This is a genomic window from Neptuniibacter sp. UBA6509, from assembly GCA_002435145.1.
GTDB lineage: Bacteria > Pseudomonadota > Gammaproteobacteria > Pseudomonadales > Balneatricaceae > Neptuniibacter.
This window is the reverse complement of record DJLT01000006.1, coordinates 1-53,216: the sequence shown is the minus strand read 5'-3', so window position 1 is coordinate 53,216 and position 53,216 is coordinate 1. Positions and strand designations below refer to the sequence as shown.

The window sequence follows — 53,216 nt, the reverse complement described above, 5'->3', positions numbered from 1 at the left end:
CTCAGGCTTTTTCATTTACCACCCTTAACTATGGGACAGCAGTGGCCAACAGGCTCCTTTTTTTTTAAAAAAATAGCTTCAACTAATCTAATTTTTTGAGCATCTCAGCAATCTCTCTTTTCAACTCTTCATCTTCAGTATACGAAGCAAATTTCTCTGCTTTCAGCAAACTGCCTTTAGCCTCAAGAGATTGACTTAACTCCATATATCGCTGTGCTAAGGAAAATTGAATCGATGCTTTATATTCATTCTCTTTTAGCTTATCCGCAATTTGATAGGCCTGCTTATAAAAAAGAATGGACTCTTCACAGTCATCAGTAAAATCAGCCAAAGTCTCCCATAAAACAGGATGATCATTCTTTTTACCATTATTCTCATCACAGAGGCATTTGAGCTGATTATAGAAATCATAAAAAGATTTTTCGTCATCTCTACCAGCCGCATCCATCATATTTTTAGCGAAGCTTTCAACCTGTTTAAAAATTTTGCTATTCATGGCTAGCTCTCCAACCAAACATCTTTAGCCCAATTCCAAATTGACGGCCACTCTTCTTCAGACTCTTCGATATCACAACCATACTGCCACAATAAAATTTGCCCTACTTCGGATATACAGTAAAAACCGTTAGCATGCTCACATATTGGAATATATTCACGCGGCATCCCAACATCCCATGCACGTGCAGCCATATCAGGAAGGAAAGTATGGGATTGAGAATCAGCACACGTCGCAGGCTCAATTGATCCGCAGACAATATCACTTACTTCAAGCAGAAATAGCTTATATTCATTCGGCAACGAGATAAGAATAGCCTCTTCAATTTCTACTAAGTCATCTTCATCTGGAAGCTCTAATGGAACAGGTACTTCTATATTACGCTCCTGCAACAATTCAATAATATCTTCCATTTAAAGACTCCAGTAACAAAAATTAGGCTGTGCAGCCTAGTCTAGACCACAAAATATGTAAACATCCATAAACCCTATAAAAGTCAGGTATAAAGGGGCTTATCTATAAATTAAAAAAATGTAAATATACAAGATTTGATATAAGACCCCTAGACAAACACAATACACACCAAAAGACCTAATACTTTAGGATTAGCATTATCCAAATTGCTAACATCTTTAGCCCAATCCCCCAAGACTTTAAGCGCAAAATCCGTATAATTCGCGCCAACTGCACTGCAACAGGAATTTTGTTTTTTATATTTCCTGATTATGCAGGCTACTGAAGTCTGAGGTAATAACGGCAAAAAATTGTTGATCTAATAAAACAGTTAGTTCCGTTGAGGCCACAAGCCCCATTACCTTTGCTACTTCACAAACCATTATTATTATTAAAATGGCAAAGTTCCTATGACCACAAAATCAGTAGACGTATTGCTAGTCGGCGCGGGAGCTATGAGTTCGACGCTTGGTGTCTTACTCAAGCAGCTGGATCCATCCCTAAAGATATGCATGGCTGAGCGACTAGACCAGGTTGCAATGGAAAGCACCGATTGCATGAACAACGCGGGAACAGGACATGCCGCTTATTGTGAATTAAACTATACGCCAGAAATGGCTGATGGCAGCATAAACTGCGATAAAGCCTATGCAATCAACGCTTCTTTCGAAGTAAGCTTGCAGTTTTGGTCCTACCTAGTACAACAAAATGCTCTACCAGAACCTTCTAATTTTATAAACCCAGTGCCTCATCAGAGCTTTGTCTGGGGTGATAAAAATGTAGAGTTCCTGCGTAAGCGCTATGAAGCACTCAGTTCACATCATCAGTTTGATATTATGGAATACAGCGAAGACCCTGACGTGCTTCGCCAATGGATGCCGCTGGTGATGGAAAACCGCAAAGACGGTGAAAAAATTGCGGCTACACGTGTTCGCTACGGTTCTGACGTAAATTTTGGTTCTCTAGCGCGTAGTATGGTTAAGAACCTACAAGATCAAAATGATTTCGATCTTCTACTTAACCATGACGTAGTCGACTTTTATCAGAACAAAGATAAAAGCTGGTCGGTCACACTTAAAAACAAAGAAAGCAAACAAACTGAAGTTATCAACAGCCGCTTTGTTTTCTTAGGTGCTGGTGGTGGAGCTCTTCCACTACTACAGAAATCAGGAATTGCAGAAGGTGATGGCTACGGTGGCTTCCCTGTAAGCGGTCAATGGCTGGTTTGTAATAACCAAGAAATTGTAGAACAGCACGAAGCTAAAGTTTACGGCGCGGCACCTATTGGTGCTCCACCGATGTCAGTTCCACACCTAGACACCCGTGTAATTGATGGTAAGAAAGCACTACTTTTTGGACCCTTTGCTGGTTTCACTACAAAGTTTTTGAAAAAAGGCTCGATGCTAGATATGTTCGGTAGTCTAAAACTGAACAACCTTAAACCGATGCTATATGTTGGTGCGACTAGCATGGATTTAACTCGCTATCTCATCAGTGAAGTTATGCAAACACATGGCTCGCGCGTCATGTCTCTCAGCAACTTCATCCCTGAAGCAAAAGAGCATGACTGGGAGATTTCCCATGCAGGCCAACGCGTTCAGATCATCAAGAAAGATGCTAACGGTAAAGGTAAGCTTGAATTTGGTACAGAAGTTATCACTTCTGCAGACGGTAGTTTAGCAGCATTACTCGGTGCATCGCCTGGTGCTTCAACCGCAGTAAGCGCAATGCTATCCATTGTGGAACGCTGCTTTGCCGATGAACTAGCAACCGAGGCTTGGCAGGATAAAATCAAAACCATGATTCCATCCTACGGACAAGACCTTACTCAGGATGTTGAGCTACTGCGCTCTATTCGCCAACAAACGTTGTCGACTCTGCAACTAGACCCGCAATAAGCACAAGCTCTGACGTATGTAATCACATACGTATTAACAACATCATAAAAAAGGCTGATCAAATGATCAGCCTTTTTTTTCATTACCAAGTACAATAACTCTACATCAGCATTTGAGTAATCTCATTATGGACTGTAGAGCGCATTGTGGTGCATGCTGTATCGCACCTAGCATTAGCAGTTTAGATAAAGCAGCCAACTCACGATGCCAATATTTAGCTGATGATTATCGATGTACTATCTTCAATCAACCAAACAGACCAAAGGCATGTAAAAATTTTGCAGCAGAAATTGAATTTTGTGGTCAGTCAAGAGACGAGGCTCTACAGATCCTAACACTACTTGAAGAATCAACCTTACCGTTATAAACAAAAGCTAAACTTAACGACACTCACAAACAGTTATCATTGAATTGGAGCTCCCCTCCTGAAATACCTAGCCGAAATAAAGCTAATCCTCGCTTTAGGTTTTCCTATTGCGATCGCTCAAATTGCTCAAACGTCAATGGGCTTTGTAGACACACTCATGGCTGGCCGCTTCAATTCAACTGATCTTGCAGCTGTATCTCTAGGCTCAAGCATCTGGCTCCCACTTTTTTTAGCATGCCAAGGTATCTTAATGGCAACCACCCCTATCGTTGCTCATCAAGTAGGGGAAGGTAAATCCTATAAAAGTTGTGAAACTCTTCATCAAGGCGGCGTTATAGTTATCTGCCTATGTATACTTTCCATGCTCGCCATTCATCACTGCGAACCCATATTAGTGCTCATGAATGTAGAAACGAAGCTCGCCACGCTGACATTAGACTACCTATCAGCAATATCATGGGGCATACCCGCCATCCTTATATACCAGCTAATTAGAAGCTATATAGAGGGCTTTGGGAAAACCTTGCCTGGGATGAAAATAGCGCTCTTAGGCATAGCCTGTAATATCCCCCTTAACTATATACTGATCTATGGAAAACTAGGTTTACCCGCTCTCGGAGGAGTAGGCTGTGGATGGGCCACTAGCATTGTAATGTGGATCATGCTGATTGCATCTATCCTCTATATTTTAAAATCACCAACGTTTAAACCCCTCGCACCTTTTAAGCAATGGAAACCCCCTCAATTTAAAGCGATCAAAGACTATTTAGCCCTTGGTTTGCCTATAGGCGTTGCCCTGTTAATTGAGGTCAGTATGTTTTCTGTCATTGCCCTGCTGCTTGCTGATTTAGGCGAAACCATTATTGCATCTCACCAGATAACGCTGAGTTTCACAGGTCTTGTCTTTATGATTCCCTTAAGCATTTCACTGGCTGTCACAATTAGAATTGGTCAACTGCTCGGCAGTAAAAACTATGCTGGGGCTCGACATAGTGCAAAAGCAGGATTAGTTGTTACCATTATTATTGCGTTCTTTAGCTCTGGACTTATGGCATTACTCTCTGATGAAATCGCGGGATTGTACACAACAGATTTACAGATCATCAGCATTGCGACAACACTGTTAGTCATTGCCGCCCTATTTCAGTTTTCAGATGCAATTCAAATAACCTGCGCAGGTGCACTACGTGGCTACAAAGACACCCAAGTCCCTCTCCTTATCGTATTCATAGCCTATTGGATAATAGGCCTTCCTACGGGTTTCATACTGGGAAAGACCGACATAATACTCACACCGATGGGACCTACTGGCTTTTGGATTGGCCTGTTAATAGGACTCACCATTAGCGCTATACTGTTACTGTCTCGCCTGCATTGGAAAAGTAAGCAACAACTAAATGTCATTTAATCATGCTAACGCTAAATTTTTCTGTTTATTACTCATCAGCCTTCTATTACAAGGATGCGAGAGATCGACACCTGAAGATATACTGGAAAACTATCAATACCGAATAAGTAATGTACTAGAGATAGAGCAGCGGGATAATTATCAGATCCCCATACGACCACTTTTCCCTTTAAGGCGACAACTAAAAATGCCTACAGTTGAAATAAGGGAAGGCCTATTCGATCTGCTAAAACTTAAAGAGTGTAGATTATTACCTCTTATTGCTGAACGAAATAGTTCTTTAGGAAAGGTATACCTGCCCTCACAAAAAATGAGCTATGAACTCCGTTTTATACATACTCTAAAAACCTGTAGCGAGAAGCTTTCCACTGCCACTGAAGAAAACCGCAAACACCAACAGCTAGTTAACGAAATCCTTCAGATCAAACAAAGAAATTTACCTGCCGAGCTTTGGAACGGTATTTTCACCTCCAAAGAGATTGAGGTGAACTTCTCAAGAAATAAAGACCCCCTTTCCCTTCAAAATGACGCGGAAGTAATGGCAAGTATCGCTGCCATTCAAAAACTAACCGCTATTGTCCGGACCCCATTAGTCAAAAAGGATTGGCCCCTACCACCTGAATTATCACAAATAGAGTCGTTTAATGAAGTTCTATTCATTAATCAATCCGGCTCAAAAGTTCTAAGTTCTATTCAATTAATGACTATACATCTTGATCAAGCATCAGATACGCTAGAACAAGGCATGCAAAAACAGAAACTTTGTACTAACAACAACGTTTCAAATAAAGCTAAAATAATGAAAAATATTTTTTATAAATTCTACATCGGAGAAGTACAGCCCTACCTTGCAAGCGTGCACAAAAGTGGAGATGAATGGCTACAAGCCAGCAATCATTTAATTAATTCTTTTAAAGAATATGAATTAACCCTGCCGATAGAACTAGAAACTTATCAACGTATGGTATTGTCCAAAACGAATGAAACAAGCGTGTGGGGACGTTATATAAAAGCACGAAACAAGCACACGCAAGCTTGGCAGAAATTACTTAAGCAATGTGGCATGATGCCCTCAGGGTAGAATTAAAATTAAATAGGCGACAGGCTAACTCTTGAATTCCGCTCATAAAATAGAAAAACGCAGTCTAAACAGTAGATGCCCCGCATCTTTTCTGGCGTTTCTGTTTGCTATCGCCAGCCTCGTATTTATTCAAGTTGATGCGGAAAATATACGCCTCAGTAAAGCCGATATAGAAAAGCTTGGAAAAAAGTATGGTCCTCATGCCAAGCGGCGCATAGAAAGATGGCAAAATTTACTTGATGAACTTTCAAATGATAGCGAAGAAGATAAGCTTGAACGCGTCAATGATTTTTTCAACCAAGTTCGCTTTATCGATGATATTAAACACTGGAAGAAAAAAGACTACTGGGCAACACCTGTAGAATTTTTAATTACCAATGGCGGCGATTGTGAAGACTTCAGTATCGCTAAATACTATACGTTGCGCGAGCTGGGCGTTGCAGATGATAAAATGAGCCTTGCTTATGTAAAAGCATTAGAATACAACCAAGCACATATGGTACTGACCTATTATCCGTCTCCCAAAACTACCCCACTGATACTTGATAATATAAATGGCACCATATTACCTGCATCAAAACGGCCTGATCTATTGCATGTATATAGCTTTAATGGTGATAAACTATGGCTATCAAAAATGGGCCGAAGAACAACCCTAGTTGGCACATCTGACCGGTTAAAGCCTTGGGTCAAATTGCAATCAAGAATTGAAAATAAGGACATTAACCTGCGCTAGGTTTATGACGAGGATTTAGAGTATGTCACTGGTTAACCAACTCATAGCAGCAATTTTTGCAGTCTTAATAGGCCTAGTTTCTGGCACACTTTACATTATGTCTGAAAGTTCGCGCTCGATGCTTCAAGACCAACTGGAATCGCATGCCCAAGACTCAGCCACTCATCTAGGTCTATATCTAGGCCCTTACATGGCCGAGAACGATAGCGCCACTGTAGAAACCGCGGTTAACGCTATTTTTGATAGCGGCTTTTACCACCGAATAATCGTAACCAACGCGGATCAGGGCATTCTTTTTGAAAAAAAGGCACCCACCAATAGCAATGATAATGTCCCATCATGGTTTCAAAATATGGTTGTCATTACCCCACCCTCAATGAACAGAGAAGTGACTTACCAGTGGCGACAAGTTGGTAAAATCTACGTTCAAAGTAGTGCGGGATATGCCTATGACAAACTCTGGAAAGGTGCACAAGATAGTATCATCCTATTCGTCTCTCTCTCTATTGTTTGCTTGCTCGCTATCAGCTCTCTAATCAGATATCTACTCAGCCCATTAAACCGAGTTGAAAAACAGGCCATTGCACTCTCTGAAAAACACTACATCGAGCAGGAAAAACTCCCAGGCACGCGTGAATTAAAGCGTGTAGTTGAAGCCATGAATAAAATGGTTCGCCAAGTAAAAGGGATGTTCGAAGAACAGACACGCAATATTGAAGAACTGCGTAGAAATGCTTATCAAGACAGCTTAACCGGCCTCTCCAATCAAAGGGCTACAGAAGCTCAACTAGCGGAACGACTTGATTACCGAAAAGATTTTGGCCGTGGAACGCTACTAAATATCCACTTAATTAACCTACAAGCCATTAACCAAGAAATCGGTATGGATAAAACCAACAACCTGCTGAAGCATTTAGCCACGCTTCTTGAAGATGTATCAAGCAGATCTGATCAAAGCGTTCTAGGCAGAATAACCGGGGCTGATTTTGTTTTACTCATCAACAATACAAACCTTGATCAACTAAAAATCTGCTTAGAAAACATCGACTCAGAAAGCAGAAAATTGCTTGAACAGTTTACAAACACAGAAGTAACTCAGCCAATTATTAGCGTGGGTAGTTGTGAATGCAGCGATATAAGCAATAGTAATCAGCTTTTATCCGAAGCCAGAATTGCTAGTGATAATGCGGCAAATGAAAAAACAGTATGGAAACAATACTGCAGCACCGACAATAACCCTATTGCACCGGAACAATCAGACTGGAAACAGCATGTTGCTAACGCAATAAATCAGCGCAAAATATTCTTACAAGTACAGAGCGTATTTAGTAAGAGCCCAAGTTCTATGCCTATTCAAGATGAAATCTTCGCCCGCATTCTAGATCGTGATAAGAAAGCGGCATCAGCAGGCGAATTTATTAATCTAGTCAAAGAACTTGGCCTAATGTCTGAGATGGATAAAGCCGTCATCGAGCTCGCCTTAGAGAAAGCGGAAGCGGCGACCTGCCCTCTAACAATAAACCTCAGTCACGAAACCATTAATAGCGAATCCTTCCTCCATTGGATTACTTCGCAACTAAAGGGCAAGCGTTTAACAGGCAAGGTGATGTTTGAACTAGATGAGACAAGTGTACTCAACAATATAAGTCGAATCGCTGAATTCAGAAAAACATTACAAGAGCTTGGTATTGGTTTTGGTGTAGACCACTTCGGTGTTCATCCTAGTGGGTTTTCCTACCTTTACTCTGTTCAACCGGATTATATAAAGATTGATGGCTCCCTTATTCGGGAAATTGACCAAAATGATGAAGATAAGTTTTTTGTTAGCAGCTTAATTGGAGTTGCCCACAGCCTAGGAATCAAAGCCTATGCAGAGCATGTTGAAAGAGAGACCCAACTACAGCTCTTAGGCACTTTAGAGATTGACGGCAGCCAAGGTTATTTACATGGCTCCCCTAAGGCCCTTGACTAACTAAAAATATTTTTAAGTAAAAATACAAACTCATACATTAGTACGAATTAAACCAAAAAAAACGACGGCAAAAGCCGTCGTTTTTTTTAAAATCAGCAGGGTTTATTTTCTACCCACCAACATCTCAAGCTTCTTGCTCATACGCTCTTCGCGTTCTTCCTCTTGACGCTTCTCTTGACGCGCCTTATTAATCTCTTTGAGCTTTTGCTTCGCGTGATCAGACTCTTCCTTAGTCACCGTACCACTCGCTTCACCAGCAATATCAATGCGTTCAACGCCTTCGCGTAAAGAACGAAAATAATTTAGCGAGCGTACATAACTAGCCAAAGCTCTCTTGATCTTATTCTTTGCAACCTTCTCATCAGCAATCAAGTCTTCCTGAATACCAATTTTAAGAGGTCTGACATTCTTACGGTCAAAGGTTTTTGGGTACGCTTCCATCAACTGCTGCAAGGCAGCCATATTAGCAGCACGGTTTTTGGATTTCGCCTTTGGCGCTTTGTTAACTACGTCATTCACCTGGTTAGCCTCGGACTGGAACATATTACTGGTTATCTTTTTCTGCTCGCTTTCAGCAGATTCAAGCAACTGTTCCAGTTGATCAATTAATTGCTTGGTTTGAATAGAGATCTGATTAATATCATCAGCCACACTAAAATTATTCACCTTTACGGATGTAATATCCAAAAAGCTCATTCTCTTCATATTGCTCTACTAACTCATGCCCCAAAAAAGCACAAAACTTTGGGATATCTCGTTGAGTAGAAGGATCGGTAGCCAAAATATGTAAGATTTCCCCTGCGTGCATATCCCTTACTCGATTATGTAACATCATAACCGGCTCAGGACAATGAAGTCCCTGAGCATCTAGAATATGGTCAGCTTTGATATCGGTCATCTTTTTTGTCTCTTACGCACTTTTGGCTCTTGAACAAAGTCGCGTATTGTCTCAAATTACCCATGACAGAAAAAGCGATTTCACTCGATTTAATCAACTTAAGTCGCTTTTAATATATAAATAAACCATTCTATAGAATATAAATGTCAATTCAGATGGGGAAATTGCCATGATTAAAGTTATGATTGAACGCCATATCGCTGATGAGTTAGGGATGCATTACGATAAAGCAGCAAGCGAAACGATGCAGCTAGCAATGCAAGCACACGGATTTATTTCAGCTGAAGCTTTAAAAGACGCGAAAGATCCTAACCACCGCCTAGTCATTGCAACGTACAGAACACTACAAGATTGGCAGCGCTGGGCCAGCTCACCAGAACGACTAGAAATAATGTCGGCTATCATTCCGATGCTTGAAAGTGAAGAAAAAGTAACTGTTTACGAGCACTAAGCGCTCAAGCAATTAAAGGCCACTCCTTCGGATTATCCTTTTCTTTAGATAATCCGAAGCAGACAGGTAATTTCTTCACGGTCATGGTAGAGATGTTTTGCACTTAATTCATAGGCAAGCCCTGCTTCCATAAATTTCTCAGCAATACGGTTAAAACAGCTGACAACTTCAGTGTAACGCTGCTTCATTGGCAATTTAAGGTTAAAAATAGCTTCGTTACACCAGCCCTGTATCACCCAATCTGCGGCCATTTCTGCCGTTTTTATCGGTTTATCCACAACATCACAAACCATCAAATTAACAGGCTGCTCTGGCATAAACTTATACGCATCTTCTAAAGCATGCTTAACTTGCCCGCTTTCCATTAATTCATCTTGCATCGGCCCATTATCAACAGCCGTAACAAACATGCTTCTCTGAACTAATTGCCAAGTCCAACCGCCGGGCGCCGCACCTAAATCAACTGCAGTAGAGCCATGCGGCAAACGCTCGTCCCATTCATTTTTTGGTATAAACCAATGCCAGGATTCTTCCAACTTCAAAGTTGAACGACTAGGTGCCTTCTTTGGAAACTTCAAACGAGGAATACCCAACGGCCATGGAGCCGAGTTAGCCACTGCAACATATCCAATATATATATCACTACCCGTCAGCGTAAATAGCATTAAACGTAGTGCTTTGTTTGGTTTCTGCTTTTTTAAACAACCTGATTTACGTAACTTTTGTGCTAACGCAGAACTGAACTTCTTGGCAAAAGTCGCTAGCTCACGACCATCAGTCGTATCGGGATACTCTATCCATACATCCGCACACTGAGGAAAGTCTTCAATTAAAGTCTGAACCTGAGAAGCCCTATCCTCCCGCTCAAGCGAATGACACTCTCCACACACCATCCATTGGCGGATAAAGATAAGGTGGCTGAAAACGATTTCACGTATTGCTCGCTCTGCGTCACCAGACTGCTGAACATTAAAAAGAAGGTAACCCTGCCCGGCGGTTAAGGTGCAATAACCATATACACCAATGGAAGCACATTGATCTGTGATTTCAGCAGCCGCTTCTTTTTCAAAGCCTGACCGACACTGTAAAAGCAAGTGATCCATAAAACTCAATTCACCCAGTTCTTAATAAAACTAACAATATGATTTTGATGAGAATTTTGCGTATAACCGGAAGCTTTTCTGGGCTTAAGATCATGATCCCCATCTTCTAACCAGTGTATAGACACTGACGGTGAGAGATTGTACGCAGATACTTCAGGAAATGAACCCATTCGATCACGTGTACCTTGAAAGATATGGATTGGAGTGTCTACAGCCAACAAGTGCTCAGTTCGTAATTTTTCAGGTTTAACTGCAGGATGGAAAGGGTAACCAAACACAAAACATCCTTTAATATTTGCATTAGAAGCTAACATCGAGGCAACCCTACCGCCCATAGACTTGCCTGCTAAATACAAAGGGACATCATCCTCAAACGTCCCGATCAGACCATCAAAATACTCTATGAGTTTAGGCATACGATCAGGCGGACGTCGACTTTCCCCTGCTGACATCTTTTGCATATAGGGAAACTCAAACCGTACCACTTGAAATCCTGCTTCAACCATTTTCATGGTCATATCCTGCATAAAATCACTGCGCATTCCTGCGCCTGCACCATGGGCAAATATGATACGACCCAAGACTGCTTCACCATTAATTAGCACGAAATAAACCTTCTAGAGCTTAAAAAAAGCAATTGTCCCATAAAATCCAATTGATTTATGTCAAATAAACATCCGAAAAGCGGTTTGTAATAAGGGGAAAAACCTAGACTTAGGTCACACAAAAACAGTAAAAGCTGCAGATTATTTAGAACATTTCTCAAGACACAAAAAAAATATCCTTACTTTTCAATAAGATAAAAACACATACTATCCATAGGGAGTATCGATACGATACCTAGGTCTCTATTGCGCACCTGCGACAAAATGCCCCACTAATTCACCTAAATACATTGATAATACGGCCTTATTCCAAGATAATTGGCTGCGAAACTCAAATTTCTATAACTAGCTTGTTGATGAGAGCCTGACATGAGCACAGCAACTGAACACCCCACCTATAATTATAAAGTGGTGCGCCAGTTCGCCATAATGACAGTAATTTGGGGAATCGTCGGTATGACCGTCGGTGTCCTAATCGCTGCACAATTGGTTTGGCCTGCACTAAACTTTGATACCGCATGGTTGACCTATGGTCGTCTGCGTCCACTGCATACAAACGCAGTTATTTTTGCATTCGGCGGTTGCGCCCTGTTTGCAACTTCTTACTACGTTGTACAGCGTACCAGTCAACGTCGCCTGATCTCTGATGGTCTAGCTGCGTTCACATTCTGGGGCTGGCAGGCTGTGATTCTTGCAGCTGCAATCACTTTGCCTTTAGGTCTGACCTCTTCAAAAGAGTACGCAGAGCTAGAATGGCCTATCGATCTACTGATCACAGTAGTATGGGTGGCTTACCTAGTTGTATTCCTAGGCACAGTGAAGATGCGTAAAACATCTCACATCTATGTAGGCAACTGGTTCTACATGGCATTCATCATTACAGTTGCAGTACTGCACATTGTAAATAGCATGGCTATCCCAGTTTCTATGTGGAAGTCATACTCTGTTTACCCTGGTACTGTCGATGCGATGGTGCAGTGGTGGTATGGTCACAACGCTGTAGGCTTCTTCTTGACAGCTGGTTTCCTAGGTATGATGTATTACTTCGTACCAAAGCAGGCTGAGCGTCCAATTTACTCTTACCGTCTATCTATCGTTCACTTCTGGGCATTGATTGCGACATACATGTGGGCGGGTGGTCATCACCTTCACTACACAGCGCTTCCTGACTGGACTCAGTCTGTAGCGATGGTAATGTCTCTAATCCTACTTGCTCCGTCTTGGGGTGGTATGATTAACGGTATGATGACGTTGTCTGGTGCATGGCACAAACTTCGCACCGACCCTGTTCTTCGCTTCCTTGTTGTATCTCTGTCTTTCTACGGCATGTCTACGTTCGAAGGCCCAATGATGTCCATCAAGACAGTAAATGCTCTGTCTCACTACACAGACTGGACAATTGGCCACGTACACGCAGGTGCACTAGGCTGGGTTGCTATGATATCTATCGGTGCTGTTTACCACATGATCCCACGCTTATTTGGTAAAGCTCAGATGTACAGTGTTAGCTTGATCAACACTCACTTCTGGTTAGCAACCATCGGTACAGTTCTTTATATCTGTGCGATGTGGGTTAACGGTATTCTTCAGGGCCTAATGTGGCGCGCAGTAAACGAAGATGGCACGCTAACTTACAGCTTTGTTGAAGCACTAGAAGCATCTCACCCTGGTTACTTCGTACGCTGGTTGGGCGGCATGTTCTTCCTATTGGGTATGTTGTTAATGGCTTACAACACTTGGCAGACTGTTCGTAAAGACAGCACTGCACCAGAAGCTGATGCTTCTGCACAAGCAGCTTAAGGTCAGGGGAGCATATAAAAATGATCAAACATGAAACGATTGAAAAGAACATAGGTATCATGATCTTGCTGATCATCATCGTCATCAGTGGCGGTGGCTTAGCTGAGATCGTACCTCTGTTCTTCCAGTCTTCTACGACTAAACCAATTGAAGGTCTTCGTACCTACACTCCGCTTGAGTTTGAAGGTCGTGACATCTACATCCGTGAAGGTTGTAACGTATGTCACAGCCAGATGATCCGTCCTTTCCGTGCTGAAACGGAACGTTACGGTCATTTCTCAACTGCAAACGAGCACGTTTGGGAGCACCCATTCCTATGGGGTTCTAAGCGTACAGGTCCTGACCTAGCTCGTGTAGGCGGCCGTTATTCAGACGATTGGCATCGCGCTCACTTGTATAACCCACGTGACGTAGTACCAGAGTCTAAAATGCCTTCTTACCCTTGGTTGTTTGAGAACAAACTGACAGGTAAAGATACCGCTAAAAAACTTGAAGTTCAGCGCAGCGTAGGCGTTCCGTTCACAGATGAACAGATCGCTGGTGCACAGGACGCAGTACAAGGTAAATATGAGATTGATGCTCTTGTTGCCTACCTGCAGTCTCTGGGTAAACTGCACACTGAATACAACAATAAGCGGTAATAACGCGTGAATTACGAAGTTTATGGACCATATATTCCAGTCATAATGCTAATCACCTTTTTAGCTTTGTTTGCGTGGGTATTAAACCCAAAAAATAAAGATAAATATGACGATGCAGCCAATATGCCTCTTCAGGAACCTGACGAGCCAGTACTGGATGATGATTCCAATAACGGGAGACAACAAAAATGAGTGCTTTCTGGAGCGCATGGGTAACAGTAATTACCCTAGCTGTAATCCTTGGTTGTACTTGGCTACTACTTGCTACACGTAAAAGCCAGCCACACCAGGAAACAACTGAAGAAACTCTAGGCCATGAATTTGATGGCATCGCCGAGTATGATAATCCACTTCCAAAATGGTGGTTCCAGATGTTTATTGGAACTGTTATTTTTGGCCTAGGTTATCTTGTTCTTTACCCTGGTTTAGGTAATTTCCAAGGCGTACTTGGATGGACATCTCATAACCAATGGGAAGAAGAAATCCGTCATGCAGACGAAGTGTATAAGCCTGTATTCGCTAAATACGCTGCCCTGCCTGCTGAAGAACTTCTAAAGCCTGAAAATGAAGGTGGCCTAAAAATGGGCCAGCGCATGTTCGCCAACAACTGCTCTCTGTGCCACGGCTCAGCTGCAACGGGCGCATATGGTTTCCCTAACCTAACTGATAATGATTGGTTGTATGGCGGTGACGCTAAAACAATCAAAGCTTCTATCACAAATGGTCGTAGTGGCGGTATGCCACCATGGGGTGCAGTTCTAGGTGAAGAAGGTGTTGCTGACGTAGCGAACTATGTCCTTTCACTCAGCGGTGCTGAAGCAGATGCTGAACGCGCTGAACGCGGTAAAGGCCAGTTCCAAGCACTATGTACTGCTTGTCACGGCGCTGACGCTAAAGGTCTACCTATCTTAGGTGCACCTAACCTGACTGACGACATATGGCTATACGGTGGCTCTTTTGACAAGGTAGCTCACTCTATCCGTAGCGGTCGACAAGGTGTTATGCCTGCTCACAAAGACCTACTAAGCGATGATAAGATTCACTTAATCACAGCTTACGTATACAGCCTGTCTAATAAATAAAGACAGCGCGTGAAAATAAAAGGCGATATGATGTAGATCATGTCGCCTTTTTTTGTAGAACTCTATAATATTCAACTTTGCTAATACACTACTTTCTCTAAGTATTAGCAAAGTTGATTGCAAACTATCACTCGTGAGTATGTGAGTATCGATATGAGTCAGATTCCAGTTCAAGACATCACTCCAAAGAAGAAAAAAGATTCTGAGGAGAACTTTGACCTGTACGCTAAACGTGAACACATTTACGTTAAAAACTATTCAGGGATTTTCAAAAAATTCCGCCAGGCATCCAGCTTTATCATGCTAGTCATGTTTTTTGGCTTCTCTTGGATTACTTGGGATGGCCGTCAGGCTGTACTTTTCGACCTACCTAATCGCCAGTTTCATGTTTTCAACATGACCTTTTGGCCACAAGATTTCATGCTGCTATCTTGGTTACTCATTATTTTAGCTTTCGCACTCTTTTTCTTTACTGTATTTGCCGGGCGTCTCTGGTGCGGGTATGCCTGCCCTCAGTTCGTATGGACCTGGATCTACATTTGGATTGAAAGCGTTACTGAAGGTGATCGCAATAAGCGCATGCGCATGGATAAAACTGCGGGCATGAGCAAAGAAAAAATACTAAGAAAAAGTGCCAAACATTTTCTCTGGGTCGTATTCTCTGCAGCATCGGCAATTGCATTTGTTGGTTATTTCACACCCATCAGGGATTTGCTTGCAGCTGTCGGCAGCTTCGAACTCGGTCCGTGGGAGATGTGGTGGATTGGCTTTATTACTGTCGCAACTTACGGGAATGCAGGCTGGCTACGTGAACAAGTCTGCATTTACATGTGTCCTTACGCGCGTTTTCAATCAGTCATGTTTGACCAGGACACATTAATTATTTCATACGATGAAAAACGCGGTGAAAGCAGAGGTAAACGTAAAAAGAATTCTGATTACAAGGCCGCAGGCTTAGGCGATTGTATCGACTGTAATGCATGTGTACATGTATGCCCTGTAGGCATTGATATAAGAGATGGACTTCAATACGAATGTGTAGCCTGCGGAGCTTGCGTAGATGCTTGTGATGACATGATGGAGCGTGTTGGGTATGAAAAAGGGCTTGTAAGATATACCACTGAGCATCAACTTGATGGTCACGAAACACACATTGTGCGCCCTCGCCTTATTGGTTACTTCGCAGTCATGTGCGCTATGTTTATAGCCTTTGGCTACACACTGTATAGCCGAATTCCTCTTGAGGTGGATATTCTTCGTGACCGTGGACAGCTTTATATTGAAACATCCAACGGCTCTATTGAAAATATTTACACACTGAAGATTGCCAACAAAGAGCAGGTAGATCATCAATTCAGCATTAAAGCATCTGGACTTGATGGAATGGTTTATAAAGGCAAAGAGATCGTCACAATTAAATCAGGTGAGCTCCTAGATCTGCCTATACGCATTAGCATTAAAACCAAATACCTAAGCAGTGCAAACAATACCATCCTCTTCGAAGTAGAAGCTTTAGATAACCCTTCTATCTCGATTAAAGAAGAGAACCGCTTTATTGGGCCTTCGCCAAAACGCTAGGCACTGATGAAAATCAATTAAGGAGGATTATTTATACACCACCTTAATTATAAATAGGTTAGAATAGCTGCCCCTTAAGATGTGATATTTAGCATCTCAAGTTTGGCAGCTTTTTTTTAGGTATTTATAACAATGAATTCAACAAACAATACACCTCCAGGCCCTTGGTACAAACAACCATGGCTATGGTTTATTCTTACTCCAATAATTGCCGTTGTTATCTATGGCACATTTTTTCTATATCTATCAATTGTCACCCATGACGGCATCGTTAAAGATGATATGTACAAAGTTGCCCGTGGGCATTTTGTAGATAAATCACAATCTCAAGCGGCCAAAGAACTTGGTGTTGAAGGTTCACTAGCACTGGATAACCTAACGGGAGATCTAATGCTTAACTTTACGTCAAACCAAGCAGATAAACCGGCTTTCTTAAATCTCAGCATTATTCATCCAACACATCAACAGTATGACCAGAGCATTTTGCTTAAGCATATTGACGGGACAAGCTCCTTTACTGGCAACCTTAAACACACTCTAAAAGGTAAGCGCTATCTTATTCTGGAAGATGATAGTTCGCAGTGGAATCTACGTGCTGAGATCCATCCACCTTACGACCAAAACACTATTATTCTTAAGCCCGCTAACTAGAAATGTCAGAAAGCCCGGCTAACCAAGATGAAAAGCATAACTGCTACCACTGCGGACTCACGGTCCCTCCTGGAAGCCGTTACTCCTTGGTCATCGATAAAGAACCTCGCAACATGTGTTGCCCGGGCTGCCTTGCTGTTGCTGAAACCATCATTAGCAGCGGCTTAGATACTTATTACAAACATCGTACAGAAGCTGCGGACTCTCCTGAAATTCGAGGCAAAGAGCTTCCTGAATCATTATTGCAAGAACTCGCTTTGTATGACGACAATGATGTCCAGCACGACTTCATCACTTGCAAAAACTCCATCTCTGAAGCTTCACTGGTAATTGAAGGAATAACCTGTGCAGCCTGCGTATGGTTACTTGAAAACCATATCAAGAAAACTCCCGGTGTAACCAAAGCCCACGTCAACCTGACCAACCACCGTGCACGTATTAACTGGGACAAAAACATCACTCCCATAAGCACATTACTGTCTGAAATATACCGGATTGGCTACCAAGCTCATCCATATCATCCAGACAAAGAAGAACAGCTTTTAGAACAGGAACACAAACGGGCAACCCGACGACTAGGTATCGCGGGTATTGGCATGATGCAAACCATGATGCTAGCGGTTGCGCTCTATGGCGGAGCCCTACAGGGCATAGACAACCAGTATGTGACCTTTATTCGCTGGGCAAGTCTTGTGATTGCCACGCCTGTCGTATTATATGCGGCCCGTCCTTTCTTTATTGCTGCTGTGAGGGACCTGAAAACCCACCACTTAACAATGGATGTACCCGTTTCATTAGCAATTGGTGGAGCATATCTTGCGAGCGTCTGGGCTACATTTACAAACAGCGGCGAAGTGTATTTTGACTCGGTCACCATGTTTACCTTCTTCCTTCTTATTGGCCGTTTCCTAGAAATGCAGGCTCGCCATCGCACAGGGCGAGCAGGCAATTCACTACTAAATCTACTCCCCGCCAGCGCTCTACGTTTAGTTGACGGTGAAGAACAACTGGTCCCCGTCAACGATCTAAAAACGGGTGACCATGTAATTGTACGGCCAGGCCATACCATCCCCTCGGATGGCATCATCATCAATGGGAATAGCTCTATTGATGAATCAGCCTTGACAGGGGAATACCTGCCCATCAGAAAGAAAGCAACAGAGCATGTTGTTGGCGGGACAATTAATGTTGAAAACCCACTCACGATAGAGATCATTCAAACAGGTAGTGACACCCAACTTTCAGCCATTGTTCGTTTACTTGAGCGCGCTCAGGAAGAGAAACCGCAAGTAGCAAAAATTGCAGATAAGGTAGCCAACTATTTTGTTGCTGCCGTACTTATCACAGCAACCTGTGTAGGTGTAGGCTGGTGGATGGTAGAACCCGCGCATGCATTTTGGATTACATTATCGGTATTGGTCGTAACTTGCCCTTGCGCATTATCTCTTGCTACACCTACGGCGCTTACAGCAGCCACAGGAACATTACGACAAAACGGATTACTCATAACCCGAGGTCATGTTCTAGAGAGCCTAGCAACAGCAACACACATTGTTTTTGATAAAACAGGCACCCTTACAGAAGGTAATCTGAGCCTACAGGAAGTAATTCCTATCGCTGACTTGAACGAAACGGAATGCACTAAAATAGCAGCGGCGCTTGAAAAACATAGCGAACATCCAATAGCCAAAGCGTTCCATGCGAGATCAGGTGAACTTGATGCTACAGAGATTGAAAACACATTAGGCCAAGGTCTACAGGGTTCAATTAACAACCAGACTTATCGAATAGGTAAACCGGAATACGCCACACTGATTTCAAATAAAGCAGCTCCACCATTACCTCAAGATAGTGGGCAGTGGCTGCTTTTGTGTAATGAAACATCTGCGCTTGCCTGGTTTAGATTAAATGATCAGATACGCCCAGAGGCCCAACAAACTATTAAAGGCCTACAAGCACTCGGTTTACACTGTGAAATGCTAACCGGCGACAACTCTTCTGCCGTAGAAGAGGTTTCAGCCTTCTTGGGTATTGATAAAACCGTTTCTGGAGTTTCTCCCGAAGAGAAACTAAGTCACGTAAAGAGCCTCCAAGAGCAAGGGGCTCAAGTCGTCATGGTCGGTGATGGTATTAATGATATTCCGGTACTCGCAGGCGCTCAAACATCCATCGCAATGGGTGGAGCGACAGATTTAGCTAAAACAAATGCAGACGGTGTACTGATTAGCCATGACCTATTACGATTGGTCGATGGGATTTTATTAGCGCGTAAAACAAAGAAAATTATCAAACAAAATCTCGGTTGGTCTCTATGCTATAACCTTATGGCTTTACCACTAGCGGCATTCGGTTTTATTGCTCCTTACATGGCAGCCTTAGGAATGTCGGCAAGCTCACTTGTCGTCGTAGGAAATGCGATGCGCCTTAACCGTCTAAAGCAATATAAGCTTAAAACAACCAAACCCGCTCAGTCCTTAGAGGCTCAAGCAAATAATGCTGCAAATACGGAAACTCAAGCGCCCTCATAGCCGCCTCCCATTATAAAATTACCAATACATACCTTCCCTGTATAGTCACTCTTTTTACACATTGAATACATCTACACCGATCATATCGATTACCCACTAACCGAGCGCTGTAAAATCAGGTAGAATTAACACCTCAAAAGCTAAGGGTTCTTTATCTCAATGGATATTATCTTTCTTCTCATTCCAATCGCTATCATTCTAGCCAGCTGTGCCGTATGGGCTTTTTTCTGGAATGTAAATAATGGCCAGTATGATGATTTAGAAAGCCCTGCTCATAGTATTTTATACGATGACGACGACGACCTTATCCCTGAAGACGCACGCGTAAATCCCGATAAAAAACAGGATGACTGAAGCCCTTTCTTTACCTACCGCTTTTATTCTAGGGTTGCTAGGCGGCACTCATTGCCTTGGTATGTGCGGAGGGATTGCCACGACGGTATCTTTAAGCAATCCAAATGGAACCAAAGGCTTTGGCTTATTGCTAGGATATAATAGCGGCCGCATTCTAAGTTACACTCTTGCTGGCGCTCTTTTAGGCAGCCTAAGCTGGTTGGTTGAAAATCAAACAATACAACTCGCCCTTCGCACCTTTGCTGGCATCATGCTTATATGCATGGGTCTCTACATAGCTCAATGGTGGCAAGGTCTTACAAAAATTGAACACGCTGGCGGAATGATTTGGAAAAAAATCAGCCCATTGGCCAGCAAACTATTACCCGTTAGAAATATCTCTCAAGCATTACTTTTGGGAGTGCTATGGGGCTGGTTACCTTGTGGATTAGTTTACAGCACTTTAATCTGGGCTTCTGCAGCGTCAGATTGGACCTTGAGTGCACAGCTCATGGCGGCATTTGGTCTGGGAACTCTACCAACGATGCTGCTAACCGGTGTGCTGGCACAACAAGTAAAAGTAATTTTACAAAAGCAACTAACTAAATATATTTCAGGTAGCATCATTATTTTAATGGGAATCTATACAATTCCCTGGCAAGGAATGATTCGCTAGCCATATTCACTACCCTTTTATTGCAGTAGTAAAAAGATTACGAGGAAATGTTCGTGGATAGTAACCTAATAAAGTGGGATCTAGATCTAATTAAGCGCTATGACCTGTCAGGACCAAGATACACATCTTATCCAACGGCCGTACAGTTTGATCCAGATTTATCGGCCGCTGACTTAGTCAGCACAGGGCAAAATAGCGCAGACCTCAACGCCCCCTTATCTCTTTATGTGCATATCCCGTTCTGCGCACATGTATGCTACTACTGCGCATGTAACAAAGTTATCACTCGTAATCGAAAAAAAGCACAGCCCTATCTCGATACTTTATACAAAGAGATGTCCCAACTGTCGCAGTGGTATAGCAATGACCGTAAAGTAACTCAGTTACATTGGGGCGGCGGCACACCAACATTTATCAGCCATGAGCAGATGCGTGAGCTTATGGGGCAGATGCGTTCCAATTTCAATCTACTGGATGATGATTCAGGCGATTACTCCATTGAGATCGATCCAAGGGAAGCGACTGAAGAAACTATTCAGGTTCTTAGGGAAATTGGCTTCAACCGCATTAGCCTCGGCCTTCAAGATATTGACCCGAAAGTTCAAGAAGCGGTTAACCGAGTACAGTCAGTTGAGCAAACGGCTGCCATACTTGAAGAAGCGCGACGCCAAGGATTCCGCTCGCTCAATCTAGATCTGATTTATGGCCTACCTTATCAAACATTTGATGGCTTTAATGAAACACTAGATACCGTGATAGAGATGAATCCGGACAGATTATCCGTATTTAACTATGCCCACCTACCCGATAGATTCAGACCGCAACGTCATATTGACGAAGCAACGCTACCAAGCCCAGAAGTTAAATTAGCCATTCTTGAGTCGACTATTAATAAGCTACTTCAAGCGGGCTATGTTTACATAGGTATGGATCATTTTGCCAAGCCAGATGACGAGCTCGCAATAGCGCAAAATACCGGTAAGCTGCACCGAAATTTCCAAGGGTACACAACCCACTCTGAATGTGACTTAGTGGCAATGGGTGTATCTGCTATCAGCCAAATTGGCTCTGTGTATTATCAAAACCAGCATGAGATGCAACCTTATACAGATGCGGTTCAAGCAGATTCCCATGCAGTACGTCGCGGCGTATCACTGACGCAAGACGATATTATCCGCCGTCACGTGATTACTCAATTAATCTGCCACTTTGAATTGGAAAAAGAACCGGTAGAAAAACTCTTCGGAATTCAATTCGATCAATATTTTGCCGATGCCCAGCAAGAATTAAGTGCTTTTACTAAGGATGGTCTTATTAGTTTTGACCCTAAACGTATCGTTGTTTCACCTGCAGGCCGTCTGCTAATACGTAGAATCTGCATGGCTTTTGATGCATATATACCAAAAGATCAGAACTCACAGCGTTTTTCTAGAATTATTTAACTTCCCGTATATGCTGAAATACTACATAATCGAAATTAAGTAGCCGCTAGATTTAACACAACAGGATTTTTATTATGGGTAATAACAAGGCGACAGAAGGAAAACTGCGCAGCTTACAACAGGTAAGCTGCAATACATGCAGCCTAAGTACACTCTGCCTACCCGTTTCTCTTAATATGACCGAGATGGAACGTCTCGATAATATCATTGAAAAAAGTCGGCCTTTAAAGAAGGGAGAGCATCTCTTTCATCAAGGCTCGAACTTTACCAATGTCTACGCTATTCGTGCAGGCACCATTAAAACCTACACAATAACCAATGAAGGTGAAGAGCAGATCACTGGGTTTTATTTCCCTGGAGAGCTTGTAGGGATGAGTGGGTTTGACTCAAACGAATACCCAGTTTCAGCTAAAGTACTTGAAACGACAACCGTTTGCGAGATCCCTTTTGAACGTTTAGACGATCTATCTGGCCAACTGCCAGAACTGCGCCGCCAACTGCTACGTACAATGAGTAAAGAGATCAGAGAAGAGCAGCAGATGATGCTGTTACTCTCAAAGAAAAACGCAGAAGAGCGCGTTGCAACGTTCCTTATTAAGCTATCCCATCGCTTCAAAGAACGCGGCTATTCTGAGACCAGCTTTCGCTTATCTATGTCACGAAACGAAATAGGTAACTACTTAGGCCTTGCGGTAGAAACCGTTAGCCGTATCTTCACTCGCTTCCAAAAAGCTGATTTACTCGTAGTTGAAGGTAAAGAAGTACATATCCAAGATATCGATAAGCTTTACCAACTCTCAGGTGAATGCCCGGAGCCTGAAGTTCAAGAGACTACCACCGCAGCATGCGGTAAAGGTACTCAATCTTAAAATAAGTACCGGTCACTAATATGACCGGTACTTATTTGTTGCACATAAAGTAGCCATCTAAATGTGTAACCCAACATCGAAATTAGACCGTTTTCTTCGCGGTTAATCATTGCGCTAAATCAACACATAGCTTCTAAGGAGTTTTTTTAATGTCTTACGACGAATGTTATGTAAAGTCAGTTATTCGCACAATTCCTGACTGGCCGGAACCCGGTGTCCAGTTCCGAGACATCACTCCTCTGTTTAAAGACCCCAAAGCACTTCGTATGATCTCCGATGCTTTTATCCAGCGTTACATTGATAGCGACATTACCCATATTGCCTGCATAGATGCTAGAGGCTTTTTAATTGGGTCAATCATGTCATATCACCTAAACATTCCGCTTGTTCTTGTACGAAAAAAAGGCAAGCTTCCCGGAGAAACCATCCACCAGGAATATAAGCTAGAATACGGCACAGCCACTGTAGAGATGCAGGTAGATGCCGTTACTGAAGGGGATAAGGTTTTAGTTTTTGATGATCTTATTGCGACAGGTGGTACTATTTTAGCGGCTTGCAGTATTATTCAGAAACTCGGCGCCACCGTATATGAAGCGGCGGCCCTCATTGATCTACCTGATCTTCAAGGTTCAAGTAAGATCCAAGACTCAGGCATTCCTGTTCATGCTCTACTGGCTTATGAAGGGCTATAACCAAAACCTGTCATTTTCATGCTTGATTCCATACTGAATTCTTATCATTAGTATGATTCGCAGTTCAAAACTCCTAAACGGCTTGCATATCTCATTTAAGAATATCAATATAACTTAAATAAAGTACAAGCCGTATTGGAGCTTCTATGCCACGCATAATAAAATCTCACTCTGTGACATCTCGCCTACTAAGTACGCTATTGCTAGCTATTGCTATTGCCAACCCTCAACTAGTTTCAGCGGAAGAAGTGCAACTGAAATGGAAGGATCTCACTCTAAACGCAAACTTAAGTTTGGCAGATGAAAGCGGCTTTGATACGGTCATTCTAATCACCCATGGTACGCTTGCTCATAATAAAATGGAGATAATCCAAACCTGGCAAGAGCTCTTAAATGATGAAGAGATCAGTAGCCTCGCAATCAATTTAAGTTTAGGAATAGATGACCGCCACGGTATGTATGACTGTGATACCACACATACACATAAGCATACGGATGCAATTGAAGAGATTGATGCATGGGTTAACTGGCTTAAGTCAAAAGGAACTCAGCAGATAATTTTGGCAGGCCACTCCAGAGGCGGCAACCAGACGGCATGGTACGTTCAAGAAAAATCAAATCCCGCGATTAAAGGACAAATTTTACTAGCGCCACAAACATGGTCCGAGCAGGACGAGCAAAACAATTACGCTGAGCGTTATCAACAAGAACTCTCACCTCTTCTAAGTTTTGCTAAGACTCAACAAAAAGAAAAGATGATGGATAATACCCATTTTATCTATTGCAGCAGCACCCGGGTCACGACAGCTAGCTTTCTGAATTATTACAGCCCTGATCCCCGTTTAGACACCCCTTACCTTTTAAAAAACACAACCATACCTACTCTCCTTTTCAGTGGCAACGAAGATACAACAGTGCCAGATCTACCAAAAAAAATGGCCAGTATTGATAACACCATGGTTACCGCAATCGAAATCGAGGGAGCTGGTCACTTTTTTAGAGATCTTTACTTAGACGATGTGATAGAACACAGCCTTACATTTATAGAAGGCTTATAACCTTAGTTTTGTTATAGACAACTCCATATGATGAGATTCATTTTAACGCTGCTTCTTTTCGTCTGCCCCATAACCTGGGGCTCAGAAATACCTATAGCCATAGATCTACAGGATTCTTACTCACAAAAAGGATTTGACCATTTAGGAAATCAAAAGGTTGTCCTACTCTTAATCTCTCAACCCAATTGTGAATATTGTGTACAAGTCACAGAAGAGATTCTCAAACCTATGCAGCTCAACCAGCAGTATAAAAACTCAACACTGTTTAGCCGATTGGAAATATACAGTGGCCATCAAGTAAAAGACTTTAATGGTCAACGCGTGGACGCGACTGAATTTGCACAGCGATATAACGCATGGGCCACCCCAACCCTCCTCTTTCTAGATGGCCTAGGCAACGAAGTCGCTGAAAAAATAGTCGGGGTTAACACACTCGATTTATATGGCTTTTATGTTGATAGAGCAGTGAGCAAGGGTCATAAAAAGCTAAACGCTCACTAATTTTTACCTAATTCACACTTGTTAAGCCAAACAAACAATTTTTCACTTCCATCCGCAACAATTCTTGTTAACATGCAGAGCCATTTTTCTAATTGGAGCTGCTATGTGGTTTAAGAATATAATCTTCTATCGTTTAACTGAAGCCTTTGAATACACTCAGGAACAGTTACAAGAGAAGCTCCAAGAACAAACGTTCAGTCCCTGTAAAAGCCAAGAACTAAGTCGCTACGGCTGGGTCCCCCCCTGTCACCTTCTAGACGACATGCATGCTCACCAAGTGCATGGCATGTTTATGATTGCCGCTCGAAAGGAAGAAAAGATTCTACCGGGCGCGGTGATAAAAGAAGCCGTTGGTGAAAAGGTCGCCGTCATTGAACATGAGCAAGCGCGAAAAGTTTATAAAAAAGAGAAAGATCAACTTAAGGATGAAGTTATTCTTGACCTTCTTCCTCGTGCGTTCAGTAAATTCCAGCAAACGACCGCGCTCATCTTACCTAGTTTAGGCTGGATTGCCGTTGACGCATCTAGCCATAAACGCGCTGAAGAACTTCTAAGCCATCTTAGAGGCACTTTAGGCAGCCTACAAATAACTTTACCCGATGTGCAGCAATCCCCTTCTGCGGTGATGTCTAACTGGCTAGAACAAACGGATAGCCTTCCAGATGGTTTTGAAGTACTTGATGAATGTGAACTTCGGGATAATGTTCTTGAAGGTGGTGTTATCCGCATCAAAGGGCAACAGCTTGAAGATGAAGAGTTTATTGCTCATCTAGAAGCCGGCAAACGTGTTGTTAAATTAGCTGTCGAGTGGGACGAGCAACTTAAAATCTTAATTCAGGACGACCTATCAATTAAACGCCTTAAGTTAAGCGAACAACTTCAAGATAAGATGGCTGACGAAGCGGCTGAAGATGAAGTAGCGCAGTTTGATGCCGACATGGTTCAAATGGGGCTGGAATTCGCGAAGCTATTCCCTGCATTGATTTCAGCATTTGGCGGTGAAGCACAGCGCCCATAAACGTATAACAAACCCTCCACACAGTTTATTCTTTACTACCTCAAACGAGGCAGTAACTTAAGTTTATGGCTTTTCTATCAAAAGCTCGTAGCATTAACCTAAGTTATAAATTAATATATTAGAATATACTTATTTAGCGGCAATTATCATCTATGTCAAACAATTCTGAACATGTAAGTTCGCGCTTAGCTCACTTCCCTCCCGCTTTTTTTTGCGATGGTCATGGGTTTGACAGGATTAAGCCTCGCCTGGGAAAAAGCTGCACTCCTTCTGGGTTTTCCGATCATCATTTCTAACGTTTTGTTACTGATTAGCGTCTGCACCTTTATCATTATTGTGGTCACTTACGCTCTAAAGGCACGCAGTTACCCACACGCTGTCATTGAAGAATTTCATCATCCAATTAAGATGAGCTTCTTCCCCGCATTTTCAATCGGTATGTTACTGATGAGTGTTGCCACACTATCAATCTCTACCACCTTATCTTTTTACTTATGGGCCATGGGTAGCATTATTCATTTAGGTTTTACCTTATATACCTTAGGACAATGGCTACATCAGCCAAAATTCAAAATAGCCCATAGTACACCCGCTTGGTTTATCCCTGTAGTCGGTAATATATTGGTACCTGTAGCCGGTGTTGAACATGGCTTTCTAGAGGTCAGCTGGTTTTTCTTTTCTATCGGTTTAGTTTATTGGATCGTACTTAAAACGCTCATATTCAACCGTATGTTTTTCCATGAGCCATTACCGCAAAAACTACTTCCCACACTTTTTATATTAATTGCACCACCTGCTGTTGGATTTATTTCTTACATGAAGCTGACTGGAGAATTAGATAGCTTTGCCCGTATTCTGTTTTATAGCGCTATGTTTTTAGTTTTACTTTTGCTTTCACAGCTACCAAAATTCATGAAAATAAATTTCTTTATGTCTTGGTGGGCTTACTCATTCCCATTGGCGGCATCCACAATAGCAACACTAAGCATGTACCATGCAAACCCTCTGCCTTTTTTCCATTATCTCTCTATCGTTTTGCTGCTGCTGGCAAGTTGCGTAATCGTCGTATTATTCTTACGAACGCTGATTGCTATAAAACGTAAAGAGATATGTATTCCAGAGTAGCCAAACGTAATGGAGCCTATATCTAGAGGCCTAGTGAGGCAGGTCTCATTAATATAGAGAAAGAAAAGTAGATAGAAGTGCGATGGCTCCAGGGAGCACAAAAAAGAAAAAAAGCCTCCAAAGGAGGCTTTTTCAATCAAACGCTATTCAGCATCTCCGACTGTTGTTAGACCTAAGCTTGTCCATGCTTGCATCCCGCCACGATAATATTTCATTTTATCGGCAGGGTAATCTTTCTCTAATAGCGCACGAATCAAGGTAGGTGTCTGTCCACACCAGTAACCATTGCAAAACATCGCTAATGTTTTAGCCTGAGCAAAGTCATAGCTACCATCTGCATTTTTTACAACACCAAAGTCATCTAAGGCATCCGCAGCTGACTCTTCTTCTTTCATAACCGTAAAAGGAACATTCACACTTCCAGGTATCGTCAAACGATAGTGCCAACCTTCAGTACGTGTATCTACGATCAAAATATTTTCATCTTTTTGAGCGGCCTGCATTAAAGCAACAAACTCTCGCTCACCAATTGTCTCGACATCATGAGGTTCAAAGGGATGAATAGGCTGAGGCATTCCACGAAACGTTGTGTTGTAGAGTTCATGGACTTTATTATCAGGGTTTTGATTACGCATAACCTCTATAGGTTCACCATCATGCTCAACGGTGAAGGAGTATAGTTCTGGTGTAATCATCGCCTTCCTAGCGCCTTCAGCTAAGACCATCGATGATGAAGCTATCAACGTCACCAACGCTAAACCCTTTATTGTCTGTTTAAACATCATCCACCCTCTAATTATTATAAGTTTATTCCATAAGGATATAATGATTCTGACACAGAAACAGCCTAATAGTCACGTTCCCTAATGTAAGACATTAGAATATACCAAATAGACTGTAGCTTGTGCCTTTTAAGCAAAAGGTAAAAATGCTATTTCATCATCAGAAGCATATCAATGGAGTAACGGGAAGGATCCGCACCGACTTCAAGCCCCTGACATTGAAGCAAAAACTTGTTCTCACGCTCCTTAGTGTCATTATAGCCAAAATCATTTCCTTCTAGACTTTGAACCTGCAACGTCGCCTTGTAATAAAAAGCTAGAACCACCGCAGCCGTTTCATTCTTTTCTTCTAGCAGTTTTTCCCAACGATGGCGGTGGTTCTGGATCTTCAATGCTTGACGTTTTAAGTTCCACCCATAACGAAGCTCATCATAATAAGGGCGGGTAACAAAACGTGAGAAGACACCGATAGTAATGAGCGCACCTAATAAAACACCGGATAGATTAACCCATGTGTTGCTCCCATCTTCATTACCAAAATAATGACGGAAAACAGCACTCAAACCTAATCCAATAACTGCAAAAATTAAACACAGAACTAGAGCAACTTTTCGCTGTTTCTGCTTATAAACCGTTTTATCAATCTCTTGAAGTTCCACGTATAAATCCCGTAATACCAAAATTAGTTATCTAATTTTAAAATGAATGAAATTAACTTGCAGTCACACTCTGCCAGTGTAGACTTATCGCCTCTAAAATAAAGGCCCTTTCTAACACAATCTAATGTATTCCGTAAAAGAGATTTTCTATAGTTTGCAAGGCGAAGGTGCGCAAAGTGGACGTGCATCAATTTTTTGTCGTTTCACTGGCTGTAACTTATGGTCTGGACGTGAAAAGGACAGGAAAAATGCCGTCTGCAATTTTTGTGATACTGACTTCATTGGCACTGATGGTCAAAATGGCGGTAAGTTTGAAACGCCAAATCAACTTTGTGAATTTCTTAAAAGTTTCTGGCCCGAACAAAGCTCCACCTCACCTTACATCATTTTCACGGGAGGTGAACCCGCTCTACAACTCGATCAAGCACTTGTAGACGCTTGCCACCAGCATGGCTTTGAAGTCGCCATAGAAACCAATGGAACTAAGCCTTTACCTAATCATATTGATTGGATCTGTGTAAGCCCTAAAGCCGATGCGGAGGTGATTATCACTTCCGGAGATGAGCTGAAGTTGGTTTACCCTCAAGCGCTTGCTCAGCCCGAAGACTTTCAGGATATGGACTTTACTGATTTCTATCTTCAGCCTTTAGATAGCCCCGCTCGGCCCATCCATACCCAAGACGTCATAACGTATTGCCTTGAGCACCCACGCTGGAAGCTAAGTCTGCAAAACCATAAAGTCTTGGGTATTGATTAATACCGATACGATTCAGGCTGTGAACTGTATCGTATCGAAAGTTCTCTATCGCCTCTGTGGTTGAGCAATTGAATTAAGCAAGCACGGCACCCCGTTACACCTTACATCCAATTTTCCATGTACTTGGCATCTTTAAGAGACTAAAAACTTAGCCTGATTGTTTCATAACACTGCTTAGCCCGCTGTTTGTATAAATAACCAGCATAAATGCCGGAATATTCATTAGCACACCATAGATAAGCGCACTGGCAGCCATTTCTGAATTTTGCAGTATTCCCCCTGTCATCATTAAAGCAATAGCCGCATTTTGAATGCCGACCTCCATCGACATAGTGACCCCTTGCTCTGCGCTCAAGCTCATCTTCCAAGCAATAAAGTAACCTATAGACATAGCAATAATAATTAACGAAAGAATTGATGGCCCTAACTCAGTGAGTAAAACAGGTAGTTGTTCCCAATTTGTCTTAACAATATAGAAAACAACCATTATCAAAAAGAAGCAGGCAAGAATTTTCACAAAACGCTCAATTCGCTTACAAAATTCTGGCCAAAACCGCTGAATGCAAACCCCTATAACAACAGGAATAACAGACATGACAATTAACTTAATGACTGTCAGAAAAATGGGGAACTCAATCGTTTTACTTTCACCCATAAAGTAACCCATCACTAATACTGTTAAAACAGGCATCGTGAAAGGCGTTATAAGCCCTGAAACTGCCGTTAAGCAAACTGATAAGGCAGTATCACCTCTTGCAAGATAAGTCAGCATATTGGATGTAGCACCTCCTGGCGCAAATGTCACAATCATGACTCCCACAGCAAGAACGGGACTAAGCTGAAACAGCTTTACCACTGCCAACCCAAGCAAAGGCAAAAGAATTAGTTGAACAACAACCCCTATAAAAACAAGAGAAGGCTGCTGCCAAAAAAGCTTAAACTCTTGTATACGCAAAGACATCCCCACTCCCAGCATAATAGTAAAAAGAGTTAAGGGTAATATCAGCTGAACAACCATCCCGTTTTCCATCATTCTTCCTTTTTTCCAAACACTAAAATCATACTTTTTTATAACTAATTTTTCTCTTTAAAAAATAGTTATTAGATTCATAAAACCATCCACTTTCCAAGCAAACGCCGATGCTACAAGGGCTGCCTAAGGCTACCCACATTCACTGTGGATAACTTTGTGAATTAATTATTCAAAACTCCATGAAACACCCATTAAATAAGGGCCCGGCTCAAACTGATCATTTTTTAACCAATCAAAAATTAATCCTTTAAAATCAAGATGTTAATTATGTCAATACTGTAACTTTAGGTTTTTAAATCCACATCTTAAGGATCTTAAGGTTTAATGCCTGTCAACAGTGTAAAACAATAAAATTTGAATAAAACAGCTTGACTGCCTGAGCCCCCTATTCGAGCTGTATAACAGTAATAATTCAAACAAGATAATCGCCTATTAAGAACCTACGAAGGATTACACATTCGAAGGTCGTTCAAATAGCACCAAAATAATGCATAGTATTTAGATTAATAAGACCTTTAACTATGGAAATTCACTCATAGCTTGAAGCTAAACCTTTAAATACGCTAAGCTAATTTAAGTCTTATTAGAACTTACATCAGCAAGCTTTTCCTCCGCATCTTGAACGAGTGCCCTATGCAGCGTGATCACACTCAAATAAAAGCGGCTAACAAAGTCACCCTTATTGGCGCATTTCTAGATCTAGCTTTAGGGTTCCTTAAAATAACATTTGGGACCCTTTCTAACTCGTCAGCCCTTATTGCAGATGGAATACACTCCCTTTCTGATTTGCTAACTGATATTCTGGTCTTAGGGATTTTAAAGATCTCAGCTAAGGGACCCGATGAAGATCATCCATGGGGACATGGGCACTTCGAAACTGTCGGCACTGCAATTTTAGGCAGCATACTCATAGCGGTAGCGGGTGCTATGGCTTATGACAGTACGCTCCATCTACTTAATAATGAAGAGCTCCCTATCCCATCTTGGCCTGCGCTTGTCGTTGCACTCGTATCCATCGCTGCTAAAGAATGGATATACCATTACACCGTTAAAGTTGGCCGAGCACTTAGCTCTGACCTTCTTATTGCTAATGCATGGCATAGTCGAACAGACGCTATATCATCCGTTATTGTTTTTATCGGCATCGCAGGCGCCATGTCCGGATTAAACTGGCTTGATGCTGTTGCCGCTATCTTTGTTGCCATCATGGTCGCCAAAATAGGTTGGGACCTTAGTTGGAACAGTTTTCAAGAACTCGTCGGCACAGCATTACCTGCAGAAAAAGTCCGCCAATATGAAGCACAGGTTCTATCCATAGAAGGTATCGTAAACGTACATAACTTTAAAACAAGGACAATAGGTAGCAAAACAATTCTGGAAATGCATATTCAAGTGTCTCCCTATATCAGTGCATCTGAAGGACACCTCATCGGTGATACCGCGTGTCAAAAACTATTCAAGAATGACGATATTGCCCACATCATTTTTCATATCGATACTTATGATGATGAGGACACAGAGATAACACCTCACAAAACTTTACAGCCTATGCGCAGCTCCATCGAATCAATAATTCGTGACTATTTAGGTTCCTTAAATGGAGAGATATCTCTTTATCGCATCCACCTTCACTACTTAGATGATAAGATTGATATTGAAATTTTACTTAATAAAAACTTTACTTCTCGCTTAGATATAGCAACTGATGTGTTAATTCATAACATTAAAGTTGAGCTAGAAAAAACCGCTATCCCGGAAGGAACCCTAGGTAAGGTTTTCTTCGCTGTAGGCATTGAGCAATGACATCATACATACCAGCCCAAGCACTCTATCAATCTGAAGTTGTAGTGAAGCATAGTCGCTTCATCACCCACATCGCTCACACGCCAGATATTGATAGCGCCAAAAACTTTCTTCAAGAAATTAGACAACAACATATAAAAGCAAACCATAACTGCTGGGCCCAAATAGCAGGTTCGAGGGAAAACCTTAATTGCTGGGGTAGTAATGATGACGGGGAGCCTAAAGGTACCGCCGGTAAGCCAATGCTAAATGTCATAAAACATAGCGAACTGTGCGAAATAACAGTGGTTGTAACCCGTTACTTCGGAGGTATAAAACTAGGTGCAGGAGGACTTGTACGGGCTTACAGCTTAGCCGTTCAAGAGGCATTAAAAACACTTCCAATAAGCGAGAAGGTTGATGTATTTGAATTTAACCTTCATCTCCCTCATTTTATAGTCGGAGACATTGAAACCCTGCTCATGAAGTGCAGAGTCAGTGTTACAGAAAGAAACTGGCAAGAAGACTTACAAATCACTGGCAAAGCCAGTGATGAACAACTCATACAATTAAGACTAGGGCTTAAACCCTTTCAGCACCAAACATCTTATCAGGACAAAGACATTCGTTGGTAAGCATCTTCAAGAGCCTCTTCTCGATTCTCAAAACAATAGTGATCTGACAAGCGAGATAACACCTGCATTTTAACAAAAACATCTCTCACAAGATCGTTCATACCAATCAAATACACATCACGATTTGCCTCTAAAGCATCAGCAATCATCGTATCTATAGCCATGGCCGTTGATACATCGACAAGTGGCACCGACGTCATATCAAACATCAATGCATCATGTGGCTGACTATCCAGTAACTTCTGTGTCATGCCTTTAGCCGACGCATAGCTTAGAGGACCATCGATGTGATAAAGCAATATACGCCCAGCCGCGGAGGATAATATAAACCTCTCCCGATCATTTAATTGCTCAAGATTATCTGGCTCATCGGCTATCACTCGAATTGAATCAATTTGAATATCTGACAGCCGTTTAATTGTTATGACATTCGCAATAAATACCCCCACTAGAACAGCTGTCACAAGATCAACAAAAACCGTTAAACCCAGTACGAGTAACATTAAGAAAACGACAAACGGTGGAGCTCGATGAATTTTCTTTAAAAAGCTCCAATCAATAATATCGATACCCACTTTAATGAGGATTCCCGCCAAGACTGCATGAGGAATATCTTCCGCTAAAGGCCCAGCACCTAAAACTATCAGCAACAGGATTACCGCATGTAGAGCACCAGATGCAGGTGTTTTACCACCGGCACGAATATTAACGACGGTACGCATCGTCGCTCCTGCTCCAGGCAATCCGCCAAAGGCGCCTGCCACCATGTTTCCGATACCCTGACCCACAAGCTCTCTATCTGAGTTATGCTGAGTTCGCGTCATGTTGTCTGCAACAAGCGATGTTAACAACGAATCAATAGACCCCAGCGCAGCTAACATCAATGCAGCAAAGATCATCTCTTTAAGCAGGGTTATCTCTATATCAGGGTATATAAATGAGGGAAAGCCTGAAGGTATATCTCCAATAACATCAACACTGCCTTCAGAGAATAATAATAGGTAAGTCAATGTACCGAGTAATAAAGCGATTAAGGGGGGTGGGAGAAACGCTGCCACCTTACGAGGGCAAAGAAATACGATTATCAGCGTGATGATACTCAAAAGTACCGCGCCATTGTTAAAGCTCATTACATTAGCGGGGAGCACTATCAATGATTCGAGTACTGATGACTCTGCCGAGTGCCCTAGCAGCGGTGCAAGCTGGAGCGCGATAATAATCACACCGATACCACTCATAAAGCCGGATATAACCGGAAAAGGCATCAGTGTAATAAACCGACCGAGTTTAAACAGACCAAACAAAACTTGAAAAAAACCGCCCATCAAAACAACAGTAAAAGCCAAGATGGGGCCTTGCTGAGGGTCTATCGCACTAAATTGGGTAAATGTGGCTGCCATAACAACGGTCATAGGTCCCGTTGGGCCAGAAATTTGTGTTGACGTACCACCAAATATTGCGGCAAAAAACCCTACAAAAATAGCCCCATAAATGCCTGCAATAGCCCCAGCACCTGAAGACACTCCAAAAGCTAACGCAAGAGGAAGAGCAACAACCGCCGCAGTTAAACCGCCAAATAAATCACCTCGCAGATGACGAAGTTGGATAACATTCATTTGCGGCATTAGGCCCTCACCCATTTTTTAATTATATAAAAAAACATCGACCCTGCTCACGTCAGAAGTAATCGCACTTGCTTAACTCTAACATGCAAGTTCATTGTGTGAAAAACAAGCAATAAGATTAGTGTATAAAGTTGCTATGCCATAATGACCTTCTATCTCATCTGAAACCTTTTGCAGGAACCTTTTTAAACCGCGTAAAAATATTGCAGATTTAATTTTTCCTTGAAGAAATGATCAGCTCTGCCGATACTGTTGGTAGTTGAGAATTATCTAAGAGTGCATTTTATAACTGGCTATTGGATTACAAAGCACACGAGATATGGTCTGATCGAAGTTTGATAGCTTACTAGAATGTACGGCATTTCTTAATTGACAGCTAAACAGGGGTTATTTATTTTAAGTAAACTGTTCCCATATTAAAACGCTTGTTTTAAAGTTAATGAATTGCCGATCAATAAGCGATTTTCTCCTTACTATTTAAGGGGAATTTATTATTTTTTTATGTTCAATTAAATAAGCGATAGGGGAAGTATGAAGTTCGCTGAAGATAATAACCAAGCTGCTGAATATCTCCGTCAGGCTGTCCCTCTGATGGTTAAGCACAACATTTCGCCTAATCCACTGAACTATGCGTTATGGTATACCTATGTCAGTGACCGTATGCCGGAACTTAATGTTGAACTCAACAAAACTCTAACAACATACGGCACCTGCCCGACAATGCTTAGCGAACAACTTTTTCGCGAGCATATGATCAAAGATGAGATTAATAGTTCAGATGATGTGCAAGCAAGCCTTATCGACTTAATTAATGATTTGCACCAACATGCTGAGAAAACAGCAGTAGAAACCGAAGACTACCATTCGATCCTCGAAGATAGCCTTGATAACCTTCACAATAATGAAGATGGTGAACCTAGCCTTCCGCTAGAATCGGTTATTCAAGCACTATCAACCCATACAAAATCTATCAGCGAAACAGCCAGGCAGTTTCAAAACCGCATGCAAGAAGCGCAAGCGGAAATACAATCCCTGAAAGAAGAGCTAAATAAGTCTAAGCAAGATGCCCGTGTAGATCCATTAACCAACCTGTTTAATCGGCGAGCATTTGATGCCGAAATTTCTCAGCTTGTAGGTATAAACAATCCTGATATTATTTCCTCTTTTATCTTAATCGACATTGATCACTTTAAACGCTTTAACGACACTTACGGACATCTTATGGGTGATAAAGTACTGCAATATGTCGGTAAACTCCTGAAAGAAGTATGCCCTGAACCAATGCTACCCGTTAGATTTGGAGGAGAAGAGTTTGCAGTGCTGATGCCGTCCACTTCTGTAGATGAGGCAGCGAATATTGCTGAACAGATTCGTCAAAAGATCCAAGCTATCCGAATCAAACAAAAGAAATCCGGTGAGATAATCAGTTCGATAACCGCATCCTTTGGAGTATCTCAGCTCACCGCAGACGAGTCGGCAGAGCAACTTGTAGAACGCACGGATAAAGCACTATACAAAGCCAAAGATAGTGGCCGTAATCAGATTCAAATCTCCGGTTAATCACCATCTGGCACATTAACAGCGATTTAGAATAGATTGCTTTTAATGTGCCGATTTTTATCACCCCACACTACTAAGAATCATCAATGCGTGTACGTGATTATTCCTAAGTTCCTCTTTCGCATATATGAAAATATTACCCTGCTGATTAGGCTCTTAAGCTATAAGCTCCTTAAGCCATAAGCCCCGCACAACTATATCGCCTGTAAGCCACTCTATTTCGTAGCTAGATACCGATATAGTGCATGAACATGCTGACAAGATGCGATAAGCCTAAACAGACTTAAGAGTTACATATAGCTAATTTTAAATACGCAAAATATTAATTAAAGCCATCAATATAAATTTATGACGAAACTATATAGAAATTTAACATATCAGCTATTTTCAAAAATACAGGCATTTAGTTAGATCATTAACTTAGCTTTCACTAACACAACAGTTGTGAAGCAATAGCTTTTTCTCTTCCTCACTCCACATCCATAAAGAACTATTCGTTAAGTGCACCCCACCGCGCCAATAATCAATTTCGTTATCCTGTTGCCACTGCCTTAGCCCCTGTATTGCTTCCGCACCCGCATGAGTTAATGAGTAAACACTCTCGCCATCAATCTGCATTACACTCACATAAGGCACGGCTGCGTTAATAAGGCGGTTAAGCTCATAACGAACGGAAAGATCTCCCATAAATGGAGCGGTTTCAAGCTGCTGGAGATGATTGAAAATACGCTTAAAGGTTGCAGGGCCTATCAAGATTTCATAATAACGCTGCTCTGCAGTGATATCTTCAGGTAAAGCATTCGCTTGTTCCGCCAGCTTCAAGTTGTATTCTAGCGCGGGCAATTCTTCCGGCGCTTTCAAAAGCGTCAACAACAGATAAGTCTGGGTCAATGTTAACCCTGTATTTACATCAGGGAATTCGGAAAAAAAGCGAGAAAGCGCCTGCGCCATAAAGGGCCAACCTGCAATTTCATCTCTGGCAAACGCAGCAAGCTGCTCAGGAGAATCAGCCACAAAGGAAGCCCAAAGTTCACAGCCGATCTTTAATTGAGCCTGACTCAGTTGTTGACGTTGCAGAAAAAGTTTCTCCATCATAGGAATTGTTAAATTCCCAAACCCATGAAAGAACGGTACTTCAGAGTGAGAATCGATACTCACGAGTGATATATCTGGTAAGGGCTTCTGCTTTTCACTTAAACGCTGACAGACCTCAAGCAACTGCAGTTGATCGTAAAGATCATGCTCAAACCATAAAACAATCTCATTATAAGTACTAAGGCTAGATAAAATTAGATCTCGCTCTATGAAATCAGATTCTATTTTTTGCATTGGTATTACTTCAGAACACTCCCCTTCACGTAATAGAGTACTTAAATACTCCACTCGTTTAGCGACATACTCACGATAAGGCAGCGCCTGCACAGGCCCATCATGCAGTAGATCCCTCCAGCACAAAACATCCCCCTCTATAGAGGAAGATGACTTCAACATTTCACCTGCACAATCGCCGTTCGTAATATGTAATCTCATGCTTTGCCTTAAATTACTCAAGCTTCAGGAATAATGGCTAAAAGATCTGTCACGGCAAGTTCAACACCATTTTGACTTAACAATGTAGAAACCTGGCCACGATGATGTGTTTGATGATTGAACAAATGTTGTAATAGATAGCCAAATCTTTTTTCAAACCGCTTCCCTTTCATATTAGTAAAAGACAGAGGCTGGTTTAAATCATAGATTTCGATCTGATCACAAAGATCAATAACCGCCTTATCAATTAGGTAGCGTTCATCTCTGAGTAATTCGATATCTTCATATAACAATACATCTAAGGAAATAGGACGAGGAATCGTTTTAATCCTATCTAAAGCAACAAAGTTTGACGGGTGCTCAGCTAACCGTTGTAGCCATATAATATCTCCCACCAAAATATGATTAAGCGTACCTAGTATAGATTTGAAAAACGCACCTTGGTCAGCTTTAAGTGTAGCCTGATCTAGCTCACTCGCCGCTTCGTAAATATTTTCATTCATCCACTGATTATAGCGAGCCATTAATTCGAAATTATCTTTCAAGGTCATACTCTATCCTTCGTATAATTGAGCCTTTATCTAAAAGCTCTATCTTTTTAATTCCATTCAACAGCGTGCAGAACTTATTTATTAAGGCCAACCACTCTGTAAAGAAGTCTTTGCTGAAGCGAACATCTCAAGCTTGCCATTTATAGACGCAAGTCTCGTTATTAAAACAATGAAAGATGACATTTTATAGATTCTTCTTTTTACCAAGGTAGAATATCTCGTATCACTGTTCTTCTCTAACTGATAGGTACAACCTCATGCCGTTCTCATCCCCAATCGACATACCGACCAATCTATCTGTGCTTGTCATTGGTTATGTCTGGCCTGAGCCGAACTCATCAGCGGCAGGGAGCCATATGCTATCTCTTCTGCGCCTTTTTAAAAATCAAAGCTGGGACGTTACTTTTGCTAGCCCAGCTCAAGAAACAGATCACATGAGCGATCTGAAATTGGAGGGTATCCAAAGCCTTTCAATTACCTTAAACGACAGCAGTTTTGATCGTCATATCAGCGAGCTTAACCCAGACATCGTTATGTTTGATCGTTTCATGATGGAAGAACAGTTTGGCTGGAGAGTTGAAAAGAATTGCCCGAATGCGCTTAGAATATTAGACACTGAAGATCTTCAGTGCTTGCGTAATGCAAGGCACCAAGCGATTAAAAAAAATCGGCCGATGGAGCTCAGCGATCTATACTCAGACCTAGCCAAACGTGAGATTGCTGCTATCTACCGCTCCGACCTATCCTTAATTATCTCAAGTTACGAAATAGATCTGTTACAACATCAATTTAGTATGCCTATGCAACAGATTTATCACCTGCCTTTTATGCTAGATCTGGAAGAGCTACCGACAAAACTCGCTGATTTCGATTCCCGAAAAAACCTAATGATGATCGGAAACTTTCGCCACGCCCCCAACTGGGATTCGGTCTTGCAAATGCAAACCCTTTGGCCTGAAATAAAGGAAAAACTGAAAGATAAGGGGTACCCAGATGTGGAACTTCACATCTACGGTTCTTACCCACCACCCAAAGCAACAGCACTTCACAACCCTAAAACAGGCTTCCATATCAAAGGTTGGGCAAACAACGCTTACGATGTCATTAGCAACGCAAGACTCTGTTTGGCCCCCTTACGTTTTGGTGCAGGTATTAAGGGTAAATTATTAGATGCAATGGTTTGTCGCACCCCTTCAATCACTACAGAGATTGGTGCTGAGGGTATGACTGCAGATGAACATTGGCCAGGAGAAATAGCGAAAGATAACAGTTCATTTATTCAAGCCACCGTAGATCACTATACTGATAAGTATCTATGGGATCGTAAACAGCGCTTTTCTAGTGAGATTCTGAACAACCATTATGATGGCAATAAAACGGGCCCACGCCTTATTCAACACATCATTCAACTGAAACAAGACCTACCCTCTCACCGACTAGAAAATTTTACCGGAGCTATGCTTAATCATCACAGCATGAAAAGCACCCAGTATATGTCACAATGGATTGAGGCAAAAAATAAGCTTGAAAACAGTTCAGAATGAAAACACTACGTAAGTTTCACTAAATCATCATAAAACTGACGTACCCTACAAAAATTTAAACTATGTGTTTTAAAGCTTTTGATTAATACACTAAGTTAAGTACCTAGAGAGATCAGTGAGATAACAATGCGTCGAGTGTGGGAAGTATTTTGGCAGTTTTTACTTTTGGGCTTAACCAGTTTTGGTGGACCCGCTGCTCACTTAGGCTATTTCCAAAAAACCTTTATCCAAGATAAAAAGTGGATAGACCAAGACGGCTTCTCCCGCTTAGTTGCCCTCAGCCAATTTTTACCGGGCCCTGGTTCTAGTCAGGTAGGCTTTGCCTTAGGTTTGCAACGAGCAGGCCTTAAAGGCGGACTTGCGGCTTTCATAGGGTTTACCTTACCCTCCTTTCTTATTATTTATGTTATTGCAACCACGACACTTTACAATGAGGAGCAGGCTTGGTTAACCGGCCTTATCCATGGTTTAAAGCTTCTCGCCGTGATCGTTGTTGCTGACGCTACATTAAATATGATGCGTAGTTTCTGTAAAGAAACAACCACCATGGCAATCGCTGTTTTAACCGCAGCAACGCTACTGGTACTTCCAAGCTTATGGACTCAGCTTTGCGTATTAATAATGGCCGCTGCTTACGGTGCTTTTAAGCAATATAGAGCGGTACAAAAGAGTAGTCCCATAACTGCATCAACATCAGAAGCATCAGATCCATACATTACGAAACCTCCTTTCTTTCTTTTTGTAGGGCTCTTTTTTCTTCTACCTGTACTTGGTTTAGCCTCAGACTGGATTGAGCTTATTTCCTCTTTTTATCATGCGGGTAGTTTAGTGTTTGGTGGCGGGCATGTAGTACTCCCTCTATTACAACAAACCTTAGCCGAATCAATAGATAACGAACGTTTCCTATTGGGCTATGCGGCCGCACAAGCCATTCCTGGGCCGATGTTTACCTTAGCCACATTTTTAGGTGCTGACCTAATGCCTGAAAACAGTTTTCTCGGCGCATTAGCAGCGACCTTAACAATATTTTTACCTGGTTTTCTGCTTATACTCAGCATTCACGGTTCATGGGAAAGACTAACGACGCAACCTAAAGTCGCGGGAGCTATTTGGGGGATAAATGCTTCAGTCGTAGGCTTGTTACTCTCAGCGCTCTACCAACCTGTATTTATTAGTGCTGTAGGTTCAGCCATTGATATGGCAGTTGTCATCTGTGGTTTCTTTGTTATGAGATACTTTAAAATACCAATCTTGGTATTGGTCATCGTTTTTAGCATATTAGGCATTATCAGCAATCTGCTGTAGTGCCGCTGTAGTGCCGCTATAGTGCCGCCGCTATAGGTCTTTTTTAGAAAGCATCAGCTTGTAATTAGCAATCCATTCAGTCAGTTCAGCAATGGACATTGGCTTAGCGAAATAATAGCCTTGCATATAATGACAAGTTAGATGCTCTATCAACTCCACTTGGTATTGCAACTCAACACCCTCTGCAATCACATTCATATTTAGACTTCTAGCCATGGCTATAATTGCCTTCACTAGGGATGCAGAATCATCCTCTTTATTTAGATCTGCGATAAAGGCTTGATCAATCTTCAAGACATTAATAGGAAAGCGCTTCAGGTAGCTTAAAGAGGAATAGCCTGTACCAAAGTCATCGATTGATAAATTAACACCCAACTCTTTAAAATCACTTAGCCACTGTAATAAATCTGGATCATCTTCTAATAAAATGCTCTCCGTTAACTCCAGCGAAAGTAAATGACCAGAGAAACCAGTTTTGACTAGAATATTATTCAAGCTGGCCGCATTAAACCCTAAGGGGTACTGTCTGCTTGAGACATTAACCGACAAGTGTAATTTTCCATTTCCGTGCCCTGAATCCAACACGCTAATATCATGACAAGCTTGCTCCAATACCCATTCACCTATTGGGGCAATGAGCCCACTTTCCTCGGCCACAGGGATAAATTCAGAAGGAGGGATCATCCCTTCATCCGGTTGTTTCCATCGAGCTAAAGCTTCAAAGCCAAAAATTTCTTTACTCACACTATCAATAATAGGCTGGTAGAAAACTTCAAACTCATTGTTATCTAACGCCTTACGCATTAAATTTTCTAACGCTAATTTTCGGTTGACCTTATCCTGCATTTTTAAAGCAAAGAAGTGATACTGATTACGTCCAGATTCCTTCGCTTTATACATCGCTAAATCAGCTAAACGGAGGAGCTCATCAGGCCTATCTGCATCGTTTGGCGCCAATGCTATACCGACACTCGCTCCAGCGAAAACTTCAAAACCGTTCAAATCAAATGGATTCGATAATGACTCAACAATTTTTTCAGCAACAAGAACAGCATCTTCAGGACCTGAGATATCCGCCAAATAAACAACAAATTCATCCCCACCAAAACGGGAGATAGTGTCACTTGCACGCACAATGCTTTTTAAACGCTCAGCCACTTCCTCTAATAGCCGATCACCCACATCATGACCCATGGTATCGTTTACACGCTTAAAACGATCCAAATCAACAAACAATAAACTACTCACATGAGCAGTTCGTTTCGCTAATTCTAGATCATGCTCAATCCTATCCATTAATAAAGAGCGGTTTGGAAGGCCCGTTAATCCATCATGATATGCTTGATAATGAATCTTTTCCTCTTGAGCTTTACGCTCGGATATATCAGATAGGATAGCTATGTATTGAGAGACCTCTCCCCGGTCATCGGAAACCACTGTCACAGATAAGGATTGCGGATATAAAGAACCGTCCTTCCTTTTATTCCATACCTCCGCTGACCAGCGACCATCACGAAGCAGCACTGTCCACATATTTTTATAAAAATCTGCATCATGCTTACCAGAGCTAATAATGGCTGGCGAATTCCCCAGAACCTCATTTTCTGTATACCCAGTGATTTCAGTAAACGCAGGGTTAACCGCCGTTATACGTAACCGAGCATCCGTCGTCATTATGCCTTCTTGAGTTGCATCAAAAACGGCTGCAGCCATTTTAAGGTTATCATTGTCTTTTTTTTGCTGCGTAATATCTTCTTTAATCGCTATCAAGTTTGTAATTTCACCTAATTCATCTCGAATTGGAGAGATAGAAGCAGACTCCCAATATTCACTGCCATCTTTTCGGCGATTATTAAAAACCCCTTTCCAGCTCTTACCTGAGAGCAGATCTGACCAAAGCGCATCATATTCATTTGAAGAGGTATAACCCGATTTTAGGAAGTTAGGGTTCTCTCCTAATATATCTGCCAGCTCATAGCCTGACACCTCTTCAAACTTAGGATTCACATACTCTATCGCGCCATTAATATCGGTAATAATAATTGAGGAGGGACTCTATTCTACCGCACTACTTAACTTTCTTAACTGATGTTCAGCAGCCTTATAGTCGCTCATATCCACACGTAGACAAACAAGTCCGCCATCGCTAGTTAACGTATCTCTAGCCTGTAACCAACGTCCGTCTGTTGTTTTCTGCAGTGTATATGACTGCCCGGTGCTCTCATCCTGAAGCTCACTTTCCTCAGAAATGAACATATTTTTCTTCTCATTAAACTCCCTCAGGGTTTTAGGAAAATCATTCAGATCACTAATCCCGTGCTGTTCAAGCCAGCAGCTATTAGTAAAGCGCAAGGCTCCATCCGATGAATAAAGCGCAAAACCTTCTGATAACTTCTCCACGGCATCATGCAGTAAATTACTCGCCTCTTCCGTAGCTATTCTGGCACTGTCTAAACGACGTAATATAAAGATGACAAATACAATTAAAAATACACACAACACTAATAATTTGACGCTTAACGATTGTGTTTCTTCTACCTTTTTTTGATGATGTTGCAGATAGTTCAAACGAAGATCTTCAAGTCGCTGCTTACTACCAATCGTCAGATATTGCTGTCGAATTTTAGCCAACTTATTAAGCCCAGAAAGCGCTTTCGTTAAGTGAGTATGAAAATGACTCAGCGCTTTATCATGTGGATATAATTTAACCCAACGCTCTAACACCTCCATTTGATCTAACAAACTACTTTTACTGGATTCACTGCCAAAATAGCTGTAGGCCATTAGCTGTGTAACATACGTATTTGGATGAACAACACCAGTAAATCGGTGATTACTAAGCTCGGCACTAAGCTTTGGAAGATAAAACAAACCATTTCTCACAATGGCTGACTGTGTTTTAAGCCGCTCAATTAAGCCTAACTTAGCTTGCAGTAAATGAGACAATGCCACAGAAGTTTCGGTAATATTTTCACTTGTTCCATAAAAAACACCACCCGTATCAGAGGCTAATAAACGAGTAAGATTTTCATGTTTGTCGTACAAGCCCAAAAGGGTGTCATACTGATTTAGGGTGGTCGTCAGAATCTGCAACGCAACCTGATCTAATTCAGCATCCACCCGCTCAGCTAACAACAGTATATTCACTCGTTGAGAATGTTCATCCGAATTAAACCCAGTCACCTTCAAGAAGAAAAACACTAACGCGATAAGGGCGATGAGTAAGTAAGCTTGTAAGGCGGTAGAGTGTGAGACCTTGTTTTTCATCTCTGCTCCAAAAGTGTATGCCTACCCACTAAACTTTGAAGAAATTTCGCAATAAGTTTTGCATCAGTATCATTCACGTCCCTACCGAGTTGGTAATACGCCATAATTTTAACTGCAGACTCAAGATTGCTTTCACTGGCATCATGAAAAAAATATTTCTGTAATGACACCAACCTTAGGCTAGGCACTTTAAAGAGATATTTATCTTCCTCAATACCAGTAACATTAAATCGACCGTAATCCGCCTTGGTTATAGGCAGTTTTCTATCCGAAAAATAGTTCCCAAACGTCCCCATATGCGCATACATATTACCGCCGACATTTCTTCCCTGATGACAGCTAATACAGCCATAGCTCTTAAATAAGGCATAACCCTGCTTTGCCTCCTCTGACAGTACATTCTCTTCACCTTTTAACCAGCGATCAAAATCAGAATCTACTGTCACTAGAGAGCGCTCAAATGTTGCAATTGCATCAGCTATATTTGATGCTGTGAGGCCATCGTCATACAACGTATTAAAACTACGGACTATCGCCGCATCATTTTGCAGTTTACGAATAACCTCTCCCCAATGAGAGCCCATCTCAAGAGGGTTATGAATCGGTCCCGATACTTGGTTTTCAAGCGTCCGGCTACGCCCGTCCCAAAACTGGGCAAAATTATAGGTAGTGTTGTAAACCGTCGGCGTTTTAATAACTGCCTTTTTTCCATTAATTCCGAGTGAAAGTGACTTTTCATCTGCACCGTTTATCGACAGATCATGACAGCTTAAGCAACTAACTGAATTATCGCGAGATAGTCGCTCATCACTAAATAACTTCTGTCCTAAGCGTACCTTATCAAGAGAAAGGTCTTGAACGGCTTCAAGTGGTGTAATAGGTTCCATTGCTGCAACAGAGAATGAAAACAGCATACAGCTTAAAAGTTTTAAAATGTCCCGCATATTTACCTGTACCTATAACAGCCAAATCAAACGCTTTTTTTGAGGCGCTAGTCTAAAAGCTAGAAATATAAATAAATATAGTTCATCCGAACCCAAGTCATAAAAAGTGTTAAAAATAAATAAGAAAGGTATTAAAAAGGCGCCAGGTGCTAAATGTGAAAAAGCGCATAAAAACGGAGGTTCGCAGGCACAAACTTATAAAATGATAAATGCAGAGCATTACCACAGGGAACGGATAAGGCGGGAGGAAGCTTCGCTCATGATCAACTCTTGCTGATCAGAGCGAAGACAAAGAAATGATCTATCTAAACATTTAACTTGAAGCAGGCTCACGCATAGTTACAAACTCTTCCGCCGCCGTTGGATGAATACCAATCGTTGCATCGAACACCTCTTTCGTCGCACCCGCTTTAAGCGCAATCCCTATACCTTGGATAATTTCGCCAGCATCAGGTCCAACCATATGCACACCGATCACTTTACGAGAATCCGCATCCACCAGCATCTTCATAAACGTGCGCTCTTCACTGCCACTTAAAGTATGCTTCATCGCTCTAAAGCTGGATTTATACACCTCGACATTAGCGTACTGTTCACGGGCTTGTTCCTCACTTAGGCCTACTGTACCGATGTTTGGCTGGCAAAAAACAGCGGTCGGAATCAGATCATAATCAACCTTTTGATTCGCTCCTGCATAAAGGTTATGTACTAACGCCATGCCTTCAGCAAGGGCCACAGGTGTTAATTGAACACGATCGATCACATCACCGACCGCATACACCGAAGGCACATTAGTTTGGAACTGATCATTCACAATGATCGCGCCATTTTTGCCTTGTTTAATACCGACCTCTTCTAAACCTAGATTCGCAACTTTAGGATTTCGACCCGTTGCATACATAATAAGATCAGTTTCTATAGAAGAACCATCCGTCATTGTCGCGATGAATGAACCATCACCCTGCTTCTCAATAGATTCAACATTATTATTGAAAAGAAGATCAACGCCCTTCTTAGCCACTTCGGTTGCTGTAAATTCACGGATCTCATTATCAAAACCGCGTAAGAACATATCTCCACGATAAGCCAGTTTCGTTTCAGTACCTAAACCAGCAAAAATGCCCGCAAACTCAACCGCTATATAACCGCCGCCAACCACAAGTGCGCGTTTAGGGAACTCTTCTAAATAGAAAACCTCATTTGAGCTAATAATATATTCGCTACCAGGAATTTCCGGCACATTGGGCCAGCCGCCTACAGCCACTAGAATTCTCTCTGCTGTGTACTGTGTATCACCCACTGCTACGGTATGATCATCAACCAGCACTGCACGACCATTAATCAATTCACACCCTGAATTAACCAGCATGTTTTGATAAATACCATTAAGCCGCTCTATCTCACGAGTTTTATTATCGCGGAGAGTTGGCCAATCAAAATCAACACCTGAATTAGTTAAACCAAAACCCGCCGCTTCAGCAAAACCTTCTGCATACTGGGAAGCATAAACAAACAGCTTTTTGGGCACACAACCCACATTGACACAAGTACCACCTAAATGACGATCTTCCGCGATAGCTACTTTTACACCCATACCTGCTGCCATTCGTGCTGCACGTACACCGCCTGAACCGGCACCAATTACAAATAGATCAAAATCATATTCCGCCACAGCTGGCTCCTTTTCATTGTGCAAAATTGTGTTTCGCTTACTTTACTTAAGCATTTATATGGAGGCCAATAAAGAAAGTTAAACGCCTTAATAGAAATAACTAATTCAATATGAGTATCCTTAATCCTATTTGTTCACTAAAATCCTGTTTTATTTTCTGATCAGGACACCGGTCACATGAAACTTATATGCTTCAACGTTAATGGACTCCGCTCTCGCCTTCATCAACTACAAGCGGTTATCGATAAATACCAACCTGATGTGATTGGTTTACAGGAAACCAAAGTCCATGACGAAGCATTCCCCATTGCTGATGTAGAAGCCATGGGTTATCACGTAGAGATTCATGGCCAAAAAGGTCACTACGGTGTATGCCTCGTATCTAAGAAGCCCCTAAGCAATATACAAAAGGGATACCTCACCGATGACGAAGATGCGCAAAAGCGCATGATCATGGGGGATTATGAAACTGATCAGGGCAATACTGTTCGTGTTATGAATGGTTACTTTCCACAAGGAGAAAGTGTTGACCATGAAGTCAAGTTTCCTGCGAAGCGTAAGTTCTATGCTGACTTACAAAGTCATTTAGAAGAGCACTGCTCAGCGGAGCAAAATCTTGTCATTATGGGCGACCTAAATATCTCTCCAGAAGACAAAGATATTGGTATTGGCGAACCTAACCGTAAGCGTTGGTTAAAAACCGGTAAAGCTAGCTTCCAACCGGAAGAGCGTGAATGGTATGCAAAACTAACGGGATGGGGTGTAACTGATTGTTTCCGTCACCTTAACCCTGATGAAGATCGCGTCTTCAGCTGGTTTGATTACCGCTCAAAAGGTTTTGCAGACGACCCGAAACGCGGACTACGCATTGATGGTATTTTGCTAACTAAGCCGCTATTAGAGAAATGCCAAGATGCAGGTGTCGATTACGAAATCAGAGGGATGGAAAAGCCTTCTGATCACGCGCCTATTTGGGCTGAACTTAATCTGTAATCTATAAGCGGATTATATGAACAAGGCATCCGCTTGGGTGCCCTGCTCAGCTTATTCTAATCAAGCTATAGCGCTTTGAGTTTAATATTCAACTCCATCTCAACATGACCATCCGCCCTTACATCATTTAAATAGTGCGCTATAGGTGGATAATCATCAGGTTCAAAGCCACTTGTCGGTAGCCATGCAGAGTACAGTTCCATATAGAAATTACTCACTTTATCTCCATCACCTTTGTAATAAGCGACGGCATACTGACCTTCTGGGATTACCTGCTTTGTATAAGGAGCTGCCACTTTCATTGCCTCATCGACCATAATGGCTGCATCGTATCGGCATTGCTCCGTAGGCGTAACCATAGGGTTATCGTGACAAATAGCAAACCACTCTTGCTCACTCTCCTCGATTCCAATAGATTGCCCCCAAGCAATAAGTTTATCCCAGGTACTAAATATGCCCTCAAGTTCATAACCATTCGGCGCAGTTAACAGTGCAATAGATTTAGCCTCTAGTTTTTCAATCCGTACATTCATCAAAAGTTCCTCTAATTTCTCGCTATCGAATATCTGCTCGTTAGTGACAAATTGAGAATACAAATCCTGAGGATTAAAGGCTTTTCCATACTTGCTATAAAGTTTTCCAATCTTGCTGCTTTTAGATGACGAGGGTGATCGCAACTGACTAGGGGTAATACCAAAATAGAGTTTAAATGCTTTAGAAAAATTAGCGCTGGATGAAAAACCACCTATATTTGCAACTTCAGTGATGCTCTTTTCACGCTGACTTAGCAACCTACACACAGCAAGCTCCATTCGCTTACGCATCATAAAGTCATTTACAGTTTCCCCAACTATGGCGTGAAAAATCCGATGAAAATGAAAGGGAGAGAAATAACTAAACCGAGCAACATCATCCAAACTAGGAGGGTTATCCAAATGATCAACTATATATTGCATAGCTCGATTGATGCGCCGGCTATATTCAGCGTTTATGGGCTTTGAAAGGCCTGACATCATTGTATTATGTACTCATTTATTTATGGTTTAGTTGTAGATAACCGACCAAAACAGACCCGCTTTGATCAAATAAACATCAAAAAGCTAGTGACGTTCAAATTCACCACGCTTTAAATAGTGAACGACTTGCGCTATAACCTGATCATTCCTCATCATAAAAGGATGAGTTACAGGCATCTCTATATGATCATTCATACCTACCAACTTAGTATTTTCAATCGACACTTTACCGTCATCTGTATCAGGAATAAGAAACGAGAGAATCCAATTAATACTCCGAGTCCCAGCAATAATCCCCACATCAAAATGAGCCTCTCCCAGCTCATTAGGAACACTCACTTCACTGGTTCCCAGTTGCATGCCTGCATCGCCATTAATAAAGTGGAATCCGGGTACAGCGCCCAGCTTATCCACGACCTCACTGCCTTTATTTGGAGGCCCTAACATCACAACTCGATTCAAATTCTCAATCGAATGTTGACTCAAGTACTGACGAACTAAGATCCCACCTAAAGAGTGAGTCACGAAATTAACGGGTTGACCTATTGAGCATTTTTTAAGTGCGGGTACGATCGCTAACTCAGCTAAACGTTCAATCGGGTACTCCCTAGAGGGATAACTTTGATTAACGATGGAAAAACCCGCTTGAGACAGTTCATCCCCAAGTTTCTCCATTGAATAATCAGAGCGAGCTAAGCCGTGGAGCAAAATAACGCAAGACGCTTGAACACTCATCGATAATGTTAAAAACAACGTTGAAATAATCCATTTCATGCTAACTATCCGTAGAGAAGTTAAGTAAGTATTGGTGATCTTTATATACAATCCGCACCGCCTAATACAACTAAATTGCAAAAAGACCTATTACCAGCTTTTTGTAGTTAGTGAATTTCTAACTCTCTCTTAAAGAACAGGCCGATAAATCCTCCGACTTCTGGTAGAATTACGCTTAATCTTATCTCACCACTGAGCACCTTTTGTTTTATGTCTTTTACCTCTCTTGGCCTTTCTGATTTCTTACTCCAAGCTGTTAACGACTTAGGTTATGAACAAGCTACACCTATCCAGTTAAAAGCAATTCCCGCTGTACTAGAAGGCAATGATCTTCTGGCGGCGGCAGAAACAGGTTCAGGTAAAACTGCAGGTTTTGTGCTGCCTATTTTAGAGAAGATGAAAGTAGGCCTAGCGCCTCGTAGCAATCACGCCAATGTATTGGTATTGGTCCCTACACGTGAGTTAGCGGTTCAGGTAGAAGAAGCAGTTCAACAATACGCTAAATACTTTCCCAGAAAGCTAAAATCCCTCGCGGTTTATGGTGGTGTATCGATCAATACACAGATGCAAGCGATGCGCAGTGGTTGCGATATTGTAGTGGCCACACCTGGCCGTTTGATTGACCTGTTTAAACGAAATGCCATCGACCTTCGCGCCGTCCACACTTTAGTTTTGGACGAAGCGGATCGTATGTTAGATCTAGGCTTTGCTGATGAACTGGATGATATTCTTGATGAACTGCCCGAGCGGCGTCAAAACCTCTTGTTCTCTGCAACGTTTCCACAAAGCGTACGCTCCCTGACTCAAGATATTCTGGATAATCCGGTTGAGATAGTGATCAAGCAGGAAGCCACTATCCCAGAACAGTTAGAACAACGGGCCATCGAAGTGGATCGTAACAACCGTACCATGCTGCTAAAACATCTGATCAAAACAGAGCAATGGCCTCAAGTATTAATCTTTGTTGCTAGTAAACGTACGGCGAATAACGTTATTTTAAAATTGTCGCGGGCTGATATTAATGCACAAGCGCTGCATGGCGATCTAACCCAATCAGAGCGAAGTGGCGCACTCGCTGATTTTAAAGCTGGCCGCTGTAAAATCTTGGTGGCTACTGATCTAGCTGCGCGTGGTATTGATATCCCTAACCTTCCTTGCGTACTTAACTATGATCTTCCCCGTTCACCTTCCGATTACGTTCACCGTATAGGAAGAACAGGCCGTGCAGGCGAAGTAGGTTTAGCGCTTTCATTTATCGACCACGAAAACGATAACCACTTTAAGGTGATCGAAAAGCGCATAAAACAGAACATAGCCCGTGAGCAGATTGAAGGGTTCGAACGCGACACAATCGTGCCTTTAGAAGTACGCGAAAAGAAAGGCCAAGCCCCGGTCAAAGGTAAGCGCATGAGTAAAAAGGATAAATTACGTGCAGCACAGGCCGCCCAAAAAATCTGGGGAGACAAGTAACGCCCCCCTAGCCCTCATTAAACAGGGGTCACATTGCTCCTGTTTAATCTATCTTTTCTTGCCTTTACCTCTTTTGCCTATTCTCTGCGTTACCTTTTCCCTGTTACGCGATAACCCGTAGTGCTAAGCCGATCATAACCACGCCACTAATTTTATCCATTGCTTTAGATTTTTCGCGTAACGTCTTAATCACTCTAGGTTGTGACAGTACTACTGCGACGCTCATAAACCAGACTAAATCAATCAGAGTGACTGTTGTTACCATAATCATTTTATCGCTTATCAACTGCTCTGCTGAGATAAACTGAGAGAAAAGCGCGATAAAGAAAATCGCTAATTTAGGATTTAAAAGCGATATCATCGCGCCATCGACAAGCGCCGCAAAATAACTGCTTTGAGCGTTTTCTTGTTCAAATTGACCACTGCCCTTTGAACGCAACGCTTTAAAACCTAGCCACGCTAAATAAGCCGCACCGGCATAAGTAATTAGGTCATATAACACTGGGTGCTTTGTCACTAAGACACCTAAGCCCCATAGAGTTAAGAACGCCCATAACGCAACCCCTAATGAGTGGCTCAAGCTCGTCAACATCCCATGACGACGACCACTGCTTAACGTCTGACGTAATACAACCGCAAGGCTGGGCCCAGGTGAAATAGTACCTAAAACACATACAACCACTAACGAAAGCCAAATAGTCAAAGTCATTACAGTTACCTAATTCAGAGATAGCTGCATTCTAGCGGGGCCTAGCTTATTAAAAAAATGCAAATTCAGAATACAAGATATGACCTAAAATCATAACCAGTATTCATTCAACCTACAGCCATTCACCCCATACTGGATCGAATTTAGTTAGCTAGATGCATCTGGCTTTTTAGGAGGTCAGTGATCGCATGGCGCAACCAGCGATGAGCAGGATCTTGGTGATGTATCGCATGCCAACAAAGGTGATACTGATTTTCAGGTACTTGATCCAAAGGTAAAGAGGCATAAGTTAACGGAAAGTGCTTCTGTGCATTTCGAGCGATATGCAGAGGTAAAACCAGGAGCGACTGATTACTAGCCAGCACTTGGAAAGCCGCTGAAAAAAATGGGACTTCAAAGAGAACTCGTCGATTTAAGCCTTTTTCTTCCAACGTTCTATCAAAGAACGAATCTTTATCACCACCACTATTTAAACGCACAAAAGAGTATTCAAGCATCTGCTCCAGAGTTAATTCGATCCCAGCTAATGGGTGATTCTTAGCCATTAAGCAGACAGGGCTATCGTGGCCAATATGAATACTATGAACATTGTCTGGCAAACTACTCGTCGTGGTCGATGCTAAATCTAAAGGCAGATCACCCAAACGAAGAAGCCATTCTGGACGCCACATTTCAAAACGAATATCGATGCCCGGTGCCTCTTTCTGCAAACGCGCTAAAATATCGGGAAAGATAAATTGAGCAACATGATCCGTACAAGCAAAGCTAAAACAACGGCGGCATTCTGCAGGATTAAACAGCTCATCATCCGTCAAACTCTGTACATCAGATAAAATGGTCTGAATTCTCGGCAATAACGTCTTCGCTTTAGCACTGAGCAAGTAATCATTACCTTCACGAATTAAAAGAGGGTCATTAAAATGCTCTCGTAGCTGGGACAACTGGCGACTCATTGCCGACTGCGTTAAATGCAAACGTACCGAAGCACGGGTGACATTTCGCTCTTCCAGAATAACCACCAGTGCACGCAACAGATTTAGATTTAAACGATTCAAAATATTCCCACTTAAATTCAGATACACAAACCGTAACAGATCGAAACTGTACTGGATAATTTATTATTAACTGCATCTGTCATGTAAAAAA

50 protein-coding genes are annotated in these 53,216 nt (G+C 42.0%); 30 read left to right on the top strand and 20 right to left on the bottom strand.

The window, feature by feature from the left end:
• Positions 1–82 precede the first annotated feature (82 nt).
• Both B4K11_RS01220 and B4K11_RS01215 read right to left on the bottom strand, forming a co-directional pair.
• Positions 83–496: a tetratricopeptide repeat protein gene (locus B4K11_RS01220; RefSeq protein ID WP_292949801.1), complete on the bottom strand. Its 414-nt coding sequence runs from the start codon at positions 494–496 to the stop codon at positions 83–85.
• 2 nt (positions 497–498) lie between these two features.
• Positions 499–909, bottom strand: coding sequence for an SMI1/KNR4 family protein (locus B4K11_RS01215; RefSeq protein WP_292949799.1), 411 nt, complete (start codon positions 907–909; stop codon positions 499–501).
• A gap of 450 nt (positions 910–1,359) precedes the next feature.
• Between B4K11_RS01215 and mqo the strand changes: the two genes are divergently transcribed.
• From mqo to B4K11_RS01185, 5 genes are all read left to right on the top strand, one after another.
• A complete protein-coding gene (mqo, locus tag B4K11_RS01210; RefSeq protein ID WP_292949797.1) occupies positions 1,360–2,847 on the top strand; it encodes a malate dehydrogenase (quinone) in 1,488 nt (495 codons plus the stop codon).
• Between the two features lie 410 nt (positions 2,848–3,257).
• Positions 3,258–4,622, top strand: a complete 1,365-nt coding sequence (locus B4K11_RS01200) for an MATE family efflux transporter (RefSeq protein ID WP_348703013.1) — start codon at positions 3,258–3,260, stop codon at positions 4,620–4,622.
• On the top strand, positions 4,612–5,703 hold the full coding sequence (locus tag B4K11_RS01195) for a DUF3080 family protein (protein WP_292959190.1): 1,092 nt from the start codon (positions 4,612–4,614) through the stop codon (positions 5,701–5,703). Before B4K11_RS01200 ends, B4K11_RS01195 begins: the two co-directional genes overlap by 11 nt.
• Before the next feature lie 31 nt (positions 5,704–5,734).
• A complete protein-coding gene (locus tag B4K11_RS01190; RefSeq protein ID WP_348703009.1) occupies positions 5,735–6,439 on the top strand; it encodes a transglutaminase-like cysteine peptidase in 705 nt (234 codons plus the stop codon).
• A 22-nt stretch (positions 6,440–6,461) separates the two neighbouring features.
• Positions 6,462–8,411: a bifunctional diguanylate cyclase/phosphodiesterase gene (locus B4K11_RS01185; RefSeq protein WP_292949791.1), complete on the top strand. Its 1,950-nt coding sequence runs from the start codon at positions 6,462–6,464 to the stop codon at positions 8,409–8,411.
• A 102-nt stretch (positions 8,412–8,513) separates the two neighbouring features.
• On the opposite strand, the gene B4K11_RS01180 is transcribed toward B4K11_RS01185, so the two are convergent.
• Together B4K11_RS01180 and tusA are read right to left on the bottom strand one after the other, a co-directional pair.
• The gene (locus tag B4K11_RS01180) at positions 8,514–9,062 is read right to left on the bottom strand and encodes a ProQ/FinO family protein (RefSeq protein ID WP_292949790.1); all 549 of its coding nucleotides are present in this window, start codon (positions 9,060–9,062) and stop codon (positions 8,514–8,516) included.
• 7 nt (positions 9,063–9,069) lie between these two features.
• Positions 9,070–9,309: a sulfurtransferase TusA gene (tusA, locus tag B4K11_RS01175; protein WP_292949789.1), complete on the bottom strand. Its 240-nt coding sequence runs from the start codon at positions 9,307–9,309 to the stop codon at positions 9,070–9,072.
• Positions 9,310–9,478: 169 nt separating this feature from the next.
• On the opposite strand from tusA, the gene B4K11_RS01170 reads away from it, so the two are divergent.
• Entirely contained in the window at positions 9,479–9,760 is a 282-nt protein-coding gene (locus tag B4K11_RS01170) for an antibiotic biosynthesis monooxygenase family protein (RefSeq protein WP_292949787.1), read from the top strand.
• Positions 9,761–9,804: 44 nt separating this feature from the next.
• On the opposite strand, the gene rlmM is transcribed toward B4K11_RS01170, so the two are convergent.
• Positions 9,805–10,863, bottom strand: coding sequence for a 23S rRNA (cytidine(2498)-2'-O)-methyltransferase RlmM (gene rlmM, locus B4K11_RS01165; RefSeq protein ID WP_292949785.1), 1,059 nt, complete (start codon positions 10,861–10,863; stop codon positions 9,805–9,807).
• Positions 10,864–10,868: 5 nt separating this feature from the next.
• Positions 10,869–11,468 carry an alpha/beta family hydrolase gene (locus tag B4K11_RS01160; RefSeq protein WP_292949783.1) on the bottom strand — a complete coding sequence of 200 codons (600 nt, stop codon included), beginning with the start codon at positions 11,466–11,468 and terminating at the stop codon, positions 10,869–10,871.
• Positions 11,469–11,837: 369 nt separating this feature from the next.
• On the opposite strand from B4K11_RS01160, the gene ccoN reads away from it, so the two are divergent.
• The 16 genes from ccoN to B4K11_RS01080 all read left to right on the top strand — a co-directional run bounded on the left by ccoN (position 11,838) and on the right by B4K11_RS01080 (position 27,462).
• On the top strand, positions 11,838–13,268 hold the full coding sequence (gene ccoN, locus B4K11_RS01155; RefSeq protein ID WP_292949782.1) for a cytochrome-c oxidase, cbb3-type subunit I: 1,431 nt from the start codon (positions 11,838–11,840) through the stop codon (positions 13,266–13,268).
• A 23-nt stretch (positions 13,269–13,291) separates the two neighbouring features.
• Positions 13,292–13,909, top strand: coding sequence for a cytochrome-c oxidase, cbb3-type subunit II (ccoO, locus tag B4K11_RS01150; protein WP_292949806.1), 618 nt, complete (start codon positions 13,292–13,294; stop codon positions 13,907–13,909).
• 6 nt (positions 13,910–13,915) lie between these two features.
• A complete protein-coding gene (locus tag B4K11_RS01145; RefSeq protein ID WP_292949780.1) occupies positions 13,916–14,101 on the top strand; it encodes a cbb3-type cytochrome oxidase subunit 3 in 186 nt (61 codons plus the stop codon).
• Positions 14,098–14,991, top strand: coding sequence for a cytochrome-c oxidase, cbb3-type subunit III (ccoP, locus tag B4K11_RS01140; protein ID WP_292949778.1), 894 nt, complete (start codon positions 14,098–14,100; stop codon positions 14,989–14,991). Before B4K11_RS01145 ends, ccoP begins: the two co-directional genes overlap by 4 nt.
• Positions 14,992–15,144: 153 nt before the next feature.
• Entirely contained in the window at positions 15,145–16,569 is a 1,425-nt protein-coding gene (gene ccoG / locus B4K11_RS01135) for a cytochrome c oxidase accessory protein CcoG (RefSeq protein ID WP_292949805.1), read from the top strand.
• Positions 16,570–16,701: 132 nt separating this feature from the next.
• Positions 16,702–17,220 carry a FixH family protein gene (locus tag B4K11_RS01130; protein ID WP_292949776.1) on the top strand — a complete coding sequence of 173 codons (519 nt, stop codon included), beginning with the start codon at positions 16,702–16,704 and terminating at the stop codon, positions 17,218–17,220.
• A 2-nt stretch (positions 17,221–17,222) separates the two neighbouring features.
• Positions 17,223–19,748, top strand: a complete 2,526-nt coding sequence (locus B4K11_RS01125; protein ID WP_292949774.1) for a heavy metal translocating P-type ATPase — start codon at positions 17,223–17,225, stop codon at positions 19,746–19,748.
• 159 nt (positions 19,749–19,907) lie between these two features.
• Positions 19,908–20,102 (top strand): cbb3-type cytochrome oxidase assembly protein CcoS, encoded by a 195-nt coding sequence (gene ccoS / locus B4K11_RS01120; RefSeq protein ID WP_292949772.1) that lies wholly within the window; start codon positions 19,908–19,910, stop codon positions 20,100–20,102.
• Positions 20,095–20,757, top strand: coding sequence for a sulfite exporter TauE/SafE family protein (locus B4K11_RS01115; protein WP_292949770.1), 663 nt, complete (start codon positions 20,095–20,097; stop codon positions 20,755–20,757). The genes ccoS and B4K11_RS01115 overlap by 8 nt, the downstream gene beginning before the upstream one ends.
• 53 nt (positions 20,758–20,810) lie before the next feature.
• Positions 20,811–22,199: an oxygen-independent coproporphyrinogen III oxidase gene (gene hemN, locus B4K11_RS01110; protein ID WP_414689208.1), complete on the top strand. Its 1,389-nt coding sequence runs from the start codon at positions 20,811–20,813 to the stop codon at positions 22,197–22,199.
• A 74-nt stretch (positions 22,200–22,273) separates the two neighbouring features.
• Positions 22,274–23,068 carry a fumarate/nitrate reduction transcriptional regulator Fnr gene (gene fnr / locus B4K11_RS01105; RefSeq protein WP_292949766.1) on the top strand — a complete coding sequence of 265 codons (795 nt, stop codon included), beginning with the start codon at positions 22,274–22,276 and terminating at the stop codon, positions 23,066–23,068.
• Positions 23,069–23,217: 149 nt separating this feature from the next.
• Positions 23,218–23,760 (top strand): adenine phosphoribosyltransferase, encoded by a 543-nt coding sequence (locus B4K11_RS01100; protein ID WP_292949764.1) that lies wholly within the window; start codon positions 23,218–23,220, stop codon positions 23,758–23,760.
• Positions 23,761–23,906: 146 nt separating this feature from the next.
• Positions 23,907–24,818: an alpha/beta hydrolase gene (locus B4K11_RS01095; protein WP_292949762.1), complete on the top strand. Its 912-nt coding sequence runs from the start codon at positions 23,907–23,909 to the stop codon at positions 24,816–24,818.
• A 27-nt stretch (positions 24,819–24,845) separates the two neighbouring features.
• Positions 24,846–25,319: a thioredoxin family protein gene (locus B4K11_RS01090; RefSeq protein ID WP_292949761.1), complete on the top strand. Its 474-nt coding sequence runs from the start codon at positions 24,846–24,848 to the stop codon at positions 25,317–25,319.
• A 103-nt stretch (positions 25,320–25,422) separates the two neighbouring features.
• Positions 25,423–26,337 carry a recombination-associated protein RdgC gene (gene rdgC, locus B4K11_RS01085; protein ID WP_292949760.1) on the top strand — a complete coding sequence of 305 codons (915 nt, stop codon included), beginning with the start codon at positions 25,423–25,425 and terminating at the stop codon, positions 26,335–26,337.
• 222 nt (positions 26,338–26,559) lie between these two features.
• A complete protein-coding gene (locus B4K11_RS01080; RefSeq protein WP_292949759.1) occupies positions 26,560–27,462 on the top strand; it encodes an SLAC1 anion channel family protein in 903 nt (300 codons plus the stop codon).
• 143 nt (positions 27,463–27,605) lie between these two features.
• On the opposite strand, the gene B4K11_RS01075 is transcribed toward B4K11_RS01080, so the two are convergent.
• Together B4K11_RS01075 and B4K11_RS01070 are read right to left on the bottom strand one after the other, a co-directional pair.
• Positions 27,606–28,247 carry a rhodanese-like domain-containing protein gene (locus B4K11_RS01075; RefSeq protein WP_292949757.1) on the bottom strand — a complete coding sequence of 214 codons (642 nt, stop codon included), beginning with the start codon at positions 28,245–28,247 and terminating at the stop codon, positions 27,606–27,608.
• 146 nt (positions 28,248–28,393) lie between these two features.
• The gene (locus tag B4K11_RS01070) at positions 28,394–28,903 is read right to left on the bottom strand and encodes a DUF3087 family protein (RefSeq protein WP_292949755.1); all 510 of its coding nucleotides are present in this window, start codon (positions 28,901–28,903) and stop codon (positions 28,394–28,396) included.
• A gap of 124 nt (positions 28,904–29,027) precedes the next feature.
• On the opposite strand from B4K11_RS01070, the gene queE reads away from it, so the two are divergent.
• Positions 29,028–29,660 (top strand): 7-carboxy-7-deazaguanine synthase, encoded by a 633-nt coding sequence (queE, locus tag B4K11_RS01065; RefSeq protein ID WP_292949753.1) that lies wholly within the window; start codon positions 29,028–29,030, stop codon positions 29,658–29,660.
• A gap of 148 nt (positions 29,661–29,808) precedes the next feature.
• Here queE and B4K11_RS01060 read toward each other — a convergent pair whose 3' ends face one another.
• Entirely contained in the window at positions 29,809–30,678 is an 870-nt protein-coding gene (locus B4K11_RS01060; protein WP_292949804.1) for a bile acid:sodium symporter family protein, read from the bottom strand.
• Between the two features lie 648 nt (positions 30,679–31,326).
• On the opposite strand from B4K11_RS01060, the gene B4K11_RS01055 reads away from it, so the two are divergent.
• Positions 31,327–32,496, top strand: a complete 1,170-nt coding sequence (locus B4K11_RS01055; RefSeq protein ID WP_292949752.1) for a cation diffusion facilitator family transporter — start codon at positions 31,327–31,329, stop codon at positions 32,494–32,496.
• The gene (locus tag B4K11_RS01050; protein WP_292949750.1) at positions 32,493–33,110 is read left to right on the top strand and encodes a YigZ family protein; all 618 of its coding nucleotides are present in this window, start codon (positions 32,493–32,495) and stop codon (positions 33,108–33,110) included. The genes B4K11_RS01055 and B4K11_RS01050 overlap by 4 nt, the downstream gene beginning before the upstream one ends.
• Here the strand turns inward: B4K11_RS01050 and B4K11_RS01045 are convergent.
• Positions 33,086–34,735, bottom strand: a complete 1,650-nt coding sequence (locus tag B4K11_RS01045; protein ID WP_292949748.1) for a SulP family inorganic anion transporter — start codon at positions 34,733–34,735, stop codon at positions 33,086–33,088. The two genes, B4K11_RS01050 and B4K11_RS01045, sit on opposite strands and share 25 nt — an antisense overlap.
• Before the next feature lie 531 nt (positions 34,736–35,266).
• Here B4K11_RS01045 and B4K11_RS01040 point away from each other — a divergent pair.
• Positions 35,267–36,295, top strand: a complete 1,029-nt coding sequence (locus B4K11_RS01040; RefSeq protein ID WP_292949746.1) for a GGDEF domain-containing protein — start codon at positions 35,267–35,269, stop codon at positions 36,293–36,295.
• A 420-nt stretch (positions 36,296–36,715) separates the two neighbouring features.
• Here the strand turns inward: B4K11_RS01040 and B4K11_RS01035 are convergent, their stop codons facing one another.
• Both B4K11_RS01035 and B4K11_RS01030 read right to left on the bottom strand, forming a co-directional pair.
• Positions 36,716–37,825 carry a DUF1835 domain-containing protein gene (locus B4K11_RS01035; protein ID WP_292949744.1) on the bottom strand — a complete coding sequence of 370 codons (1,110 nt, stop codon included), beginning with the start codon at positions 37,823–37,825 and terminating at the stop codon, positions 36,716–36,718.
• Positions 37,826–37,842: 17 nt separating this feature from the next.
• Positions 37,843–38,376 carry a DinB family protein gene (locus tag B4K11_RS01030; RefSeq protein WP_292949742.1) on the bottom strand — a complete coding sequence of 178 codons (534 nt, stop codon included), beginning with the start codon at positions 38,374–38,376 and terminating at the stop codon, positions 37,843–37,845.
• Positions 38,377–38,633: 257 nt separating this feature from the next.
• Here B4K11_RS01030 and B4K11_RS01025 point away from each other — a divergent pair, with 257 nt between their 5' ends.
• Together B4K11_RS01025 and chrA are read left to right on the top strand one after the other, a co-directional pair.
• Complete coding sequence (locus B4K11_RS01025; RefSeq protein WP_292949740.1) at positions 38,634–39,920, top strand: glycosyltransferase; 1,287 nt, start codon at positions 38,634–38,636, stop codon at positions 39,918–39,920.
• A 135-nt stretch (positions 39,921–40,055) separates the two neighbouring features.
• Positions 40,056–41,225, top strand: a complete 1,170-nt coding sequence (gene chrA, locus B4K11_RS01020) for a chromate efflux transporter (protein ID WP_414689209.1) — start codon at positions 40,056–40,058, stop codon at positions 41,223–41,225.
• Between the two features lie 30 nt (positions 41,226–41,255).
• On the opposite strand, the gene B4K11_RS01015 is transcribed toward chrA, so the two are convergent.
• The 4 genes from B4K11_RS01015 to gorA all read right to left on the bottom strand — a co-directional run bounded on the left by B4K11_RS01015 (position 41,256) and on the right by gorA (position 47,108).
• Positions 41,256–43,268, bottom strand: coding sequence for a bifunctional diguanylate cyclase/phosphodiesterase (locus B4K11_RS01015; protein WP_292949803.1), 2,013 nt, complete (start codon positions 43,266–43,268; stop codon positions 41,256–41,258).
• A gap of 12 nt (positions 43,269–43,280) precedes the next feature.
• Positions 43,281–44,492, bottom strand: coding sequence for a DAHL domain-containing protein (locus tag B4K11_RS01010; RefSeq protein ID WP_292949736.1), 1,212 nt, complete (start codon positions 44,490–44,492; stop codon positions 43,281–43,283).
• Positions 44,489–45,436 carry a cytochrome-c peroxidase gene (locus B4K11_RS01005; protein ID WP_292949734.1) on the bottom strand — a complete coding sequence of 316 codons (948 nt, stop codon included), beginning with the start codon at positions 45,434–45,436 and terminating at the stop codon, positions 44,489–44,491. The genes B4K11_RS01010 and B4K11_RS01005 overlap by 4 nt, the downstream gene beginning before the upstream one ends.
• 313 nt (positions 45,437–45,749) lie before the next feature.
• Positions 45,750–47,108 carry a glutathione-disulfide reductase gene (gene gorA / locus B4K11_RS01000; RefSeq protein ID WP_292949732.1) on the bottom strand — a complete coding sequence of 453 codons (1,359 nt, stop codon included), beginning with the start codon at positions 47,106–47,108 and terminating at the stop codon, positions 45,750–45,752.
• Positions 47,109–47,285: 177 nt separating this feature from the next.
• Between gorA and xthA the strand changes: the two genes are divergently transcribed.
• Positions 47,286–48,101, top strand: a complete 816-nt coding sequence (gene xthA / locus B4K11_RS00995) for an exodeoxyribonuclease III (RefSeq protein ID WP_292949730.1) — start codon at positions 47,286–47,288, stop codon at positions 48,099–48,101.
• Positions 48,102–48,166: 65 nt separating this feature from the next.
• Here xthA and B4K11_RS00990 read toward each other — a convergent pair whose 3' ends face one another.
• Together B4K11_RS00990 and B4K11_RS00985 are read right to left on the bottom strand one after the other, a co-directional pair.
• Positions 48,167–49,057: an AraC family transcriptional regulator gene (locus B4K11_RS00990; protein WP_292949728.1), complete on the bottom strand. Its 891-nt coding sequence runs from the start codon at positions 49,055–49,057 to the stop codon at positions 48,167–48,169.
• 144 nt (positions 49,058–49,201) lie between these two features.
• A complete protein-coding gene (locus B4K11_RS00985; protein ID WP_292949726.1) occupies positions 49,202–49,891 on the bottom strand; it encodes an esterase/lipase family protein in 690 nt (229 codons plus the stop codon).
• Positions 49,892–50,101: 210 nt separating this feature from the next.
• On the opposite strand from B4K11_RS00985, the gene B4K11_RS00980 reads away from it, so the two are divergent.
• On the top strand, positions 50,102–51,361 hold the full coding sequence (locus B4K11_RS00980; protein WP_292949724.1) for a DEAD/DEAH box helicase: 1,260 nt from the start codon (positions 50,102–50,104) through the stop codon (positions 51,359–51,361).
• Between the two features lie 103 nt (positions 51,362–51,464).
• Here the strand turns inward: B4K11_RS00980 and B4K11_RS00975 are convergent, their stop codons facing one another.
• The gene (locus tag B4K11_RS00975) at positions 51,465–52,070 is read right to left on the bottom strand and encodes a LysE family translocator (RefSeq protein ID WP_292949722.1); all 606 of its coding nucleotides are present in this window, start codon (positions 52,068–52,070) and stop codon (positions 51,465–51,467) included.
• 143 nt (positions 52,071–52,213) lie between these two features.
• Positions 52,214–53,125 (bottom strand): LysR family transcriptional regulator, encoded by a 912-nt coding sequence (locus B4K11_RS00970; RefSeq protein WP_292949721.1) that lies wholly within the window; start codon positions 53,123–53,125, stop codon positions 52,214–52,216.
• Positions 53,126–53,216: the final 91 nt, after the last annotated feature.

What these genes read in the sequence shown, in the direction of transcription:
- B4K11_RS01220 (WP_292949801.1), bottom strand. Translation starts at nt 496, where the DNA reads ATGAATAGCAAAATTTTTAAACAGGTTGAAAGCTTCGCTAAAAATATG.
- B4K11_RS01215 (WP_292949799.1), bottom strand. Translation starts at nt 909, where the DNA reads ATGGAAGATATTATTGAATTGTTGCAGGAGCGTAATATAGAAGTACCT.
- mqo (WP_292949797.1), top strand. Translation starts at nt 1,360, where the DNA reads ATGACCACAAAATCAGTAGACGTATTGCTAGTCGGCGCGGGAGCTATG.
- B4K11_RS01195 (WP_292959190.1), top strand. Translation starts at nt 4,612, where the DNA reads ATGTCATTTAATCATGCTAACGCTAAATTTTTCTGTTTATTACTCATC.
- B4K11_RS01185 (WP_292949791.1), top strand. Translation starts at nt 6,462, where the DNA reads ATGTCACTGGTTAACCAACTCATAGCAGCAATTTTTGCAGTCTTAATA.
- tusA (WP_292949789.1), bottom strand. Translation starts at nt 9,309, where the DNA reads ATGACCGATATCAAAGCTGACCATATTCTAGATGCTCAGGGACTTCAT.
- B4K11_RS01170 (WP_292949787.1), top strand. Translation starts at nt 9,479, where the DNA reads ATGATTAAAGTTATGATTGAACGCCATATCGCTGATGAGTTAGGGATG.
- rlmM (WP_292949785.1), bottom strand. Translation starts at nt 10,863, where the DNA reads ATGGATCACTTGCTTTTACAGTGTCGGTCAGGCTTTGAAAAAGAAGCG.
- ccoN (WP_292949782.1), top strand. Translation starts at nt 11,838, where the DNA reads ATGAGCACAGCAACTGAACACCCCACCTATAATTATAAAGTGGTGCGC.
- ccoP (WP_292949778.1), top strand. Translation starts at nt 14,098, where the DNA reads ATGAGTGCTTTCTGGAGCGCATGGGTAACAGTAATTACCCTAGCTGTA.
- ccoG (WP_292949805.1), top strand. Translation starts at nt 15,145, where the DNA reads ATGAGTCAGATTCCAGTTCAAGACATCACTCCAAAGAAGAAAAAAGAT.
- B4K11_RS01130 (WP_292949776.1), top strand. Translation starts at nt 16,702, where the DNA reads ATGAATTCAACAAACAATACACCTCCAGGCCCTTGGTACAAACAACCA.
- B4K11_RS01125 (WP_292949774.1), top strand. Translation starts at nt 17,223, where the DNA reads ATGTCAGAAAGCCCGGCTAACCAAGATGAAAAGCATAACTGCTACCAC.
- ccoS (WP_292949772.1), top strand. Translation starts at nt 19,908, where the DNA reads ATGGATATTATCTTTCTTCTCATTCCAATCGCTATCATTCTAGCCAGC.
- B4K11_RS01115 (WP_292949770.1), top strand. Translation starts at nt 20,095, where the DNA reads ATGACTGAAGCCCTTTCTTTACCTACCGCTTTTATTCTAGGGTTGCTA.
- fnr (WP_292949766.1), top strand. Translation starts at nt 22,274, where the DNA reads ATGGGTAATAACAAGGCGACAGAAGGAAAACTGCGCAGCTTACAACAG.
- B4K11_RS01100 (WP_292949764.1), top strand. Translation starts at nt 23,218, where the DNA reads ATGTCTTACGACGAATGTTATGTAAAGTCAGTTATTCGCACAATTCCT.
- B4K11_RS01095 (WP_292949762.1), top strand. Translation starts at nt 23,907, where the DNA reads ATGCCACGCATAATAAAATCTCACTCTGTGACATCTCGCCTACTAAGT.
- B4K11_RS01090 (WP_292949761.1), top strand. Translation starts at nt 24,846, where the DNA reads ATGATGAGATTCATTTTAACGCTGCTTCTTTTCGTCTGCCCCATAACC.
- rdgC (WP_292949760.1), top strand. Translation starts at nt 25,423, where the DNA reads ATGTGGTTTAAGAATATAATCTTCTATCGTTTAACTGAAGCCTTTGAA.
- B4K11_RS01080 (WP_292949759.1), top strand. Translation starts at nt 26,560, where the DNA reads ATGGGTTTGACAGGATTAAGCCTCGCCTGGGAAAAAGCTGCACTCCTT.
- B4K11_RS01075 (WP_292949757.1), bottom strand. Translation starts at nt 28,247, where the DNA reads ATGATGTTTAAACAGACAATAAAGGGTTTAGCGTTGGTGACGTTGATA.
- queE (WP_292949753.1), top strand. Translation starts at nt 29,028, where the DNA reads ATGTATTCCGTAAAAGAGATTTTCTATAGTTTGCAAGGCGAAGGTGCG.
- B4K11_RS01060 (WP_292949804.1), bottom strand. Translation starts at nt 30,678, where the DNA reads ATGGTTGTTCAGCTGATATTACCCTTAACTCTTTTTACTATTATGCTG.
- B4K11_RS01055 (WP_292949752.1), top strand. Translation starts at nt 31,327, where the DNA reads ATGCAGCGTGATCACACTCAAATAAAAGCGGCTAACAAAGTCACCCTT.
- B4K11_RS01050 (WP_292949750.1), top strand. Translation starts at nt 32,493, where the DNA reads ATGACATCATACATACCAGCCCAAGCACTCTATCAATCTGAAGTTGTA.
- B4K11_RS01045 (WP_292949748.1), bottom strand. Translation starts at nt 34,735, where the DNA reads ATGCCGCAAATGAATGTTATCCAACTTCGTCATCTGCGAGGTGATTTA.
- B4K11_RS01040 (WP_292949746.1), top strand. Translation starts at nt 35,267, where the DNA reads ATGAAGTTCGCTGAAGATAATAACCAAGCTGCTGAATATCTCCGTCAG.
- B4K11_RS01035 (WP_292949744.1), bottom strand. Translation starts at nt 37,825, where the DNA reads ATGAGATTACATATTACGAACGGCGATTGTGCAGGTGAAATGTTGAAG.
- B4K11_RS01030 (WP_292949742.1), bottom strand. Translation starts at nt 38,376, where the DNA reads ATGACCTTGAAAGATAATTTCGAATTAATGGCTCGCTATAATCAGTGG.
- B4K11_RS01025 (WP_292949740.1), top strand. Translation starts at nt 38,634, where the DNA reads ATGCCGTTCTCATCCCCAATCGACATACCGACCAATCTATCTGTGCTT.
- B4K11_RS01010 (WP_292949736.1), bottom strand. Translation starts at nt 44,492, where the DNA reads ATGAAAAACAAGGTCTCACACTCTACCGCCTTACAAGCTTACTTACTC.
- B4K11_RS01005 (WP_292949734.1), bottom strand. Translation starts at nt 45,436, where the DNA reads ATGCGGGACATTTTAAAACTTTTAAGCTGTATGCTGTTTTCATTCTCT.
- xthA (WP_292949730.1), top strand. Translation starts at nt 47,286, where the DNA reads ATGAAACTTATATGCTTCAACGTTAATGGACTCCGCTCTCGCCTTCAT.
- B4K11_RS00990 (WP_292949728.1), bottom strand. Translation starts at nt 49,057, where the DNA reads ATGCAATATATAGTTGATCATTTGGATAACCCTCCTAGTTTGGATGAT.
- B4K11_RS00985 (WP_292949726.1), bottom strand. Translation starts at nt 49,891, where the DNA reads ATGAAATGGATTATTTCAACGTTGTTTTTAACATTATCGATGAGTGTT.
- B4K11_RS00980 (WP_292949724.1), top strand. Translation starts at nt 50,102, where the DNA reads ATGTCTTTTACCTCTCTTGGCCTTTCTGATTTCTTACTCCAAGCTGTT.
- B4K11_RS00975 (WP_292949722.1), bottom strand. Translation starts at nt 52,070, where the DNA reads ATGACTTTGACTATTTGGCTTTCGTTAGTGGTTGTATGTGTTTTAGGT.